The organism is Arthrobacter sp. MOO21 (genome assembly GCF_057369995.2).
This window is the reverse complement of sequence record NZ_CM170671.2, coordinates 114,123-169,380: the sequence shown is the minus strand read 5'-3', so window position 1 is coordinate 169,380 and position 55,258 is coordinate 114,123. Positions and strand designations below refer to the sequence as shown.

The 55,258-nt window shown below is 67.5% G+C and carries 53 protein-coding genes, 3 tRNA genes and 1 pseudogene (2 of these 57 only partly in view); 36 read left to right on the top strand and 21 right to left on the bottom strand.

The features are described 5' to 3' along the window. The 3 genes from metX to AC2JAJ_RS00820 all read left to right on the top strand — a co-directional run. Positions 1–112 carry the end of a homoserine O-acetyltransferase MetX gene (metX, locus tag AC2JAJ_RS00830; protein ID WP_486414622.1) on the top strand. Its footprint begins 1,004 nt before the window's first position, so 112 of the gene's 1,116 nt are visible here — the last part of the coding sequence; the start codon falls outside the window, past its left edge; the stop codon is at positions 110–112. 178 nt (positions 113–290) lie between these two features. Next, on the top strand, positions 291–1,673 hold the full coding sequence (locus AC2JAJ_RS00825; RefSeq protein ID WP_473693014.1) for an MFS transporter: 1,383 nt from the start codon (positions 291–293) through the stop codon (positions 1,671–1,673). Between the two features lie 11 nt (positions 1,674–1,684). Beyond that, positions 1,685–2,827 carry a zinc-binding dehydrogenase gene (locus AC2JAJ_RS00820; RefSeq protein WP_486414623.1) on the top strand — a complete coding sequence of 381 codons (1,143 nt, stop codon included), beginning with the start codon at positions 1,685–1,687 and terminating at the stop codon, positions 2,825–2,827. A gap of 3 nt (positions 2,828–2,830) precedes the next feature. On the opposite strand, the gene AC2JAJ_RS00815 is transcribed toward AC2JAJ_RS00820, so the two are convergent. Next, positions 2,831–3,739, bottom strand: a complete 909-nt coding sequence (locus AC2JAJ_RS00815; RefSeq protein WP_486414624.1) for a LysR family transcriptional regulator — start codon at positions 3,737–3,739, stop codon at positions 2,831–2,833. Between the two features lie 138 nt (positions 3,740–3,877). Between AC2JAJ_RS00815 and mmsB the strand changes: the two genes are divergently transcribed. Both mmsB and AC2JAJ_RS00805 read left to right on the top strand, forming a co-directional pair. Further along, the gene (gene mmsB / locus AC2JAJ_RS00810) at positions 3,878–4,798 is read left to right on the top strand and encodes a 3-hydroxyisobutyrate dehydrogenase (RefSeq protein ID WP_473693009.1); all 921 of its coding nucleotides are present in this window, start codon (positions 3,878–3,880) and stop codon (positions 4,796–4,798) included. 30 nt (positions 4,799–4,828) lie between these two features. Beyond that, positions 4,829–6,313, top strand: coding sequence for a CoA-acylating methylmalonate-semialdehyde dehydrogenase (locus AC2JAJ_RS00805; RefSeq protein WP_486414625.1), 1,485 nt, complete (start codon positions 4,829–4,831; stop codon positions 6,311–6,313). A gap of 97 nt (positions 6,314–6,410) precedes the next feature. On the opposite strand, the gene AC2JAJ_RS00800 is transcribed toward AC2JAJ_RS00805, so the two are convergent. Both AC2JAJ_RS00800 and AC2JAJ_RS00795 read right to left on the bottom strand, forming a co-directional pair. Beyond that, positions 6,411–6,971, bottom strand: coding sequence for a hypothetical protein (locus tag AC2JAJ_RS00800; RefSeq protein ID WP_486414626.1), 561 nt, complete (start codon positions 6,969–6,971; stop codon positions 6,411–6,413). Between the two features lie 49 nt (positions 6,972–7,020). Then, complete coding sequence (locus AC2JAJ_RS00795) at positions 7,021–7,818, bottom strand: SGNH/GDSL hydrolase family protein (protein WP_260323120.1); 798 nt, start codon at positions 7,816–7,818, stop codon at positions 7,021–7,023. 134 nt (positions 7,819–7,952) lie between these two features. Between AC2JAJ_RS00795 and AC2JAJ_RS00790 the strand changes: the two genes are divergently transcribed. After that, positions 7,953–8,603 (top strand): alpha/beta hydrolase, encoded by a 651-nt coding sequence (locus AC2JAJ_RS00790; RefSeq protein ID WP_473693003.1) that lies wholly within the window; start codon positions 7,953–7,955, stop codon positions 8,601–8,603. A gap of 37 nt (positions 8,604–8,640) precedes the next feature. Here AC2JAJ_RS00790 and AC2JAJ_RS00785 read toward each other — a convergent pair whose 3' ends face one another. After that, entirely contained in the window at positions 8,641–8,874 is a 234-nt protein-coding gene (locus AC2JAJ_RS00785; protein WP_221383867.1) for an RNA-binding S4 domain-containing protein, read from the bottom strand. Between the two features lie 32 nt (positions 8,875–8,906). Here AC2JAJ_RS00785 and AC2JAJ_RS00780 point away from each other — a divergent pair, with 32 nt between their 5' ends. The 3 genes from AC2JAJ_RS00780 (at position 8,907) to AC2JAJ_RS00770 (ending at position 12,464) form a co-directional block, all read left to right on the top strand. Next, positions 8,907–9,896: a DMT family transporter gene (locus tag AC2JAJ_RS00780; RefSeq protein WP_501053295.1), complete on the top strand. Its 990-nt coding sequence runs from the start codon at positions 8,907–8,909 to the stop codon at positions 9,894–9,896. Positions 9,897–10,026: 130 nt separating this feature from the next. Further along, entirely contained in the window at positions 10,027–11,412 is a 1,386-nt protein-coding gene (locus AC2JAJ_RS00775; RefSeq protein ID WP_221383865.1) for a glycine--tRNA ligase, read from the top strand. 2 nt (positions 11,413–11,414) lie between these two features. Then, positions 11,415–12,464, top strand: a complete 1,050-nt coding sequence (locus AC2JAJ_RS00770; protein WP_501053294.1) for a GNAT family N-acetyltransferase — start codon at positions 11,415–11,417, stop codon at positions 12,462–12,464. 31 nt (positions 12,465–12,495) lie between these two features. Here the strand turns inward: AC2JAJ_RS00770 and AC2JAJ_RS00765 are convergent, their stop codons facing one another. Continuing rightward, positions 12,496–13,341, bottom strand: a complete 846-nt coding sequence (locus AC2JAJ_RS00765) for a lysophospholipid acyltransferase family protein (protein ID WP_486414627.1) — start codon at positions 13,339–13,341, stop codon at positions 12,496–12,498. A 5-nt stretch (positions 13,342–13,346) separates the two neighbouring features. After that, the gene (locus tag AC2JAJ_RS00760; protein WP_486414628.1) at positions 13,347–14,129 is read right to left on the bottom strand and encodes an alpha/beta hydrolase; all 783 of its coding nucleotides are present in this window, start codon (positions 14,127–14,129) and stop codon (positions 13,347–13,349) included. A gap of 106 nt (positions 14,130–14,235) precedes the next feature. Between AC2JAJ_RS00760 and AC2JAJ_RS00755 the strand changes: the two genes are divergently transcribed. From AC2JAJ_RS00755 to AC2JAJ_RS00730, 6 genes are all read left to right on the top strand, one after another. Further along, the gene (locus AC2JAJ_RS00755; protein ID WP_486414629.1) at positions 14,236–15,765 is read left to right on the top strand and encodes a YibE/F family protein; all 1,530 of its coding nucleotides are present in this window, start codon (positions 14,236–14,238) and stop codon (positions 15,763–15,765) included. 112 nt (positions 15,766–15,877) lie between these two features. Further along, a complete protein-coding gene (gene dusB / locus AC2JAJ_RS00750; protein WP_473692993.1) occupies positions 15,878–17,056 on the top strand; it encodes a tRNA dihydrouridine synthase DusB in 1,179 nt (392 codons plus the stop codon). After that, complete coding sequence (locus AC2JAJ_RS00745; protein ID WP_221383860.1) at positions 17,049–18,338, top strand: deoxyguanosinetriphosphate triphosphohydrolase; 1,290 nt, start codon at positions 17,049–17,051, stop codon at positions 18,336–18,338. Before dusB ends, AC2JAJ_RS00745 begins: the two co-directional genes overlap by 8 nt. A 52-nt stretch (positions 18,339–18,390) precedes the next feature. Beyond that, entirely contained in the window at positions 18,391–20,370 is a 1,980-nt protein-coding gene (gene dnaG, locus AC2JAJ_RS00740) for a DNA primase (RefSeq protein WP_486414630.1), read from the top strand. 76 nt (positions 20,371–20,446) lie between these two features. Then, positions 20,447–20,519, top strand: a tRNA-Asn gene (locus tag AC2JAJ_RS00735). A gap of 145 nt (positions 20,520–20,664) precedes the next feature. Then, a tRNA-Asn gene (locus AC2JAJ_RS00730) sits at positions 20,665–20,737 on the top strand. Between the two features lie 54 nt (positions 20,738–20,791). Here the strand turns inward: AC2JAJ_RS00730 and AC2JAJ_RS00725 are convergent. From AC2JAJ_RS00725 to AC2JAJ_RS00715, 3 genes are all read right to left on the bottom strand, one after another. Then, a complete protein-coding gene (locus AC2JAJ_RS00725; protein ID WP_221383858.1) occupies positions 20,792–21,199 on the bottom strand; it encodes a hypothetical protein in 408 nt (135 codons plus the stop codon). A 64-nt stretch (positions 21,200–21,263) separates the two neighbouring features. Further along, positions 21,264–21,443, bottom strand: coding sequence for a hypothetical protein (locus AC2JAJ_RS00720; protein WP_501053293.1), 180 nt, complete (start codon positions 21,441–21,443; stop codon positions 21,264–21,266). 12 nt (positions 21,444–21,455) lie between these two features. Next, entirely contained in the window at positions 21,456–22,679 is a 1,224-nt protein-coding gene (locus tag AC2JAJ_RS00715; protein ID WP_486414631.1) for a multidrug effflux MFS transporter, read from the bottom strand. Between the two features lie 181 nt (positions 22,680–22,860). Between AC2JAJ_RS00715 and AC2JAJ_RS00710 the strand changes: the two genes are divergently transcribed. The 6 genes from AC2JAJ_RS00710 to AC2JAJ_RS00685 all read left to right on the top strand — a co-directional run bounded on the left by AC2JAJ_RS00710 (position 22,861) and on the right by AC2JAJ_RS00685 (position 28,194). Continuing rightward, positions 22,861–23,712 (top strand): phage holin family protein, encoded by an 852-nt coding sequence (locus tag AC2JAJ_RS00710; RefSeq protein ID WP_486414632.1) that lies wholly within the window; start codon positions 22,861–22,863, stop codon positions 23,710–23,712. Positions 23,713–23,842: 130 nt separating this feature from the next. Continuing rightward, complete coding sequence (locus AC2JAJ_RS00705) at positions 23,843–24,466, top strand: CDP-alcohol phosphatidyltransferase family protein (RefSeq protein ID WP_486414633.1); 624 nt, start codon at positions 23,843–23,845, stop codon at positions 24,464–24,466. After that, on the top strand, positions 24,466–25,374 hold the full coding sequence (locus AC2JAJ_RS00700) for a DMT family transporter (RefSeq protein ID WP_486414634.1): 909 nt from the start codon (positions 24,466–24,468) through the stop codon (positions 25,372–25,374). Before AC2JAJ_RS00705 ends, AC2JAJ_RS00700 begins: the two co-directional genes overlap by 1 nt. A 110-nt stretch (positions 25,375–25,484) precedes the next feature. Continuing rightward, positions 25,485–26,681, top strand: a complete 1,197-nt coding sequence (locus tag AC2JAJ_RS00695; RefSeq protein ID WP_221383852.1) for a glycosyltransferase — start codon at positions 25,485–25,487, stop codon at positions 26,679–26,681. A gap of 75 nt (positions 26,682–26,756) precedes the next feature. Further along, positions 26,757–26,830: transfer RNA gene (locus tag AC2JAJ_RS00690), tRNA-Ile, on the top strand. Between the two features lie 173 nt (positions 26,831–27,003). After that, complete coding sequence (locus AC2JAJ_RS00685) at positions 27,004–28,194, top strand: acyl-CoA dehydrogenase family protein (RefSeq protein WP_486414635.1); 1,191 nt, start codon at positions 27,004–27,006, stop codon at positions 28,192–28,194. Here AC2JAJ_RS00685 and AC2JAJ_RS00680 read toward each other — a convergent pair. Continuing rightward, positions 28,191–28,811: a peptidoglycan DD-metalloendopeptidase family protein gene (locus AC2JAJ_RS00680; RefSeq protein ID WP_486414636.1), complete on the bottom strand. Its 621-nt coding sequence runs from the start codon at positions 28,809–28,811 to the stop codon at positions 28,191–28,193. The two genes, AC2JAJ_RS00685 and AC2JAJ_RS00680, sit on opposite strands and share 4 nt — an antisense overlap. A 453-nt stretch (positions 28,812–29,264) precedes the next feature. Between AC2JAJ_RS00680 and rpsB the strand changes: the two genes are divergently transcribed. The 3 genes from rpsB to pyrH all read left to right on the top strand — a co-directional run bounded on the left by rpsB (position 29,265) and on the right by pyrH (position 31,930). Further along, positions 29,265–30,110: a 30S ribosomal protein S2 gene (rpsB, locus tag AC2JAJ_RS00675; protein ID WP_221383849.1), complete on the top strand. Its 846-nt coding sequence runs from the start codon at positions 29,265–29,267 to the stop codon at positions 30,108–30,110. Positions 30,111–30,237: 127 nt separating this feature from the next. Further along, the gene (gene tsf, locus AC2JAJ_RS00670) at positions 30,238–31,074 is read left to right on the top strand and encodes a translation elongation factor Ts (protein ID WP_221383848.1); all 837 of its coding nucleotides are present in this window, start codon (positions 30,238–30,240) and stop codon (positions 31,072–31,074) included. A gap of 118 nt (positions 31,075–31,192) precedes the next feature. Then, entirely contained in the window at positions 31,193–31,930 is a 738-nt protein-coding gene (pyrH, locus tag AC2JAJ_RS00665) for a UMP kinase (protein WP_221383847.1), read from the top strand. Positions 31,931–32,448: 518 nt separating this feature from the next. On the opposite strand, the gene AC2JAJ_RS00660 is transcribed toward pyrH, so the two are convergent. Next, positions 32,449–33,669 carry an IS110 family RNA-guided transposase gene (locus AC2JAJ_RS00660; protein ID WP_486414637.1) on the bottom strand — a complete coding sequence of 407 codons (1,221 nt, stop codon included), beginning with the start codon at positions 33,667–33,669 and terminating at the stop codon, positions 32,449–32,451. 253 nt (positions 33,670–33,922) lie between these two features. Between AC2JAJ_RS00660 and frr the strand changes: the two genes are divergently transcribed. From frr to AC2JAJ_RS00645, 3 genes are all read left to right on the top strand, one after another. After that, a complete protein-coding gene (gene frr / locus AC2JAJ_RS00655; RefSeq protein WP_221383846.1) occupies positions 33,923–34,480 on the top strand; it encodes a ribosome recycling factor in 558 nt (185 codons plus the stop codon). After that, on the top strand, positions 34,480–35,400 hold the full coding sequence (locus tag AC2JAJ_RS00650) for a phosphatidate cytidylyltransferase (RefSeq protein ID WP_486414638.1): 921 nt from the start codon (positions 34,480–34,482) through the stop codon (positions 35,398–35,400). The genes frr and AC2JAJ_RS00650 overlap by 1 nt, the downstream gene beginning before the upstream one ends. 140 nt (positions 35,401–35,540) lie before the next feature. Further along, complete coding sequence (locus tag AC2JAJ_RS00645) at positions 35,541–36,125, top strand: DivIVA domain-containing protein (RefSeq protein ID WP_221383844.1); 585 nt, start codon at positions 35,541–35,543, stop codon at positions 36,123–36,125. A gap of 22 nt (positions 36,126–36,147) precedes the next feature. On the opposite strand, the gene AC2JAJ_RS00640 is transcribed toward AC2JAJ_RS00645, so the two are convergent. The 5 genes from AC2JAJ_RS00640 to AC2JAJ_RS00620 are packed head-to-tail and all read right to left on the bottom strand — an operon-like array spanning position 36,148 to position 40,688. Continuing rightward, entirely contained in the window at positions 36,148–36,837 is a 690-nt protein-coding gene (locus AC2JAJ_RS00640; protein ID WP_486414639.1) for a hypothetical protein, read from the bottom strand. A 19-nt stretch (positions 36,838–36,856) separates the two neighbouring features. Further along, the gene (locus AC2JAJ_RS00635) at positions 36,857–38,323 is read right to left on the bottom strand and encodes a sodium/solute symporter (protein WP_486416761.1); all 1,467 of its coding nucleotides are present in this window, start codon (positions 38,321–38,323) and stop codon (positions 36,857–36,859) included. Positions 38,324–38,360: 37 nt separating this feature from the next. After that, positions 38,361–38,759 carry a DUF485 domain-containing protein gene (locus AC2JAJ_RS00630; RefSeq protein ID WP_221383842.1) on the bottom strand — a complete coding sequence of 133 codons (399 nt, stop codon included), beginning with the start codon at positions 38,757–38,759 and terminating at the stop codon, positions 38,361–38,363. Continuing rightward, the gene (locus AC2JAJ_RS00625; protein WP_221383841.1) at positions 38,756–39,472 is read right to left on the bottom strand and encodes a LytR/AlgR family response regulator transcription factor; all 717 of its coding nucleotides are present in this window, start codon (positions 39,470–39,472) and stop codon (positions 38,756–38,758) included. The genes AC2JAJ_RS00630 and AC2JAJ_RS00625 overlap by 4 nt, the downstream gene beginning before the upstream one ends. Positions 39,473–39,506: 34 nt before the next feature. Next, positions 39,507–40,688 (bottom strand): sensor histidine kinase, encoded by a 1,182-nt coding sequence (locus AC2JAJ_RS00620; protein ID WP_486414640.1) that lies wholly within the window; start codon positions 40,686–40,688, stop codon positions 39,507–39,509. A gap of 184 nt (positions 40,689–40,872) precedes the next feature. On the opposite strand from AC2JAJ_RS00620, the gene AC2JAJ_RS00615 reads away from it, so the two are divergent. Both AC2JAJ_RS00615 and AC2JAJ_RS00610 read left to right on the top strand, forming a co-directional pair. After that, positions 40,873–41,253: a DUF485 domain-containing protein gene (locus AC2JAJ_RS00615; protein ID WP_486414641.1), complete on the top strand. Its 381-nt coding sequence runs from the start codon at positions 40,873–40,875 to the stop codon at positions 41,251–41,253. After that, positions 41,250–42,866, top strand: a complete 1,617-nt coding sequence (locus AC2JAJ_RS00610; RefSeq protein ID WP_486414642.1) for a monocarboxylic acid transporter — start codon at positions 41,250–41,252, stop codon at positions 42,864–42,866. The genes AC2JAJ_RS00615 and AC2JAJ_RS00610 overlap by 4 nt, the downstream gene beginning before the upstream one ends. A 105-nt stretch (positions 42,867–42,971) precedes the next feature. Here AC2JAJ_RS00610 and AC2JAJ_RS00605 read toward each other — a convergent pair whose 3' ends face one another. The 4 genes from AC2JAJ_RS00605 to AC2JAJ_RS00590 all read right to left on the bottom strand — a co-directional run bounded on the left by AC2JAJ_RS00605 (position 42,972) and on the right by AC2JAJ_RS00590 (position 45,440). Next, positions 42,972–43,640: a hypothetical protein gene (locus AC2JAJ_RS00605; protein ID WP_501053292.1), complete on the bottom strand. Its 669-nt coding sequence runs from the start codon at positions 43,638–43,640 to the stop codon at positions 42,972–42,974. Position 43,641: 1 nt separating this feature from the next. Further along, on the bottom strand, positions 43,642–44,046 hold the full coding sequence (locus tag AC2JAJ_RS00600; protein ID WP_486414644.1) for a DUF4383 domain-containing protein: 405 nt from the start codon (positions 44,044–44,046) through the stop codon (positions 43,642–43,644). A gap of 136 nt (positions 44,047–44,182) precedes the next feature. Continuing rightward, on the bottom strand, positions 44,183–44,770 hold the full coding sequence (locus AC2JAJ_RS00595; protein ID WP_486414645.1) for a hypothetical protein: 588 nt from the start codon (positions 44,768–44,770) through the stop codon (positions 44,183–44,185). 196 nt (positions 44,771–44,966) lie between these two features. Next, a complete protein-coding gene (locus AC2JAJ_RS00590; protein WP_221383834.1) occupies positions 44,967–45,440 on the bottom strand; it encodes an Lrp/AsnC family transcriptional regulator in 474 nt (157 codons plus the stop codon). A 194-nt stretch (positions 45,441–45,634) separates the two neighbouring features. On the opposite strand from AC2JAJ_RS00590, the gene pdhA reads away from it, so the two are divergent. From pdhA to AC2JAJ_RS00575, 3 genes are read left to right on the top strand one after another with little or no spacing between them, the layout of a single operon-like run. Beyond that, positions 45,635–46,804: a pyruvate dehydrogenase (acetyl-transferring) E1 component subunit alpha gene (gene pdhA, locus AC2JAJ_RS00585; RefSeq protein WP_221383833.1), complete on the top strand. Its 1,170-nt coding sequence runs from the start codon at positions 45,635–45,637 to the stop codon at positions 46,802–46,804. Continuing rightward, on the top strand, positions 46,804–47,814 hold the full coding sequence (locus AC2JAJ_RS00580; RefSeq protein WP_221383832.1) for an alpha-ketoacid dehydrogenase subunit beta: 1,011 nt from the start codon (positions 46,804–46,806) through the stop codon (positions 47,812–47,814). The genes pdhA and AC2JAJ_RS00580 overlap by 1 nt, the downstream gene beginning before the upstream one ends. A gap of 8 nt (positions 47,815–47,822) precedes the next feature. After that, positions 47,823–49,166 carry a dihydrolipoamide acetyltransferase family protein gene (locus AC2JAJ_RS00575; RefSeq protein WP_486414646.1) on the top strand — a complete coding sequence of 448 codons (1,344 nt, stop codon included), beginning with the start codon at positions 47,823–47,825 and terminating at the stop codon, positions 49,164–49,166. Here AC2JAJ_RS00575 and AC2JAJ_RS00570 read toward each other — a convergent pair. Further along, positions 49,163–49,849, bottom strand: a complete 687-nt coding sequence (locus tag AC2JAJ_RS00570; RefSeq protein ID WP_473692959.1) for an SACE_7040 family transcriptional regulator — start codon at positions 49,847–49,849, stop codon at positions 49,163–49,165. The two genes, AC2JAJ_RS00575 and AC2JAJ_RS00570, sit on opposite strands and share 4 nt — an antisense overlap. A gap of 143 nt (positions 49,850–49,992) precedes the next feature. Here AC2JAJ_RS00570 and AC2JAJ_RS00565 point away from each other — a divergent pair, with 143 nt between their 5' ends. The 4 genes and pseudogenes from AC2JAJ_RS00565 to AC2JAJ_RS00550 form a co-directional block, all read left to right on the top strand. Next, positions 49,993–51,600, top strand: coding sequence for a carboxyl transferase domain-containing protein (locus AC2JAJ_RS00565; RefSeq protein ID WP_486414647.1), 1,608 nt, complete (start codon positions 49,993–49,995; stop codon positions 51,598–51,600). Positions 51,601–51,607: 7 nt separating this feature from the next. Beyond that, positions 51,608–53,801 (top strand): annotated as a pseudogene (locus tag AC2JAJ_RS00560) (acetyl/propionyl/methylcrotonyl-CoA carboxylase subunit alpha). Between the two features lie 2 nt (positions 53,802–53,803). After that, positions 53,804–54,967, top strand: coding sequence for an acyl-CoA dehydrogenase family protein (locus tag AC2JAJ_RS00555; protein ID WP_221383827.1), 1,164 nt, complete (start codon positions 53,804–53,806; stop codon positions 54,965–54,967). A gap of 45 nt (positions 54,968–55,012) precedes the next feature. Further along, a protein-coding gene (locus AC2JAJ_RS00550; RefSeq protein WP_501053291.1) for a 3-oxoacid CoA-transferase subunit A crosses the window boundary here: on the top strand, positions 55,013–55,258 show its start. Its footprint extends 519 nt past the window's final position; only the first 246 of its 765 coding nucleotides appear in the window; it begins with the start codon at positions 55,013–55,015; the stop codon falls past the right edge of the window.

Here is a 55,258-nt window from a genome sequence, read left to right as displayed (position 1 = left end):
ACTTCCGGGTGACGTTGACGTCCACGTCATCCAGGCCCCGATCGGGCACGACGGGTTCCTGACCGAAATCGGTCAGCTCGGACACCAGCTGCGGACCACTTTCCTCGTCTAGCGCAGCACCGGTTTCCGCTCCGCATGTGCAATTATGCAGATGCCTTCTGCACTAATCGGCGTTGAGGTTGCATCGCAGGCAGACCATACTCAAAAAATCCGGCATTCGTGGTGTGCATCACACCCGGCTGCCATCGACTGGTCCCAGTGGCGTCGACGACGACGCCGAAGGAGTTCGCATGAGTACGGAAAGCTCCGCCGCAAGGCGCACAGAGGAAACCGATGTCAAGGCCTCAGGCCTGAAGAAAGTGGTTACGGCGTCCATGGCCGGAACGGTCGTGGAATGGTACGAGTTCTTCCTCTACGCCTCGGCCGCCACGCTGGTCTTCGGGAAGGCCTTCTTCCCCAATGCCGGCACGGAACTGGACGGCATTATCGCCGCCTTCCTCACCTACGCCGTGGGCTTCGTGGCCCGCCCCATCGGCGGCATCGTCTTTGGCCATTTCGGCGACAAGTTCGGCCGGAAGCAGCTGCTGCAGCTGAGCATCATCCTGGTGGGCGTTTCCACGTTCCTGATGGGCTGCCTGCCCACGTTCCAGCAGATCGGCTACTGGGCGCCCGCGTTGCTGGTGATCCTCCGGTTCGCCCAGGGCTTCGCCGTTGGTGGTGAATGGGGCGGCGCCGTCCTCCTCGTCGCAGAGCACAGCCCCAGCAAGTCCCGCGGTTTCTGGGCCAGCTGGCCGCAGTCCGCCGTTCCGCTGGGCAACCTGCTCGCCACCGCCGTGCTGTTCATCCTGTCCTCCACCCTGACCCAGGACGCCTTCCTCGGGTGGGGCTGGCGCGTGGCGTTCTGGCTGTCGGCGGTTATCGTCCTGATCGGCTACTACATCCGCACCAAGGTCAACGACGCCCCCATCTTCCTGGAGGCCCGCAAGGAAGTCGACGCCGGCCACAAGGGCTACGGCGTGGCCGAAGTCTTCCGGCGCTACCCGAGGGGCGTCTTCACCGCCATGGGCCTGCGCTTCGCCGAGAACATCCTCTACTACCTTGTAGTGACGTTCTCCATCACGTACCTGAAGACGGTGGTCCAGGCCGACACCACGCGCATCCTCCTCCTGCTGCTCCTGGCGCACGCCCTGCATTTCGCCGTCGTGCCGGTAGTCGGAAGGCTCTCTGACCGCCTGGGCCGCAGGCCCGTCTACCTGGCCGGCGCCATCATGGCCGCCACCTGGGGCTTCTTCGCCTTCCCCATGATGGACACCAAGAACGACTTCGTCATCCTCGCCGCCATCATGATCGGGCTGGTGTTCCACGCCTTCATGTACGCAGGCCAGCCGGCCATCATGGCGGAAATGTTCCCCACCCGCATGCGCTACTCCGGGGTCTCCCTGGGCTACCAGGTGACCTCGATCGTGGCCGGTTCCCTGGCTCCGATCATCGCCGCCTCGCTCCTGGGCACCTACAAGTCCTCCCTGCCCGTGGCGATCTACCTGCTCCTCGCCTGTGCCGTCACCGCCGTCGCCGTCTTCTTCCTGAAGGAAACCCGCGGCATCTCGCTCCGCGACGTGGACGCGGCGGACGCCCAGGGCACCGCGGACCTGCTCGCCGCCAACAAGAAGTAGGCGGGACCCGCATGAAGGCCGCCGTCCTGTATTCCACCGTTCCTGCCCCCGCCCCGGGAGCAGGAACGGGGCAGCCCGGCTACGCGGCTGCCCGCCCGCTGGTGGTGGAGGAACTGGAGTCGCCCAAGCCCCGCGCCGGCGAGCTGGGCGTTGCCATCACCTACTCCAGCCTGTGCCATTCGGACCTGTCCGTGGTGGATGGTTCCCGGGTCCGCCCGCTTCCCATGGCCCTGGGCCACGAGGCGGTGGGACGCGTGGTGTCGGTAGGCGAGGGCGTGGTGGATGTGTCCGTGGGCGACCATGTGGTGCTGGTTTTCGTCCCCAGCTGCGGTGACTGCCGGGCATGCCGGTCCGGCAGGCCCGCGCTCTGCCACCGTGCGGCGGAGGTCAACGGTTCCGGTGACCTGCTGCACGGGAAAGCACTGTTGCGGACGCCTGCGGGGGAGCGCATCAACCACCACCTCGGCGTTTCGGCCTTCGCCGACTACGCGGTGGTGGCGCGGGAGTCGGTGGTGGTGATCGACGACGACGTCCCGGACACTGTCGCGGCGATGTTCGGATGCGCCGTGCTCACCGGGATGGGTGCCGTGCTGAACACCGCCGACGTCGGTCCCGGACACTCGGTGGCCGTCTTCGGCCTGGGCGCGGTGGGCCTTTCCGCCGTCATGGCGGCCCGTATTGCCGGCGCCGCCAGCGTGATCGCGGTCGATCCGAACCCCGGCAAGCACCAGCTGGCCCGCGACGCCGGTGCCACCGCAGTTGGAACACCGGAGGAGGCTGCCGGCCTCATCGCGGAGGCTTCCGGTGACGGGGTGGACGTTGCGGTCGAAGCGGTGGGTTCCGCCGGGGTGATCGCCTCCTGCCTGGAACAGGTGACCCGTGGCGGGGCGGTGGTCTCGGTGGGCCTGCCCCATCCGTCTGCCCAGCTGACGGTCCCGGCACTGCAGTTCGCCGGTGCCGGTAAGCGGCTCCTGGGCTCCTACATGGGCGACGCCGTGCCGGCGCGCGACATCCCGAAGTACCTTGGCTACTGGCGGGAGGGCCGGCTGCCGGTGGAGCTGCTGCACACCGATACCCGGCCGCTCGCCGAGATCAACGAGGGCCTGGACGCGCTGGCTTCCGGGCAGGTGGTCCGGCGGCTCTTCCAGGCCTGAGGCCTAACCCGCCAGCAGCGCGGCGCGGTCCTTCACTTCCTCTTTCAGGGCGGCGATCACTGCCTGCACCGCGGCCGAGCGCAACGATTCCGGACGCGCCACGGCCCAGATAGGCAGCTGCCGTTCAAAGTCGCCGGCCAGCACCGGAACGAAGTCCGACTGGCCGGCGACCATGAAGTTTGGCAACAGCCCGATGCCGGCGCCCTGCCGCACCGCCTCCACCTGCGCGAACACGCTTGTGGCCTGGAAGCTGGTCCGGGGCATGGGCAGCTGGGAGGACCAGCGGTGCCCCAGCTCCTCCACCTGGAGCGCGGACTCGACGTACGAGACAAAGCCGTGCTGCCCGACGTCGTCCAACGTTTCCGGCAGCCCGTGCCGCGCCGCATACCCGGCGCCGGCGTACAGGCGCAGGTAGTAGTTGCTGAGGAAGATGGTCTGCGCGGTAGCGACGTCGGCCCTGCCCACCACGATCTCCAGGTCAACGCCGGACCGGTTCTGGCTGACTTTGCGCGTGGCGCTAAGCATCTCGATGTTCAGCTGGGGGTTCTGCTGCTGCAGCCGCACCAGGGAAGGGGTGACGAACACCGCCCCAACGCCGTCCGTGGTGGCCACCCGGACCAGGCCGGCGAGAGCGCTCTGGTCCTGGCTGATCATGCCGGACAGCGAGCCCAGCGTGTTTTCGATCGCTTCCGCCGCCTCCACTGCTGCAGCGCCCAGCTGGGTCAGCTCCCAGCCATGCGGGCTCCGTTCCAGGGTCCGGCCGCCCAGCTGCCTGTCCAGTGCCAGGATCCGGCGCGAAATGGTGGTGTGCGTGGTACCGAGCGTTTCCGCCACGGCGTTGAACCGGCCCAGGCGGGCAACCGTGAGCAGGATCAGCAGGTCGTCGGGGCTTGGCAGCCGTCTCGTGTCCACGCGGGACCCTTCCCTCGATGTGCATTAGTGCACATGGCGTCTGTGATTTTTCCCCTTGATTGCACTCTAGCAGGGTGTGATCGTTGACACAGAACTGCCGGCAGCAAACGCCGGAATGGAAAGCAAAGGAGCTTACGCATGGCAGTCATCGGTTGGATTGGCCTGGGAAACATGGGCGGCCACATGTCCGTGAACCTGGCGAAGGCCGGGCACGACGTCCGGGGGTTCGACCTGAACCCGGCGGCACTGGCGGCCGCTGAGGCGGGCGGCGTCAAGCCGGCAGGCAGCATTGCCGAGGTTGTCCAGGGTGCGGACGCGGTATTCACCATGCTGCCAAAGGGCGAACATGCCAGGGCGGTCTACCTCGGCGGGGACGGCGTACTGGCCCACGCGGACACCCGCACGCTGTTGATCGACTCGTCCACCATCGATATTGCCTCGGCCCAGGCGCTGCACGACGCCGCTGCTGCCGCCGGCTTCCGCTTCGTGGACGCCCCGGTCTCGGGCGGCATGAGCGGGGCTGAGGCCGGGACGCTGACCTTCATGGTGGGCGGTGAAGAGGGGGCCGTCGCGGATGCCAGCGGCTACATCGGACCGATGGCCGGCAACATCATCCCCACCGGAGGCGCCACCACCGGGCAGGCGGCGAAGATCTGCAACAACCTGATGCTCTTCATCAACCTTGCCTCCACCGCCGAGGGTGCCGTGCTCGCCGACCGGCTGGGCCTCGATAAGCAGGTCTTCTGGGATATCGCCTCGGTCTCCTCGGGTGACTCCTGGGCGCTGCGGACCTGGTACCCGGTGCCCGGCGTGGTTCCCACGGCGGCCTCAAACAATGGTTTCACGCCCACCTTCACCACTGAGTTGGCCAACAAGGACATCGGTCTGGCCATCAGCGCCGCCGAGGACACCGGCACGCCCCTTGAGATCGGCAAGCACGTCCAGCAACTGTTCCAGCAACTCATCGACGCCGGTGAGGCCGGCAAGGACTGCTCGATGATCATCAAGCTCGTGGACGGCTCGCTCGAACCCGCGCGGCAGACCCCCGCCGCCAACTAGACCTCAAGCACCACAGGAAAAGAGACTCCCTTGGAAACCATTCCCCACTACATCAATGGCGCACGCGTCAGCGACGCCGAGCGCTTCGGTCCCGTCTACAACCCCGCCACGGGCGAACAGGAGAAGCAGGTGGCCCTCGCCTCCGCCGCCCGGACGGAGGAAGCCATCGCTGCCGCCCGTGCGGCGCTCCCTGCCTGGCGGGCCACCAGCCTGGCCAAGCGCACCAACATCTTCTTCCGCGTCCGCGAAATCCTGACCCAGCGCAAATCCGAACTCGCCGCCATCCTCACCAGCGAGCACGGCAAGGTCCTCTCCGACGCGGAAGGCGAAATCTCCCGCGGCCTGGAGAACATCGACTTCGCCACCGGCCTGTCCCACATGCTCAAGGGCGAGCGTTCCGAGCAGGTCTCCAGCGGCATCGACGTCCACTCCGTCCGCCAGCCGGTGGGCGTCGTGGCCTGCATCACCCCGTTCAACTTCCCGGCCATGGTGCCGCTGTGGATGATCGGCAGCGCGCTGGCCTGCGGCAACACCGTCCTGCTGAAGCCCAGCGAGAAGGACCCGTCAGCCGCCGTCTTCATCGCCGAGGCTTTCGCCGAAGCGGGACTGCCCGCCGGCGTGCTGAACGTGGTCCAGGGTGACAAGGAAGCCGTCGACGTGCTGCTGGAGCATCCCGATGTCAAGGCGGTGAGCTTCGTCGGCTCCACGCCCATCGCCCAGTCGATCTACCGGCGGGCAGCGGACCACGGCAAGCGCGTGCAGGCCCTCGGCGGCGCGAAGAACCACATGGTGGTGCTTCCCGACGCCGACCTGGACATGGCAGCCGACGCTGCGGTTTCCGCCGCCTACGGCTCGGCGGGCGAACGCTGCATGGCCGTCAGCGTCCTGGTGGCCGTAGGCAACATCGCGGACGACCTGGTGAGTGCGATCACCAGCCGCATGGCCGGACTTACGATCGGCCCGGGAACCGACCCCGCCTCCCAGATGGGCCCGCTGATCACCGCGGAGCACCGGGAACGCGTTGCCTCCTACATCGCGGGGGCGGAGGACGAAGGGGCCACCGTTGTCGTTGACGGGCGCTCGCAGCAGTTCGATTCGAACGGCTTCTTCATTGGCGTGAGCCTGGTGGACCACGTCAAGCCCGGCATGAAGGTGTACGACGACGAGATCTTCGGCCCGGTCCTGTCCGTGGTCCGCGTGGACACCTACAGCGACGCCGTCCGGCTGGTCAACGACAACGAATTCGGCAACGGCACGGCCATCTTCACCCGGGACGGCGGGGCGGCGCGGCAGTTCGAGTTCGACGTCGAAGCCGGCATGGTGGGCGTCAACGTCCCCATCCCCGTCCCGGTGGGCACCTTCTCGTTCGGAGGCTGGAAGAACTCGCTGTTCGGCGACACCCACATGTACGGCCCGGACAGCATCCGGTTCTACACCCGCGGCAAGGTGGTGACCACGCGCTGGCCCGACCCGTCCACGTCGGTGATCGACCTGGGCTTCCCGCAGGTGGACTAGCTTCGCCACCGGTTGATTGAAACCGGTTGATTGAACAGGTGGATTAAACAGCCAGGGGACCGGAAACCGGTCCCCTGGCCGTTTGTCCACGGCGTGGCTAGCCGTTCATGATGTCGCCGCGGCGCTTCATGTACTCCTCCATCGACAGCTCACCGTTGCTGTACTGCTGGTCAAGTTCCGCGAGCTTCCGGGCCCGGAAACCCTGCGGCGCGGCAGGCGGCGGGGGAGTGGCCGGTCCGGACGGCTGGCCCGGTGCCTGCTGCTGGAACGGCGGCTCCTGGGGAACGCCGTACTGCGGGTCCGGCATCGGCGGCTGCCCGTACTGGTACGGCGGCGGTTGCGGGGCATCGATCGGCCGGGACGGGCCGGGCTGGCGGAAGCCGCCGGAGAAGTAGTCCTGCTGGGTGTAGCCGTCGCGGGGCTGCTTGCTCTGCGGTCCCGCCGAACCCGGGAAGTGGCCATAGCCCGGATACTGCTCCGGCCCGGGGTACTGGTTCGAGCCCGGGAATTGGCCTGGCCCCTGGAATCCGCCCGGCCCGGGAAACTGGCCGGGGAAGCCCTGGTCCCGGTCCCGCCGGGCCATGGAGCGCCGGTACATGCGCATGGCCATGGGGACGACGAAGGACAGGATGATGATCCAGAAAAACAAGCTGCTCACGGTGCCGCGCCTCTCGTGTGTTGTCCCTCCAGCCTAACCCCGCAGGGCCCTACCGGCGGCTGGGCTCAGAGGTTCCCACGGGACCCTCACCCGAACCCAACGGAACACCCGGGCCGAAGACGGGACCCGGCGTCGGACGTTTTGCGGTGATGCCGTCACCGGAGGACTGGTGGCGCAGGCGGCGCAGCACCCACGGGACGAAGTATTCGCGCGCCCACACCAGGTCCCCGCTCCGTGCCTCGCGCCACGTGCGTGGCGGCAGGGGCTTGGGCTGGAGCGGCTCGAGGGAGTGGTCGATGTTCAGTGCATCCAGCACCATGGCAGCTATGGTGTGGTGGCCCAGCGGGGAGAAGTGCAGCCGGTCCTGGTCCCACATCTGCGGGTCGCCCAGTTGCCGGAGGGACCACATGTCGGCGATGACGGCGTCGTGCCGGGCGGCCACGGTCCGCAGGTTTTCGTTGTAGATGGCCACCTTGCTGCGGATCCTGCCGAGCACGGAGGAACCCGTGTCGGGGCCGTTGAAGAGGACCACGGTGGCGCCGCCCATGGAGAGGATCTGCACCACTGAGTCGAGTTTCTCGGCCAGGGCGTCGGGATCGCCGCCGGGCCGGATCAGGTCGTTGCCGCCGGCGGACAGCGTTACCAGGTCCGGTTTCAGTTCCAGGGCCGGGGCCAGCTGCTGGTCCACGATCTGCTGCAGCAGCCTGCCACGCACCGCAAGGTTCGCGTACGCGAAGTCCGGCTGGGTCCGGCCCAGCTCCTCCGCCACGCGGTCGGCCCAGCCGCGGAAGCCGCCGGGGCTTGAGGGCTCGGGGTCGCCGATGCCCTCGGTAAAGGAATCGCCCATTGCCACGTACCGGGTCCAGGGGTGGGAACCGGCGGGAGGGGTGCTTGCGTCAGTCACGGTCCTATCCTGCCTTCCGGTTCGCTGGCTACGCCAACGTAGGTTGCTACTTTCCGGTAACTGTAAGAATGGAAACCATGACTGAAGCCCAAGTATTTCCTGCCCCCGTTGTCCTGTGGTCCCACCCGGAAGACCAGCGTGACGGGAAGCCGCTGCTGGTGCTCCTGCACGGCTACGGCGCCAACGAACAGGACCTCCTGAGCCTGGCGGACCTGCTGCCGGGGGACTTCGCCGTTGCGTCCGTCCGCGCACCCATCGCCATGGGGCCGGGCTTCACCTGGTTCCCGCTCACGGCGTCCATCGACTACTCGCTGGAGCAGGTCAAGAAGGCATCCGCGTACGTCCTCGACTGGATTGACACCATCAGGGCCGGCCACCCGTCGGTCACCCTGCTCGGGTTCTCCATGGGCATGGCCATGGCAACCACGCTCCTGCGCCAGCGGCCCACGGACTTCGCTGCCGTCGTCGGGCTCTCAGGCTTTGTGGTGGACGCGGAGGGCGACCCCACATTCAGGGACGATGAACTGGACGGCACCGTCCCGATGTTCTGGGGCCGGGACCAGCAGGACCCCGTCATCACCCCGGACAAGATCGAATACACCATGGGCTGGGTCCGCAAGCACGTCAAGCTCACCAAGGTGCTCTACACCGGCATGTGGCACGGCATCAACCAGCAGGAGATCGGGCACGTGGGGGAGTTCCTCACCCACGAGGTGCTCAAGAAGTAGGAAGTACGACGGCGGGCGGCCGGCTTCCGGGGGAACGTCAGCCGGCCTCCGGCGCGACGACGCGGACGCTCTGGCCGTTCACGGTGACGGTGTCGCCGTTGTGCAGCTGGCGGCCGCGGCGGTCCTCGATCCCGCCATTGACCTTGACCAGCCCGTTCTTGATCAGCTCCGCCGCCTCCACGCCGTCCTCCACGAGGTTGGCCAGCTTCAGCAGCTGCCCCAGGCGGATCATGCTGTCGCGGATGGGGACGTCGTCAATGGGGTTGCTCATAGAGCAATAATGCCTGAACTACAGTGGATCCAATGACTTCCCCTTCCCGCCTGCCGGTCCTGGCAGGTCTTCCCCTGGCTGTGGGTTCCGGCCTTGCTATCCCCGTCCAGGGCCGCATTAACGGGGCCCTTGGTGCCCGGCTCGGTGACGGGATCGCCGCCGCTGCCGTGAGTTTCAGCACAGGACTGCTGGTCATGATCATCATTTCCCTGGTGCTGCCGCGCGGCCGGGCCGGCCTGGCCAGCATCCTCCCGGCCGTGCGCAGCCGCGCCTTTCCCCGCATCTACGTGGTGGCCGGTGCCATCGGAGCACTGTTCGTCTTTGCCCAGTCCTTCACCGTGGGCATCCTCGGCGTGGCCCTGTTCACCGTCGCCACGGTCACCGGTCAGACCGTGAGCGGCCTCCTGGTGGACCGGCTGGGGATCGGGCAGGCCGGGAAGAAGTCCGTGACGGGCATCCGCATCATCGGCTGCCTGTTGACCATTGCCGCCGTCGCCTGGGCGGTCTCGCCCCGGTTCAGCAGTGGAGGCCCGGGGGAAGGGGCCGCCGGGCTGCTGCTTCCCCTCCTGCTGCCGGTGGCGGCAGGCTTCCTCATGAGCTTCCAGCAGGCCATGAACGGCACAGCCACCGTGCACTACGGCACTCCGATCGCTGCCACGCTGGTCAACTTCGTGGCCGGCTGCATCGTGCTCTGGACAGCGCTCGCGGTGAAGACGGCGGTGGCCGGCCCCGGAAACCCGCTGCCTGCCGAGTGGTGGTACTACCTCGGCGGCCCCATGGGCTGCGTCTTCATCGGCCTGGGGGCGCTGCTGGTCCGCAGCCTCGGTGTTCTGGTCACGGGGCTGGGCATGATCGCCGGGCAGCTGCTGGGCTCGCTCGCCCTGGACCTGGCGCTGCCCGCGCCCGGCACCGTTGTGGCCCCCGCCACCGTGCTCGGCACGCTGCTGACGCTGGGCGCCATCGTCCTGGCCACCCTGCCCTGGCCCAGGGGAGCGCTGCGGAGGCGCCGGCCGGTAGGCTAGGACACGCAGCTTTTGACGCATCTTCCCCGATCCGCCCCGCCCGTTGCCCCTGTGCCACAGGCAGGCAGCAGCCGGGGCCTGACAACCGCGGACCGCACCCAGCGGCCCTGTAGAAATTGGAGTTACCCCCATGGCAGCAAAATCCGTCCTCGACCAGGTCATTTCCCTCTCCAAGCGGAGGGGCTTCGTGTTCCAGGCCGGTGAGATCTACGGCGGTTCGCGTTCTGCCTGGGACTACGGGCCCCTCGGTGCCGAGCTGAAGGAAAACATCAAGCGCCAGTGGTGGCAGTCCATGGTCCGCGGCCGCGAGGACGTGGTGGGCCTGGACTCCTCCGTGATCCTGCCGCGCCAGGTATGGGAAGCCTCCGGCCACGTCGAGGTCTTCTCCGACCCCCTGGTGGAGTGCCTCTCCTGCCACAAGCGCTACCGTGCGGACCACCTCGAGGAAGAGTACGAGGAAAAGAAGGGCCGCCCCGCGGAGAACGGCCTGAAGGACATTGCCTGCGCCAACTGCGGCACCCGTGGCCAGTGGACCGAGCCGCAGGAGTTCTCCGGCCTGCTCAAGACCTACCTGGGCCCGGTGGCCAGCGAGGAAGGCCTGCACTACCTGCGCCCCGAAACCGCCCAGGGCATTTTCGTGAACTTCAACAACGTGCTCACCACGTCCCGGAAGAAGCCTCCGTTCGGCATCGGCCAGATCGGCAAGTCCTTCCGCAACGAGATCACGCCCGGCAACTTCATCTTCCGCACCCGTGAGTTCGAGCAGATGGAGATGGAGTTCTTCGTCGAGCCCGGCACGGATGAAGAGTGGCACAAGTACTGGATGAACGAGCGCATGGCCTGGTACACCGGCCTGGGCATCCGCGAGGAGAACCTGCGCTTCTTTGAGCACCCCAAGGAAAAGCTCAGCCACTACTCCAAGGGCACCACGGACATTGAGTACCGGTTTGGATTCCAGGGCTCGGAGTGGGGCGAGCTGGAAGGCATCGCCAACCGCACCGACTTCGACCTCTCCACGCACGCCAAGGCCTCCGGCACGGACCTGAGCTACTTCAACCAGGCCACCAACGAGCGCTACATCCCGTACGTGATCGAGCCCGCGGCCGGCCTGACCCGCTCCTTCATGGCGTTCCTGGTTGACGCGTACACCGAGGACGAGGCCCCCAACGCCAAGGGCGGCGTGGACGTCCGCACCGTGCTGAAGCTGGACCCGCGCCTGGCCCCGGTCAAGGCCGCCGTGCTGCCGCTGAGCCGCAACGAGGACCTTTCCCCGAAGGCCAAGGACCTCGGCGCGCAGCTGCGGAAGAACTGGAACATCGACTTCGACGACGCCGGCGCCATCGGCCGCCGCTACCGCCGCCAGGACGAAATCGGCACGCCGTTCTGCATCACCGTGGACTTCGACACCCTCGAGGACCAGGCTGTGACCATCCGCGAGCGGGACACCATGAGCCAGGAACGCGTCTCCCTGGACAAGGTGGAAGGCTACCTGGCCGCGCGGCTGATCGGCGCCTGAGCATGGCTATCGACTACCGCGAATGGCGGGACGGCGACGACCTTGCGCTCCTGGAAATCTGGGGCGACCCGGACACCGCACAGGCCCGGCAGTTCCGCGGCGCCCTGGCGCCGTCCTCCAACGGGACGAACGGGACCCCGTGGCGCCGCTGCATCGTGGCCGAGGACGTCGTGGACGGCGTCGGCATTCCCGTCGCCGCCGGCGTCGTGTATGAAGCCTCCCTGCACCCGGAACGCCTGTGGGCCTACGTCGAAGTGGCGCGCGACCACCGCCGCACCGGCATCGGCGCCACGCTGCTGACCATGCTGCGCCGCGAAGCCGCCGACGCGCCGTCGGGCGTCAGCAGGCTGCGGGCCAAGGTGGAGCCTGGCACCGCCGGCGCCGCCTTCGCTGAAGCCTTTGGGCTCAAACCCATCCAGCGCTCCCGCCTGGTGGTCGTGGAACCCGGCGCCCTGAAGCTTCCCGTGTTCCCGGACAAGGACTACGGCGGCCGGCCCGTCGGCGGTGAAAACGCCGGGTCCGACGTCGTCATGGACCTCGCCACCGGCTCCGTCGAGCTGACCGACGTGGTGGGACGGTACTACACGTCAGTCCACGCCTGGGATTCGCCTGGGGTGCTGTCCGTGGGGCAGGTGCAGAAGCTGTTCCTCGATGAGCTCACGGGAGCCCACGGTGCCATCGTGCTGCGGGCCCAGCCGGAGTCGGCGTTCGGCGCGGGCGTTGCGCCGGGCAAGAAGGGGCGGATCCGCGCGTTCGCCGTCAGCTATGCGGCGCCCGCGGACCCGGACGCCGCGCCCCATATGGACAACCAGGGGACGGAGCCTTCGGGGCGGGAAGCTCCCACTGACGTCTTCGTGGGGCACGAGCCGTCGCTGCCGGCCGACGACGCAGCCGAGGCTGTCCGCGACATCCTGGCGCTCATCGCGTACCAGCACCCTGTGATGCTGGAACTCGACGACTCCATGGCGGCCCTGCGTGCAGCTGTCGAGCCGCTGCTGGAGAGCGGTAAAGCGCGCCTTGCTGCCGCGGAAACCCTGGTGGTCTCGGACTAGGCCCACCGCCTCAGCAGCCCCCGTCCCGGAGCTATGTGGCCTGGGGCGGGGGCTGCTTTTCGCGGGGATGGCGACGGCGGATGCGGGCTGCGTCCGCCGCGTCCAGGAGTTGCCGCTCGGCTTCCGTGGGTGCGCCCCCGCCGAGATGCGCCGGCATCCACCAGTCGCCCGGTTCAGGATGCAGCGGGAAGCCGGCGATGCAGCTGTTGATCCCTGCCTGGAGGCTCCTGCGCAGTGTGCCGGTGGCCGCCTCCACGTCGACGTCGGGCTGGAAGAGCGTGGGTGCGCCCACATGGACGCATATTGGCGCCCGCCAGCCGCGCCGGAGCGAAAATCCGTGGCCGCGCGTCAGCACCCGGTGCCCGCCCCAAATGGATACCGGGATGAGCGGGACGCCTGCTTCCGCCGCCATCCGGACTGCCCCGGTCCGGCATTCGCGGACCGTGAAGCTCCGGCTCACCCCGGCCTCGGGAAACACCGCCAGGTATTCCCCGGCCCGCAGCTTCGCCACCGCGGCATCATAGGCGCCGGAATGGTCCGTATAGCCCACCACGATGTGGCCGCTGGCGCTGATGGCCGGGCCCGCGAGCCAGTGGTCCGCCGCGCCCTGGTGGACCAGGAACCGCAGCTGCGCCCCGGAGTGCTTCCACAGGAGCAGCTCCGCCACGGCGAAGTCCACGTAGCCGAAATGCGTGATGGCAAAGACGGCACCCGAGCCGGGGATCGGCACGCGGGAGGCGCCCTGCCGGGCTCCGGGCGGGGGAAGGTGTTCGGTGCCCCAGCTGTGCACCCGCACCCGGAAAGCCCAGCCCAGGAACTCCGCAGCCCGGACCATTGACCGGTAGAACCGGTCGTTCGACGGGGGACGCCAGGCCATAGGGGTTACAGGGTGACGTGGACCGACGATTCCGGCAGCAGCTGCGGGAAGGCCCGGGGCGGCCGGACACCCGCCCCGGTACTCTCGGCGAAGGACTTGATGACAAACCCGGTGGTGAGCGTCTCCCACACCCGGATCCTGCGGAGCATGAAATGACCGACGCCCTTGAGCGCCACGTACTGCATGCTTGCCGCGTCCGCTGAGGCGCGCCGCGCGAAGGCGAGGGACTGTGCCGGGCTGGTCATATGGTCAGTGGTGCCGTGGACCACCAGGACCTTCTTGCCTGCCACGCGGGCGGCCGGGGTCTCGGGGCCCAGCCACGGAGCCAGGGCCACCACGGCGTCTACCTGGGGATGGTCGGCGGCGCAGACGGCGGTCAGGCCGCCCATGGAGTGGCCCACCAGGAACACCGGCACGCCCGGGTGCTGCTCCTCGATCTGCCGCAGCGCCCAGCGCGCATCCTGCAGGGCGGACATGTCCGGCCCATTCCAGCCACGCACGCTGTTGCGGAGCGACCAGACCGCCAGGCCGTGCTTCCGGCCGGCCCGGTGAATCCGCCTGGCAAAAGGAACCATCCTGGCCGGGCTCAGGTGGCGGGCTTCCACCGGCTCGCGGCTGTGTGCCTTGCCGCCGTGCAGCACCAGCACAACCCCGCGGGTGGGCCCCGATGCCTGGAGCACGCTGAGCACCGGCCGGTGGGCGGGAACTGCCGCTGCCTGCCGGGCGGCAACTCCGCTGCTGTCCTGTGTTCCGCCGCGCTGTGTTCCGCTGCCTTGTGTGCCACGCATGCCTGTTCCATGGTTGCCCATGCCTGGCACCTCCCCGTCCCGATGGTCCATTTATCAAACCCTATGGCGCCCCACGTAGAGTTCAATACATGAGGTTCAACTGCTGATGGGCGCCGGTCACTCCCACGCCTCCATGGAACATTCGGAGCCGAGCCCCCAAGCGATGGCCGCCCGCAGGAAAGCGAACCGCATCCTGGCGGCCGTCCTCATACCGCTGGCGCTGCTCACCCTCGCGGGGATGGCCGCGCTGTGGCCGTCCGGCAGCAAGGAAGGGATTTCCCTCGCGAACCCCTACTCCGCGGCCGCGGGGGTGACGTTCGACACGGGAACCATCCAGAACGTAGTGACCGAAAGCTGCATGCAGGGCAGCCAGCAGGGTTCCAGCCAACAAAGTTCCGGCCAGCAGGGTTCAGGTCAACAGGGCTCAGGCCAGCAGCAGCCGCACCAGCAGGGCTCGGAATGCACCTTTGCCTTTACCGAGCCGGACAAAGGCGGGAGCCCGGTCAAGGTGGTCATCAACCCGGACGTTGCCTCCTCCCACGGCGTCAGGCCCGGGGACCAGATCCGCTACCTGAACCTCTCGAACGCCCAGGGCGCATCCGGTTCACAGGGCTCGCCCGCCTATATCTTCGTGGACTTCGTCCGTACCCTGCCGATCGTCCTGCTCGCCGTGCTCTACGCCGTGGTGGTCATCGCCGTCGCCCGGTGGCGGGGCCTGCGTGCCCTGGTCGGCCTGGTGGGCGCCTACTTCGTGCTGGCCAGCTTCATGCTTCCCGGACTCGTCGAGGGGAAGCCGCCCCTGCTGCTGGCCCTGGTGGGCTCCATCGTGATCATGATCGGCGTGCTGTATTTCGCCCACGGTTTCTCCGCCCGTACCTCCACCGCGCTGCTGGGCACCATCTTTGGCCTGGGCATCACGGCGCTGCTCGCCGCGTGGGCCACCGACGCCGCCAACCTCGCCGGGGTGGGCAGCCACGACGCCGCCACGCTGGTCAACACCTCGGCCAACATCTCCATATCGGGGGTGATCCTGTGCGGGCTGATCATCTCCGGGCTGGGCGTACTGAACGACGTCACCATCACGCAGGCCTCAGCCGTGTGGGAGCTCTACGAACTGGCACCCGGCAGCAGCGCCCGGAAGCTGTTCACGTCCGCCATGCGGATCGGCCGGGACCACATCGCCTCCACCGTCTACACCATCGCCTTCGCCTACGCCGGGGCCGCGCTTCCCATCCTGATCATCGTCATGCTGTACGACCGGCCGCTGATGGACACCCTCACCAGCGCCGAACTCTCCGAAGAGGTCATCCGGACACTCGTGGGGTCCATCGGGCTGGTGCTCGCCATCCCCGTCACCACGCTGATCGCCGTGCTGGTGGTCAAAGCCACGAGGATCGAGGCCACGGGGGCAGCGCCAGCGGGGAGCGCGGCAACCGGGAGCGCCGCACCGGCGAGCACCGCATCGGCGAGCGTGGCAACCGGCTCGGGGCACGACGACGGGCACGTCCATTCCGACGACATCGCGGACACCGGGGCGCTCGCCGCAGCCGCGCTTGAGGAACGCAGCCGGCGCGCCGCCGTCGAGCCTCCTGCTGACCCGGTTACCCGGCGGGGCCGGCGGGCTGACCGCGGCTGACGCGGCCGGGGGATCGGTTCCCGCGCCACGCCGGCGCCGGGCGCAAACCTGCACCGGGTCTTTGGCCTCCGACGGAAATTACCGATTTGCCCGGCTTTGCAACAATGGACAGGTGACTGTTGCAGCAACTCCTCCCGCCCCCAAGCTGGAACTCCCGCCCCTGAAGCTGGGTCCCATCACTGTGGACACGCCGGTGATCCTGGCGCCCATGGCCGGCATCACCAATTCCGCCTTCCGCAGGCTCTGCCGTGAATACGGCGGCGGCATGTACGTGGCGGAGATGGTCACCTCGCGCGCGCTGGTGGAACGGACCCCCGAGTCCCTGCGGATCATTTCCCACGACGACGACGAAAAGGTCCGGTCCGTGCAGCTGTACGGTGTGGACCCCGGTACCGTGGGCGCCGCCGTGCGGATGCTGGTGGAGGAGGACCGGGCCGACCACATCGACCTCAATTTCGGCTGCCCCGTGCCCAAGGTCACCCGACGCGGGGGCGGGTCCGCGCTGCCGTGGAAGATCGACCTCTTCACCGCCATCGTGCAGACCGCCGTTAAGGAAGCCTCCAAGGGCAACGTCCCCCTGACCATCAAGATGCGCAAGGGGATCGACGACGACCACCTGACCTACCTCGACGCCGGCCGCATCGCCCGCGATTCCGGCGTCGCCGCCGTCGCCCTCCACGGCCGCACCGCCGCCCAGTTCTACTCCGGCCAGGCCGACTGGTCCGCGATCGCACGCCTCCGCGAGGCGCTGCCGGACATCCCGGTGCTGGGCAACGGCGACATCTGGTCTGCCGAGGACGCCGTCCGGATGGTCCGGGAGACCGGCGTCGACGGCGTGGTGGTGGGCCGCGGCTGCCAGGGCCGGCCCTGGCTGTTCGGCGACCTGCAGGCTGCGTTCGAGGGCAGTGACGTCCGGCACCGGCCCAACCTGCGCCAGGTGGCCGAGGGCGTGTACCGCCACGCCGAACTGATGGTGGAGACCTTCGGCGACGAGGGCAAGGCGCTGCGGGAAATCCGCAAGCACATTGCCTGGTACTTCAAGGGCTACGTGGTGGGAGGGGAGCTGCGCACCCGGCTGGCGCTGGTCACCAGCCTCGAGGTGCTGCGCGATACCCTCGCGGAACTGGACCTGGACTCGCCCTACCCGGGAGTGGACGCCGAAGGCCCCCGGGGCCGTGCGGGTTCGCCCAAGAGGCCCGCGCTGCCCAAGGACTGGCTGGACTCCCGGGCCCTGAACGACGAACAGTCCCGTGACATCGCCGCTGCCGAACTGGACGTCTCCGGTGGCTGAGGCCCGTACGGCGGCGGCCGTGCTCCCGGGGTACGACGCCCACGACTCCGCCCGCTGGGTGGAGGAGCCGCCCAAGAGCGTCTACCGCTCCGACTTCGAGCGCGACCGCGCCCGCGTGCTCCACTCGTCCGCACTGCGCAGGCTCGGCGCCAAGACCCAAGTGGTGGCACCGGACACGGACGACTTCGTCCGGACCCGGCTCACCCACAGCCTGGAGGTGGCCCAGGTGGGCCGTGAACTGGGCCGCGCCCTGGGCTGCGATCCGGATGTGGTGGATACGGCATGCCTGAGCCACGACCTGGGGCATCCGCCCTTCGGGCACAACGGCGAATCGGCCTTGAACGAGGTGGCGCACGCCATCGGCGGTTTCGAAGGCAACGCCCAGACCCTGCGCCTGCTCACGCGGCTCGAACCCAAGGTGCTCACGGCCGGCGGCCAGCCCGCCGGGCTGAACCTCACCCGCGCAAGCCTTGACGCGGCGTCGAAATATCCCTGGTCCGCCCTGGAAGCGCCGGTGATCCACGGCCAGCGGACCAGCAAGTTCGGTGCCTACGAGGACGATCTGCCGATCTTCAACTGGATCCGCGAAGGGGCCCCGGAACGCCGGTCCTGCCTGGAAGCCCAGGTGATGGACCTGGCGGATGACATCTCCTACTCGGTGCACGACGTGGAGGACGCGATCGTGGCCGGCCATTTCCAGCTGCGTTGGATGGACAACCCGGACCACCGCGCCCGCGTGGTGGGCTACGCCAAGCAGTGGTACCTGCCGCACAATGACCCCGCCGCGATCGATGCCGCCCTCGCCCGGCTCGAGGCCACCGACGTCTGGGTCCGTGAAGCGGACGGCAGCCGCAAGTCCATGGCCGCCCTGAAGAACATGACCAGCCAGTTGATCGGCCGGTTCTGCCAGAGCGCCCTCGAAACCACCCGGGCCGTCTACGGTCCGGAGAACCTGACCCGGTATAACGCCCAGCTGATGGTGCCGGACGAGACGGTCATGGAGATCGCCGTGATGAAGGGCCTGGCCACCACCTTCGTGATGACCACCGAGCACCGGCAGCCCATCTACGAGCGCCAGCGCGAGGTGCTGCACGCCCTGGTCACCGCCCTGAGCGCCACGGGCGACCGGCACCTGGAACCGATGTTCGCGGCGGACTGGCGTTCCGCCGACGACGATGCCGCCCGCCTGCGCGTGGTCATCGACCAGGTGGCGTCATTGACCGACGGGTCCGCCCTGGCCATGTACGAGCGGCTGGTGGGGAGCCTGCCGTCGCTGTGGTGAGGAACGCCATAGGGTGCCTGTCGCTGCTATGCCGCGGGACTAGGATTGCTCTGTGGCTGGGCTGATCAAACGTGAAGATATCGACGAAGTACGCCAGCGCACGGACATCAAGGAAGTGGTTGACGGGTACGTCACGCTCAAGGGTGCCGGGCTGGGAACCTTCAAGGGCCTGTGCCCCTTCCACGACGAGCGCTCGCCGTCCTTCACCGTCCGCCCGCAGGTGGGCAGGTACCACTGCTTCGGCTGCGGCGAGGACGGAGACGTCATTGCCTTCGTCCAGAAGCAGGACCACAGCTCCTTCCAGGAAGCAGTGGAAAAGCTCGCTGCCCGCATCGGCTACGAGCTCCGCTATGAAGACGGGGGGACCGGCCCCAACCGCGAGGAAGTGGGCCGCCGCCAGCGGCTGCTGGACGCCCACAAGATCGCCGACGAATTCTTCCGCGCGCAGCTGCTCACGCCCGGTGCCGCCGAAGCCCGGAACTTCCTGTTCGGCCGCGGCTTCGACAGGGCAGCTGCCGAGCACTTCGGCTGCGGCTACGCTCCCCAGGGATGGGACGCCCTGCTGAAGCACCTCCGGGGCCGCGGCTTCACCGACGCCGAGCTCAAGCTCACGGGAATGTTCAGCGAGGGCAACCGGGGCATCTACGACCGCTTCCGCGGGCGCCTCATCTGGCCCATCAAGGACATCGCCGGCGACACCATCGGCTTCGGCGCGCGCAAGCTCTATGAAGACGACCAGGGCCCGAAATACCTCAACACCCCGGAAACCACCCTCTACAAGAAGTCGCAGGTCCTCTACGGCATCGACCTGGCCAAGAAGAGCATCGCCAAGGACCGCCAGCTGGTGGTGGTGGAAGGGTACACGGACGTCATGGCCTGCCACCTCGCAGGAATCACGACGGCGGTGGCCACCTGCGGCACGGCGTTCGGCACCGAGCACATCAAGATCGCCCGGCGGCTGTTGTCCGATGACGGCACCGGGGGAGAGGTGGTGTTCACCTTCGACGGCGACGCAGCCGGGCAGAAGGCCGCCCTGCGTGCCTTCGAAGAGGACCAGCGCTTCACCGCGCAGACCTATGTGGCGGTGGAACCCACCGGGGCCGATCCCTGCGACCTCCGGCTCAGCAGGGGCGACGAGGCCGTGTATGCCCTGATCCAGTCCCGCCGGCCGCTGTTCGAATTCGCGATCCGCACCACCCTGAAGCAGTTCAACCTGGACACCGTCGAAGGCCGCGTACAGGGCCTGAAGGCGTCCGTGCCGGTGGTTGCGGCCATCCGTGATGCCTCGACCCGGACGGGCTACTGCCAGGCGCTGACGGGTTGGCTGGGCATGCCGGACCCCAACGAGGTACTCCGCCTTGTCACCGCCGAGGTGAAGAACGCAGCGAAGCGCGGAGACACGGGCCGTACCGCCGGGCCGGGCACGCCCAACCACGGCCAGCAGCAACGGAGCCCCGGATTCGAGGGCAGGGGGCACCAAGGCAACGACGGGCGGGCACCCGGGGGCGGTCCCGGCGTAGCTGAAGGGCCGCCGTCGGGTGCTGTGCCGTCCTTCCACCGCCCGGACCCGCGGGACCCGGTAGCGTCCATGGAACGGCAGTCGCTGGAAGTGGCGCTGCAGCAGCCCTCGCTGCTGGCCGGCGCGGTCTGGGACCGCTTCGCTGCCGCCCGCTTCGCCACCCCCGCCTTCCAGGCCGTGCACGACGCCATGCGGGCCACCGGCGCCGGGCTGGCTGTCGACCCCGTCCGCTGGGTGGAACACGTGATGCACGAGGTCTCCGAGCCCCTGCGGCCCCTGGTGTCCGAGCTTGCCGTGGTGCCGCTGCCGGCCCACACCGAGGAAGCGGTGCAGAAGTACTGCCGCGACATCCTGTCCCGCCTGTTTGAACTCCAGATCACCCGGGTCAAGGCGGATAAGATGGGCCAGCTGCAGCGCCTGGACGCGGCGGCCGACCCGGACACCTACCAGCGGCTCAACCGTGAACTGATGATGCTGGAAATGGAACGCCGGGCGCTGCGGGCAGACGCCTAGGCAGGCGGGAGGAGTGCGGGGCTGGCCCCGATTTCGTTTCCGCCCCAGGTGTTTGCTAGGCTAATACCCGCTTCATTCCTCCTTAGCTCAATTGGCAGAGCATTCGACTGTTAATCGAAGGGTTGCTGGTTCAAGTCCAGCAGGAGGAGCTTCCAATCCCCGTTCCGGCCTCCGGAACGGGGATTTTTTCTTGCCTCCGCAGCGCGTTTCGCGGGCCGGCGGTCCCCGCTCCGCCCCGGAAATCCGCCGATTTCCCTTGGCCTGAATCGTTTGCTAATGTCATACCTGCTTCATTCCTCCTTAGCTCAATTGGCAGAGCATTCGACTGTTAATCGAAGGGTTGCTGGTTCAAGTCCAGCAGGAGGAGCGCAACGAAAAAACCCCGTTCCTCCAGTCTGGAGGAACGGGGTTTTTCTGGCTTCTAGACGAAATCCATCTCCACCTGCAGGAACCGTTCGGCCTCGGCCACTGCCGCCAGGAAGGCCTCCTGCTCGGTGGGGGACTTGCGCGGCTCGCGCGGGTTCCACTCATGCGCCGCCGAATGGATCCGGACGAAGCCGGATCCAGGCGGTGCGTAGAAAATGCCGAAGCGCTGCACCGGCCATTCCGGCGAGGTCTCCGGGGCCACCAGCAGGGCGGCGTCGTAGGCGGGATTGAACCATTGGGCGATGGGCCGGCGGCGGTCCTCCGTGAACAGCCCTGCCGCGTACAGCGCGGCGGACTGCTGCCCTGCCTGCGCGCACAGCCGGTCCCACCACAGTGGCAGGATCCGGGCGTCGCACCGTTGCCATGTGGCCGGAAGTGGCGGTCTATCCTGCCAGTTGGGCACGGACATATTTTATCGCGCGATGAAGCCGGACGGCAGGTAAAAGGGCCCCGGCGGGGCCAAACAATCAGCGCCTTTTCCACGGCCCCGGATTGGCCCGGTACAGCAGCGCCGCACCTGCCAGCAGGCCCAGCACCAAGCCGATGGCCGGGTTGCCGAGGGCACGGCCGGCAAAATAGCCGACGACGGCGCCGAGCACGGCCCCGAGGAACAGTCCCCGTCCATTGCGGTGCGGTTTGCGGTTCATGGCAGGCACTGGCTAGTGGATGGAAGGGACGGTGCGGGGACGGACCACCAACCACAGTGCGGCGATCGCGAGCAGGATGCAGGCAGCCTGCACCGCTCCCATCGGCAGGGCGCTGGTGATCCCAAGCCAGCCCACCACGGGGGAGATCAGGCCCGCCATCAGGAAAGTTGCGGCGCCCAGCAGGGACGCAGCCGTTCCCGCCTGCGACGCATGGCTTGCCAGGGCCAGCACCTGGACGCAGGGGAACATGAAGCCGGTGCCCATGATGTAGAACCACAGGGGCACCATCACGCCCCAGAGCCCCAGGCCCAGGCGGTCGAACACCACGATCAGCACGGCCATCAGGAACAGCCAGGCCGTGGCGAACGCAAGGATCCATTGCGGCGGGACAATCCTGATCAGGCGGGAACTGGTCTGCACGCCTGCCACGATGCCCAGGGAATTGATCCCGAACAGCAGCCCGTACTGCTGGGCGGAAAACCCGAAGACGTCCTGGAACAGGAACGGGGAGGCCGAGAGGTAGGTGAAGAGGCCGCCGAAGTTGAACCCGGCAACCATCAGCAGCCCCACGAAGATCCGGTCACTGAAGAGGACCTTGTAGCGCTGCCCCGCCGTCATGCCGTTGTGCCCCCGTTTTTCCGGCGGAAGCGTTTCACGCACCAGCAGCAGGGCCGCCACGATCACCAGGCTGCCGTAGGTGGCCAGGAACACGAAGATCCCGGGCCACGGCATCACCAGGAGCAGCTGCGATCCGATCACCGGCGCCAGGATGGGCGCCAGGCCGTTTACCAGGGACATCCGCGAGAACATCCGCACCATCGCATATCCGGAGAACAGGTCGCGCACCATGGCCATGGCCACCACGCCGCCGCCTGCAGCGCCGACGCCCATGAGCACCCGGAAGACCCCCAGCGTGGTGATGTCCGTGGAGAGCGCCGCACCCAGGGAGGCCGCGATATGCAGCGCCGTGGCGAGGATCAGTGGCGTCCTGCGGCCGAACTTGTCGCTGAACGGGCCCACCACCAGCTGGCCGAAGGCAAACCCCACGGTGGTGCCGGCCAGGGTGAGCTGGACCTGCGCCTCAGTCACCCCCAGGCTCGCCTCCAAGGCGGGGAAAGCCGGCAGGTAAAGGTCGATGGTGAAGGGGCCAAGGGCGGTCAGGGCGCCGAGGAGGAGGATGTACAGAAGCTTCCGGCGGCGGCTGAGGAGGTCGCCCGGATTGGCGGGAGTGGTCACGGACAACAATCCTAGGCCCGGGCCGGGCTGTTTTTTCATCGTTGTAGGCCGCGCCGTCCGGCAAGCCCGGAAGTCCGCCCTGAACCTGAATGGTAGTTTGGGTGGCGTGGACTGTGCGGCTGCACATTTCCGCGGCACAACGGAAGCAATATCGACCCATCAGACCAGTAAGGCGGCACCGATGAGCGGACGTCACAGCGGGCGTACCAGCCCGGGATTGCGCTTCACCGCGCTGCCCGGGACGCTAAAACTCCTTTTCCGGTTGGCGCCCCGCCAGCTCAATGACGAGATCGCCTTCGCCAAGTTCGAACTGAAGCGCAAAGGTGTCCAGGTCGGAGTTGCCGCCGCCTTCCTCGCTGTCGCCCTCGTCTTCCTCCTCTTCCTGGTAGTGGGGCTGATCGTTGCCGCCATCATGGGCCTGGCCACCATCATGCCCGCCTGGCTGGCAGCCCTCCTGGTCTCCGCGGCCTTCCTGCTGATCGCGCTCATCGGCGCCCTGGTGGGCGTCGGCAGGTTCAAGAAAGCCATGCCGCTGCTGCCGGAGGAAACCATCCGGGGGATCAAGTACGACATCGGCGTTGCCAAGGAGGGATCCGCGTTCAACCCTGCCGTGCTGGATCCGGAAAGCCCCGAAGGCAAGGCCGCGAAGGCCGCCAAGGCCGAAGCCGCTGCCAAAGCCAAGGCCGAGAAGGAAGCCAAGGCCGCCCAGCACGACCAGGAGTACCCGCACGCTTCCGAGCCCGAGCTGGCACGCCGCCTGAACCAGCGCCGGCACCACCTGACCGAAGTCCGGGATGAACTCGGTACGGAACTCGACCTGAAGACCCAGGGCCAGTACCTGCTGGCCGCCGCGCAGCAAAAGGCGCGCGAAGGCCAGGTGTTCGCCGCCCGCACCAAGGACGCCGCCGCCCAGAAGCTGGCAGGCCTGTCCGGTTCCGCCAGCCTCCGGGAGCGCTGGAAGCCGCTGGCAGCCCTCGCCGCTGCCGGGACCGTCCTGGTGGTCCTGCTCCGGCGGCTCCTGCGCACCTACTAGCCCCGGCCACCATCAGCGCCAGGGTACGCAGTACGCCACTACGCAGCACGCCACCACGCAGCGCGCACCATCAGACGAGGCGCACCATCACAGGGCGCGACCGGAAGCGGCAGGAAGGAAAGGGGGACGGGTGAAGTTCATCGGTGCAGGCGCGCGGCCTGGCCGTCCCCAGGTGGACCACGACGCCGTGTTCACCATTCCCAACCTGCTCACCGTCGTGCGGTTCATGGGCGTGCCGCTCTTCATCTGGCTTGTCCTTGCGCAACGGGAATACGGAGCGGGGGTCGTCGTCCTGGCAGTCATGGCCGGAACCGACTGGATTGACGGCTACGTTGCCCGCCGCTTCGACCAGGCTTCCAGGCTGGGCCGGGTACTGGATCCCATCGCCGACCGCCTGGCCATGATAGCCGTCGCCGTCACCCTGGTGATCGCCGGCGTCGTGCATTGGCTGTACCTGGCCGCACTGGTGGTCCCGGACACCGTGCTGCTTGCCCTGACGCTCTTCTTCTTCCGCGGCCACCCCGACCTCCCGGTGAGCGTAGTGGGCAAGGTCAGGACCGGCCTGCTGCTGCTGGGGACACCGCTGCTTGTCCTTTCCCGGCTGGACACCGGGGCCTCTGCCCAACTCTTTGCCGCCGCCTGGGTGGTGCTTGGCCTGGGCCTTGTGGGCCACTGGATCGCCGCCTACAACTACTTCTGGGCCATCCTGCGCAAGGGCAGGGAACAGAAACGGCACGACGGCGGGACCGCCTGATGGTTTGGGTGGCCGTCGGCCTGGCGGTCCTGGGCGCGTTCTGCCTCGCCCTTGGCGCGCAGCGCCAGGGCAGTGCGGTTAAAGCGGACACAGGCGGCCTGGCGTTGAGCTCCAACGGTTTCCTCCGCCTTCTGCGCAACCCCCGCTGGATGTTCGGCCTCCTACTGCTGTGCACCGGCATGGCCATGAATGCCGTGGCGCTGGTGTCAGCCCCGCTCACGGTGGTGCAGCCCATCGGCGCCATAGCCCTCGTCATCACCACCATCATTAACGCGCGGGACCAGGACCTCACCATCAACCGGGCCACCGCCGTTTCGATCGCCGCCTGCGTGACGGGATCCGCGCTCTTCGTGCTGCTCGCCGTCAACGTCACCCAGGAAAGCCACCATGTCAGCCTGGAGGACGAACTGACCATCGTGCTCCTGCTGGCCCTTGCGGTGGGACTGTTCGGGACCCTGGCGGTGATGTTCAGGCACCGTATGAACTCTTTCGTCTACATCCTCGGCGCCGGCGTCCTCTTCGGCTTCGTGGCGGTGCTGACCCGGATCATCGGCAAGCACCTCCTTGACCCCAACGGCCTCTTCCTGCTGAACGTGCAGTGGTACTCGGTGCTGGCCATCATCGCCGCCGGTGGCCTGGGATCATGGTTTGTCCAGAGTGCGTACTCCACCGGCCCGCCGGACCTGGTGATCGCCGGACTGACCGTGATCGACCCCATGGTGGGTATCGCCATCGGCATCATCATCCTCGGCGAACTGCGCCCCGATGTGCACGCGGTCATGGCGATTGCAATGGGAACGGCGGCCTGCCTTGCTATCGTTGGGGTTATCGCCCTTTCCCGGCACCACCCGGAGGTCACCAAGCGCAAGAAGGACGCGCGGAAGGCCGCCGGCAGGCCGTCCCACTAGCCCGAACCCGCTTAACACCCAGCAATCCCACGAGGCCGCATGCCAATGCAACGCAGCCAACCGTGCTGCCAGTTCCATGCTGTCCGCACCGTGACCATCAGGAGTACTCCATGACCACGCCAGCCGACCAGCGCCCCCTCACCATCCTGATCGCCGCTGACACCTACCCACCCCACGTCAATGGGGCTGCCCAGTTCGGGTACCGCCTGGCCAAGGGCATGACTGCGCGGGGGCACAACGTCCACGTCCTCGCCTGCCGCGACGGCAAGGGAAAGAGCTTCACCGAATTCCGCGACGAGGCAACTGTCCACCGCCTCCGCTCCCACAGCGTCCCCACCCACGACACCTTCCGCATCTGCTTCCCCTGGGAAATCAAGAAGGAAATCAGCCTTCTGTTCGACCGAGTGAAGCCGGACGTCGTGCACATCCAAAGCCACTACATGATTGGCGAGCACGTGCTCTACGAGGCCGTGAAGCGCGGCGTGCGGGTCGTTGCCACCAACCACTTCATGCCGGAAAACCTCAACCCGTTCCTGCCATTCCCCCAGTGGTTCAAGGACATCATTGGACGGATTTCCTGGAAGGACATGGGCAAGGTGATGGGGCAGGCGGACGTGATTACCACGCCCACCCCGCTGGCGGCCAAGGCCATGCATGAGCATGCCTTCCTGCGCAAGGTCCTGCCCCTGTCCAACGGCATCGACTCCACCGCCTACGAGCTCCTGCCCGGCGAGCACATCGAGCCGCACCCGCACCCCACCGTGCTGTTCGCCGGCCGGCTGGCGGAGGAAAAGCACGTGGACGTCCTGATCAGGGCCATCAGCAAGACTCCCCGGGAGCTGAACGTGCACCTGGAAATCGTCGGCGGCGGCGAAGTGCGTGAGTCCCTGGAGGATCTGGTACAGCGGCTCGGCCTGGGGGACAGGGTCAAATTCCTGGGCCTCGCCAGCGATGCCGACCTGCGCCGTGCCTATATCCGGGCCGACCTGTTCTGCATGCCGGGAACGGCGGAGCTGCAGTCCCTGGTCACCCTGGAAGCCATGTCCGCCTCGACCCCGGTGGTGCTTGCGGACGCCATGGCACTGCCGCACCTGGTGCGCGACGGCCGGAACGGCTACCTCTTTACGCCGAACGACAGCGACGACCTGGCGAAGAAGATCACCCAGGTCCTGGAGCTTCCCAAGGACGAACAGCTCGCCATGGGCCGGGCCAGCCGCGAGATGGTGGAGCCGCACAGCATCCAGGGCACCCTCCAGACCTTCGAGGACCTGTACCGCGGCGCGTCCTTCGAGGACAAAGTGGTCTAAACCCTTTCCCGGGTTTGCTAGAGTGTTTTTGCCCTGCCGGACCGCAGCGTTTCCACGCCGGCCGTCCCGGGCATTGGGGCTATAGCTCAGCTGGTTAGAGCGCGGGACTCATAATCCTAAGGTCCTCGGTTCAAGTCCGAGTAGCCCTACGTGCACGCAATGAGTCGCAAAACCGCGGCCGACGTCTTACGTCGGCCGCGGTTTCCGCTTTAACGCTGTGAATTATTGGCGCCAGGCACATCCTGCGGTATGTTACTGGTCAGTAACATACCGTGTGTCGCTCCTGATGCATGGTGAGCGCTGATCATCAAAGAAGGTACCCATGGCCACCTCTGCTGCCGACTTCCAAGAGCTTCCATACGCCGACGGGGACTTCTACGCCTTCGAGCAGCTCCTTTCCGGCAAGGAGCGGGACCGGCTCGCCGAAGTCCGGGACTTCCTGGCACGCGAAGTCCGCCCCATTGCGGTGGATTGCTGGAACCGTGCGGAATTCCCGATGGACCTGGTGCCGAAGCTTGCCGGCGTGGACCTGGTAAGCCCGGTCCGGCGCCAGGGCTACTCGAACCTCTTCGCCGGCATGCTGCACGCGGAAGTCACGCGGGCGGACGCCTCCATCGCCACCTTCCTGGGCGTGCATGACGGGCTGTTCACCGGCTCCATCGAGGCGCTGGCTTCCCAAGAGCAGAAGGACGAGTGGCTGCCGGAGATCTATTCCCTGAAGAAGATCGGTGCCTTCGGGCTGACGGAGCCGCTGGGCGGCAGCGACGTCGCCGGGGGAACCCGGACAACAGCCCGGAAGGACGGTGGCAACTGGGTCCTCAACGGAGCCAAGAGGTGGATTGGCAACGCCACCTTCTCTGACTGGGTGGTGGTCTATGCCCGCGACGTGGCGGACAACCAGGTCAAGGGGTTCCTCGTGGACACTTCCCTGGCGGGCATCCGCACGGAAAAAATCGAAAACAAGATCTCGCTCCGTACGGTCCAGAATGCCGACATCCTCCTGGAAGACGTGGTGGTCCCGGACTTCTTCAAGCTGGCGAACGCCAACAGCTTCCGCGACGTCAACAAGGTCCTGAAGGTGACGCGCCTGGCTGTTGCCTGGCAGGCAGTCGGCCTGCAGCTGGCGGCGTTCGACGTTGCCCGGCGCTACGCGGTGGAACGCCACCAGTTCGGCCGTCCCCTGGCTTCGTTCCAACTCATCCAGGACCAGCTGGTCCGGATCCTGGGCAACGCCGTCAGCTCCATGGGCATGATGGTGCGGCTCTCCCAGCTGGAGGACGAGGGGACGGCCAAGGATGAGCAATCCGCGCTGGGCAAGGCCTTCGCCACCGCCCGCATGCGGGAGAGCGTGGCCCTCGGCCGCAGCATCCTGGGCGGCAACGGCATTGTGACCGACTTCGAAATGGCCAAGATCTTCGCCGACGCGGAGGCTATCTACTCGTACGAAGGCACGGCCGAAATCAACACCCTGGTCACCGGACGGGCCATCACGGGCATCTCTGCCATCGTCTAGCCGGGATGCGCCCGCCCGGGTGCACCTGACAGGGGCAGCAAAACCGACGGGCGAAGGTCCACGACGAACTGCAGCGGATTGACGTACTCCGCACCGTCGCGGACACCCCAGTGGACGCAGCTGGCGGCCGGGCAATGCCCGGGCAGGGCGGTGCCGATCACCTGGCCCGCGGCCACCGCGCTGCCCACCGCCAACGCGCTGTCCACCGGCTCGAAGCTGCTCCGCAGGCCGCCGCCATGGTCGATGGTAATGACGGGCCGGTCCACCACCACGCCCACGAAACCCACCGTGCCGGCGGCGGGGGACGTCACCTGCGCTCCGGCGCCCGCGGCGCCCAGGTCCACGCCCCGGTGCCCGCTGAGCCAGGGTTTGGGCGGGGGATCGAAGCCGCGGAGCACGGGCGGCCGCGGAGCCAGCGGCCAGCGCCAGGAGGGCGCCGCAACCATCCCGCCGGCCGCCGTCGTTATGTCCGGACGCACGGACAGTGTCCGCACGTAAGCTGCACTGCCAGCCAGGCTGGCAGGTGCACTGACGGGAAAACCTGCGGACGGGTGGCCTGCGGAGGCCACGGACGCGGGCAGCAACAGGAGGGCGGCCAGGAGGATGGGGGGTTTCATTCCGCCAGCATGCCTCCCGAATGGGGACCACGGCAGGCCTTTTTCCTGCTATGTGGACAACGGTTGCGGGCCGTCCCGCCGGTCCGCCGGACGCGGGTGCCTGTAGTACACTTGATGGAGCAGTTTGCTGCGCCCTCTACGCTTCCCGAACCAGTGGTCAACGCCAATGGCGTTTACCCCTGTCCGGATCGCGTCGGCACATCTCATTCAGGAGTGTGGGGGAGCAGCGGCTGACTACGCGCATCCAGCCCTCCGGCGGCCAACGCACCAGCGTTTGTCCAACGGAGGATCGCGCTTCCTGCGGTCCGTGCCACGCGGCGCGGATGGGAAGGGCGATGGATGCCAGGAGCACGGCCCGAACCCGGGCCACGCTAATCAACCGTCAACTATTTGGCAGGGTAAGAAGCCTCCGGGCTCTCTCATGAATGACCTGCCGGGAAAAGGAGCGTCGGCATGCCCGTCGTAACCATGCGCCAGCTGCTTGACAGCGGCGTCCACTTTGGACACCAGACCCGCCGTTGGAACCCGAAGATGAAGCGCTTCATCTTCACCGAGCGCAACGGCATCTACATCATCGACCTTCAGCAGTCGCTGTCCTACATCGACCGCGCCTACGAGTTCGTCAAGGCCACTGTTGCCCACGGCGGCACCGTGCTGTTCGTCGGCACCAAGAAGCAGGCCCAGGAAGCGATTGCCGAGCAGGCAACCCGCGTCGGCCAGCCCTACGTCAACCAGCGTTGGCTCGGCGGTATGCTGACCAACTTCCAGACGGTTGCCAAGCGTATCCAGCGCATGAAGGAACTCGAAGAGATCGACTTCGACGACGTCGCCGGTTCCGCTTACACCAAGAAGGAACTGCTGCTGCTCAAGCGCGAGCTCACCAAGCTGGAGTCCAACCTCGGCGGTATCCGCAACCTGACCAAGGCTCCCTCCCTGCTCTGGGTCGTGGACACCAAGAAGGAACACCTCGCCGTTGACGAGGCCAAGAAGCTGAACATCCCCGTGGTTGCCATCCTGGACACCAACTGCGACCCCGACGAAGTCGACTTCCCGATCCCGGGCAACGACGACGCCATCCGCTCCGTGAACCTCCTGACCCGCGTTGTTGCCGACGCCGTTGCCGAGGGCCTCATTGCCCGCAACAGCCGTGGCACGGGTGCAGCCGAAGCTCCGGAAGAGCCCCTGGCCGAATGGGAGCGCGAACTCCTCGAAGGCAGCAAGGCAGAAGCTGCAGCCGCTCCGGCAGCAGAGGCTGAAGCCCCGGCGGCTGCCGAGGCTCCCGCCGAAGACGCCAAGTAAGACAAGTAAATCCGGATTCTCCGCGCTGTCCGCAGCCGGAGCTGCTGACAGGATGGCAGCCCACCGTCGTGGGCTGCTGTCCTGTCGGTCCGTACACCACCACACATTTCTAGACAGAGGGGTTCACATGGCGAACTACACTGCCGCGGACATCAAGGCCCTGCGCGAGCGCACCGGCGCCGGCATGATGGACGTCAAGAAGGCTCTTGACGAAGCTAACGGTGACGCCGAGAAGGCCATCGAAATCATCCGCATCAAGGGCCTCAAGGGCGCTACCAAGCGTGAAGGCCGCTCCACCGCTGAAGGCCTCGTGGCCGCCAAGGTCAGCAACGGCGTCGGCGTCATGATCGAGGTCAACTGCGAGACCGACTTCGTCGCCAAGGCTGACAAGTTCATCCAGCTTGCGGACAAGGTCCTGGCCATCGCCGTCGAGTCCGGCGCTGCCGACCTTGAGACCCTGCTCGCCACCGACGTTGACGGCAAGCCGCTGTCCGAGGTTGTCGTCGAAGAGGGCGCGATCCTGGGCGAGAAGGTTGTTGTCCGCCGCATCTCCCGCATCGAGGGTGCAACGGTCGACGCTTACCTGCACAAGACCTCCAAGGACCTCCCGGCCCAGGTCGGCGTGCTGTTCGCTGTTGACGGTGAAGGCGAAGCCGCTGCCACCGCCGCCCACGACGTCGCTGTGCACATCGCCGCGATGGCTCCGAACTACCTCACCCGCGAGGACGTTCCGGCCGAGCTCGTCGAGTCCGAGCGCCGCATCGCCGAAGAGACCGCCAAGGCCGAGGGCAAGCCCGAAGCCGCCCTCACCAAGATTGTCGAAGGCCGCGTGACGGGCTTCTACAAGGGCGAGGTCCTGGTTGACCAGGCATTCGCGAAGGACGCCAAGAAGTCCGTGGCACAGGTCCTCGAAGAGGCCGGTGTCAAGGGAACGGCGTTCACGCGTTTCCGCGTCGGCTCCTAGTCGAAACTGCGAGGGGGTGGCCACTTCGGTGGCCGCCCCTTTTGCATGCAACGGGGACGGTGCCACCACCGGCCCCGGCAGGATACCCTTTTTTCAGACTCATCAACGGGAAGGCATCATGGAAGCCGTCAACACTGTCATCCATTCAGACAAAAGCAGGCGCCGGGTCCTCCTGAAGCTCTCCGGCGAGGTCTTCGGCGGCGGGAAACTGGGTGTCGACCCCGAAACCGTCCGCGACGTCGCCAAGCAGATCGCTGCAGCCGTCCCCGAAGTTGAAGTGGCCATCGTGGTGGGCGGCGGGAACTTCTTCCGCGGCGCCGAGCTGTCCCAGAGCGGCATGGACCGCTCCCGCGCGGACTACATGGGCATGCTGGGCACCGTCATGAACTGCCTGGCGCTGCAGGACTTCCTGGAGCAGGCGGGCGTGGAAACCCGCGTCCAGAGCGCCATCACCATGGGCCAGGTTGCCGAGGCCTACATTCCGCGCCGGGCCATCCGGCACATGGAAAAAGGCCGCGTGGTGATTTTCGGCGCCGGCGCCGGCCTCCCGTACTTCTCCACGGACACCGTGGCCGCCCAGCGCGCCCTTGAGGTCCACGCTGACGTGGTCCTCATGGCCAAGAGCGGCGTGGACGCCGTGTACACCGCCGACCCCAAGAAGGACCCCACCGCCGAGCGGCTCGAAACCCTCAGCTATGACGACGCCCTGCGCCGCGACATCCGGGTGATGGACCAGACCGCCATGACCATGTGCAAGGACAACAACCTGTCCATGGTGGTCTTTGGCATGGAGGGTGAGGGGAACGTCACCCGCGCCATCCTCGGCGAGAAGCTGGGCACACTGGTCACCGCCTAGCTGGCTATAGGTCGTGTCAAGGCCGCGTCCGGACACAGCGGTGCCGGCGCCTGGGGGCGGGGCGGCGGCGCTCGGAGGGGTTTGGCGGCTGGCGGTTTTTTGGCTGGACCGGCGTGGTTCCGGGTCCGCGCCCACGCTGACTTATCCGACCTCGGGGCCAATTCTCCGGGTCATCTGGCGTCGTTCGGGCTGCGGCCGGGAGGCGAAGGGCCGGGCGCCAAGCTAGGCGCGGCGTAACGCGTGAGCGTCCGCCATAGCTGCGGCGGCGTCTGGTCCGGCCCTTCGTCGGTTCCAGCGTCTCACCGCCGGCCGGGGTTGTGAAGTGGTTTTAGGTTGGTGTACCTCCTTGAATCCCGGAACTGGCGGGGGCTTTCCGGCTGGCCGAATGGTGTGCCGCCGGCTTGTCGCTGTCACCGTCGTTCGTCCTCGCTGCGCTGCGGGCGCTCCATGTTGACCGCTCCCTTGCGCCGACGGCGGCATCGGCAGCTATCCGGCAAAGCCACTCCGGGCCCGGATGCTCACTCCCAGCGGGCGGGGTCGTAGACGGCCTCGTCCCGGACCATGGCATACGCGATCCTGGTGGCGCGGTGCGCCATCGCGCAGGCGATGACGCCGCCTTTCTTGCCCCGCGCCTTGAGCCCGGCGGCGTAGGCCCGGCTGGGCGGGTCAGTCAACCACAGACCCATGCCGAGATCGATCAGGGCCCGTCGCAGCGCCACGCTGCCTTCCCTGCTGATGGATCCGTCACGTCGCTTGCCAGCGGACTCGTACTGGGTGGGTGAGAGCCCTGAGGCCCGGTAGATCTGCGAGGGCCCGGGCCAGCGCTGCGGGTCACCCAGCACCCCGGCATAGGTGCCGGCCCTGACCACACCCCACCCCGGGGTCGTGGTGAGCGTCGCGAACGGGCTCAGCGGTAGCAGCCGGGCGAGTTCGGCCTCTGCAGCGTCGATCTGCGCCGTGAGCTCCGTGACTAACGCCAGATCCGCGGCCAGCACTTTCCGCGCCACCGCCGCGTCGACTGTGGTCAGCGCGTTGCGGGCGGCCTGAATTAGCCGTTCGGCCAGCGGCTGGCGGACCTGAAGGCCGCGGCCCGCCGCGAACCGGACGAAGCGGCCCGCCCCAAGCGCGGCGAGCCGCTTCGGGTCGGCGAATTCAGCGGCCACGAGCCTGCCGACCCTGGTGCCGAGGACATCCGGCAGAGCCAGCGTCAGTCCGGGGAAGGCCCGGTCCAACTGGCCCAGCAGTTGGTTCTTCGTCGCGGTCCGCGACTGGACCCGGCGGGTCCGGTGCGCGGCCCACGCGCCCAGCTCACCGATCACGGCCTCACGGTCAGCAACCCCGATGCCGCGGCCGGCCAGCACCAGTTCCGTGATCGCCTCCAGATCCAAGGCATCGGTCTTGACCCGCCGGCGTCCCTGGACCCTGCGCTGTTCAGCGACATGCGCCGGATTCAGCTCCAGCACCTGCCAGCCCGCAGGCCACACGGACGGTCCCAGCAACGGCCGGTGATAATGCCCGGCAGCCTCGATCCCGACCTTCACCGGACCATCCGCACCCGCAAGTCTGTTTCTGATCAGCGCGAGGACACTCTCCAGACCCCGGCCGGTCATCTCAAAATTCACCGGACCCAACAAGCGGTGCCGGCCCGCATCGGTGACCGACAACGCAACCACCGTCTTGCCCACATCCACAGCGACAACCAGAGGGAAATCAGTGGCCGCAGAGGCCTGAACAGACATAACAAACACCTCCGAAGGTATCGGGAGGGCCCGCGGATCATTCCGCCCGGGCCCCCAAGGGAATCTGATACATCCCGTCCTGACATCTCCGGAGGTGTTTGGGAAGGACTAACTCAACTCATATCAGCTGCGGCTAGGATGATTCCAGGACAGTTCCGTCCCCGCCGGCCGGCGGGGACGGAACCAGCAACAGAGAACCGCGTGTGTGCATGGACCGGTGCCCGGGACCGCACCAGAACCGTCAGGAGAAACCGTGATCGAAGAAACCTTGCTCGAGGCCGAAGAAAAGATGGACAAGGCGGTTGAGGTAGCCAAGGAAGACTTCGCTTCCATCCGCACCGGCCGCGCCAACCCCGGCCTGTACAACAAGGTCCTGGTGGACTACTACGGCTCGCCCACCCCGCTGCAGCAGCTGGCCTCGTTCGCCATCCCCGACGCCCGCACCATCCTCATCACCCCGTTCGACAAAACCGCCATGCGGGACATCGAACGTGCCCTGAGCGACTCCGAGGTCGGCGCCAACCCCTCCAACGACGGCAACGTCATCAGGATCACCATTCCTGAACTGACCAAGGAACGCCGCAAGGAGTACGTCAAGATCGTCAAGACCAAGGGTGAGGAGGCCAAGATCTCCATCCGCAACATCCGCCGGAAGGCCAAGGAGACCCTGGACCGCCTGGTCAAGGACGGCGAAGCCGGGGAAGACGAGGGCAGCCGGGCCGAAAAGGAACTGGACAGCCTGACGAAGGCCCACGTGGACGGCATCGACGAGCTGCTCAAGCGCAAGGAAGCAGAGCTGCTCGAAGTCTGATGGGCCAGGCAGAACAGGCCCCGGCAGCACGGGCGCGCACACAGGGGAAGCAGCCCAGGAGCAATCCGACGCCGAAGGCCGGGCGGAACCTGCCCGCCGCGGTTGTGGTGGGCGTGGCCATGCTGCTCGCGGTGCTGGGGGGACTGCTGTTCCTGCCGCTCGGCTTTGTTGCGGTCACCACCGCGTTTGCCGTCTTTGGCGTGTGGGAGGTCTACCGGGCCCTGGAAGCCAACGGCACCAGGATGCCCATCATCCCGGTGATGACCGGCACGGTGGCCATGCCTTTCGCCGCGTACTTCGGCGGCATCGAAAGCCAGCTGTTCGCCATGCTGCTCAGCGCCGTGGCCGTGCTTCTGTGGCGTTCCATCGAAAGTGCGGCAGGGTCGGCCAACAGCATCTTCGCCGGGGTCTTCACCCTGGGGTGGGTACCCTTCTTCATCAGCTTTGCCGCGCTGCCGCTGCACGCAGGGGGCACCACCCCGCTGGGACTGTGGCCCGGTGGGACCGTGCCCGAGGGCGCCTGGCAGATCGCCGTGATGCTCCTGCTGGTGGTTTCGAACGACACCTTCGGCTACCTGGTGGGCGCATCCTTGGGGAAGCACCCGATGGCGCCGAAAATCAGCCCGAAGAAATCCTGGGAGGGCTTTGCCGGATCGGTGGCCGGTGCCACGGTGGTCGGGGTCCTGGCAGCGGTCTTTGTGCTGGACAAGCCGTGGTGGGTCGGTGTCGTGCTGGCGGTTGGCACTGTGGCCGCCTCCACCGCCGGTGACCTCGCGGAGTCGATGGTCAAGCGGGAACTCGGCGTGAAGGACATGAGCAGCATCCTGCCCGGGCACGGGGGAGTGATGGACCGGCTGGACTCGATAGTGTTCAGCTCGCCGGTGGCCTTCGTCCTCTACGGGCTGGTCGCCGGCGCGTAATCCAGCCGGACGTCCTGCAGGCCCCCTTGGCGGTGCCGGCGGAGGCCCGGGACACAAACAGGGACGGACGGCCGGCGCCGGCCCCGTCACCCTAAACTGGTGCGGAAGCACTACGGCTGAAGAGCATTGAAGGAATCGAAGTGGCATTGGACATTCATCGGCAGATCCCTGCGTCCTTTGAGCGCGTACACCGCGGCGAGTACGGCTACAACGCCAAGCAGGTGGATGAGTTCCTGCGGCGGGCCCGCATCTCACTCGAGACTCCCGAGGCAGCCACCGAACCGGTGGACAGCTCCGACGTCAGGGCCGTCTCTTTCGATCCCGTCAAGGGCGGCTATTCGGCGGCCGTGGTCGACGCCGCGCTGGACCGGCTGGAGGACGCCTTTGCCCGCCGGGAACGGGATGAGCTGATTGCGGCCCGCGGCGAGGACGCCTGGCTGCGGGAGATTGGAAACCTCTCAGGCATCCTGCGGGGCCGGCTGCACCGCCCGGACGGCGAACGCTTCCGCAGGCCGGCCAGGAAGAAGGCCCGCAGTTACAACACCGACGACGTGGACCGGCTGTGCCGGGAACTCGTGGCCTACCTCGAACAGGACAAGCCGCTGAGCGTGGACAGCGTGCGCCGTGCGGTGTTCCGCCCGGCCGTGGGCCGCGACGGCTACGAGGAGTCGCAGGTTGACGCGTTCCTGGACCGCGTTGTGGAGCTGATGGCGGCCATCGACTGACCGGCCACCAGCCGGACATTTGTCACTCCGCGCCCGGCGGGGTGGGGGAGAGCGGCGTAAAGCGCCGCCAGACGTCCCGGTAGCCCCGGTAGCCGCGTATGGCGGACGCGGCCAGGAATGCAGCCCCGCACACGGCGCCCGCGACAGTTGACACCGCCGTTCCACTGCCCGCCAGGGACAGCAACAGCCCTGCAAGGACGGCAATCAGGGCAGCATTCGCCGTCGTTATGAAGATCATGCTGCTACCCGCCACGTGGCTGAAAGTGCCCCGGTTGCCGAAGAAATAGTAGGTTTGCTTCGAGCCGGCCTCGTCGTCATGGTGGGCTGCCATCAGGTAGGGGGCAACGCCCGGGTCCAGCTCCACGTAGGCGGCCCGCAGCCTGTTCATCGCCGTCACGTACATCAGGTCCTCGTGCGCCACGTTTTCCACCCGCAGCTGGGTCAGGAGCCCCACCGCGGCATCAACGAACAGGACAGCCACAGCCAGCAGGACAAAATCATCCGAAAACCCGGTGGCCTGGCCCACCAGGGCAACACTGACCACGCTTGCCGAGGTGAAGGTCAGGAACATGCTGATCCGGGTCAGCACCTCGCCCTGCGCCGTGCTCCGCGACGCCAGCAGGCCCCAGTGCTCCGTGGCCAGCAGCTGCGCGCGGACGGATGCAGGGATTTCGCCCTGCCGGCGGGACGTTCCGCCGTCGTCGATGGACATGGCGTCATTGTCCTCCCGGTCACCGTTCCGTTGCCAGGGGCCGTTCCGGAGTATGCAGCCGGGTCATGATCCGCGGCATCGAAGCGGGTACGCGGTGGGCGGTGGCCCGGGAAACGACGACCATGACGGCGAAGGCCGCGGGCACGGTCCAGGCCGCGGGCTGCGCCAGCCACGGAGGTGTCTGGCCGGTGCCGGCGACGGCGCCAACGACCATGGCCCCGCCGCACAGCACTCCGCCGGTCAGCATGCCGGCGATGGCACCGGCATCCGTCAGGCCCCGCCACCAGATGCCCAGGAGGAGCACCGGGCAGACAGTGGAAGCGGTGAAGGCAAACACCAGACCGACGCTTCCGGCCAGGGCCAGGGAGTCGGTCATGAAGGCAAAGCCCAGCGGAACGACGACGGCCATGACGGCGGCGAGCCGGAACCCCCGGACACTGCCGCCCAGCACGTCCTGGCTGATGACACCCGCCAGGGACACCACCAGTCCCGACGTGGTGGACAGGAACGCGGCGAAGGCCCCGGCCACGACGAGGGCGGAGAGCAGATCGCCGGCCACCCCGCCCAACAGTTGTCCCGGCAGGAGCAGCACCATGGCGTCGGGCTGTCCGGCGCGGGCCAGGCCGGGCGCGAACACGCGGGCCACCAGCCCGTAGGCGGTGGGAAACAGGTAGAAGACGGACAGCAGTCCCAGCACGATCAGGGTGGTACGGCGCGCTGAATGCCCATCCGGATTGGTATAGAAACGGACCAGCACGTGCGGCAGGCCGAGAGTGCCGAAGAGCAGGGCCACCAGCAGGGACACGTTCTGGTACAGCCCGGCGGGCGGGGCACCGGTGGGGTTGGCAGCGGGCGCGGCCAGCGGCTCCGTCCCGTTCCCGGCGAGCACGAAGATGATGAACAGGATGGGCACGGCCAGGGCCGTCAGCTTGAGCCAGTACTGGAACGCCTGGACGAAGGTGATGGACCGCATCCCGCCGGCCACCACCGTCAGGCAGACCACCACCACGACAGCCACCGAGCCGACCCATGAGGGCAGGCCGGTGGCGATGCGGACGGTGAGCGCCGCGCCGTGCAGCTGGGGAACGATGTACAGCCACCCCACAGTCACCACGGCCAGGCTGGTGACTCTTCGGACTGCGGGCGATGCCAGCCGGGCCTCGGTGAAGTCCGGGATGGTGTAGGCCCCGGAACGGCGCAGCGGAGCGGCGACGAAGAGCAGCAGCATCAGGTAGCCGGCGGTGTATCCCACAGGAAACCAGAGGGCGTCGGTACCCGAGAGCAGGATGAGTCCTGCCACGCCCAGGAAACTGGCGGCGGAGAGGTATTCACCTCCGATTGCGGAGGCGTTCCACCAGGGACGGACCGTCCGTGAGGCAACGTAGAAGTCGCTGGTAGTCCGCGAGATGCGCAGCCCGTAGAAGCCGATGACGGCGGTAGCTACGGTCACCACGGCAATGGCGGCGAGTGCGACGCCGGCGCTCACCCGGTCCCCGCCGCACGCCGGTGGATTGTTCCCCGAGTCATTGTTCGCCAGCCAGGTCGCGGTAGCGCGCCTCATTGCGCGCCGCCGTCCGGACGTACAGCCATGCACTAAGCCCGATCACGGGGTAGGTCCCGACGCCCAGCAGCAGCCACCCGAAGGGAATGCCGGCAATTCCCGACTCGGCAAGGCCCGGGACCAGGACCAGCACCAGCGGGAACGCGGCGAGGATCAGCAAGAAGCCGCCGGCCACCACCAGGGCCAGCCGCAGCTGGGACCTGATCAGGGACCGGACGAAAACCTGGCCCACCTCCGAGTCCTGCGCGGCTTCCCGGGATTCCAGCGGCCCTGCCGTGCGCTGGTTCGGGATGCGCTGGCCCGGTGTCCGCGCCGGAATACCCTGTGCCGTGTGCGGGGCGGTCACCCGGACCCGGGTCATGAGTGCGGCCTGATCCTGGTGGCTTCCAGCCTCTCCCGCACCGTGGGCAGGTGGCGACGGCTGATCGGCAGGCCCGCGCCGGCCACGGTCACGCGGGGCCCGTCGGCGGCCAGCTTCATCGAAGACACATGCTTGAGGGCCACCAGGTAGGAACGGTGGGTACGGATGAAGCCCGCGTCGGCCCATTGCTGCTCCAGGTCTGCCAGCGGCACGCGGATAAGGTAGCTGGCGTCGGCGGTGTGGAGCCGCGCATAGTCCCCCTGCGCCTGGACGTACGTGACGTCGTCACGCCGGATCATCCTGGTGGTCCCGCCCTGGTCCACGGTGATCATCTCCGGCGCGGCCCCTCCGTCGCGCAGTTCACAGATCCGGGCCACAGAACGGGCCAGGCGTTCGGCCCGGACCGGCTTGAGCAGGTAATCCACGGCAGCCAGCTCAAACGCCGCCAAGGCATGCTCCTCGTCCGCGGTAACGAAAACCACCACCGGCGGATTGCTGCTCCTGGCGATGGCTGCCGCTATGTCCAGCCCGGACACAGCCGGCATATGGATGTCCAGGAAGACGGCGTCGATGCCGCCGGCGGACAGCGCAAGGAGGGCCTCGCTGCCGGAGGTTGCCCGCTGGATCCTGCCGACGCGCTCATCCCTGCCCAGCAGGAATGCCAGTTCCTCCACGGCAGGCAGCTCATCGTCAACGACGAGGACGTTAATCATGCTCCTAGGGTACGTCCAGGGGCGGGCACTGCCTTTACGCGTCGTGCCCGGGCTGGGATTTCGGCACCCGCATGGTGATCAGCGTGCCTTCGCCGGGGGCGGTTTCAATCACCAGTCCGTGGTCATTGCCGTACACCTGGCGGAGCCGAGCATCCACGTTCCGCAGCCCCACGTGGTCCCCGTCGGTGTGGCCCGCCAGCATGGACCGCAGGTGCCCGGGGTCCATGCCCACGCCGTCGTCCTCGATGGTCACCTCGGCGAAGGCTCCGGCGTCCTCGGCCGTGATGCTGATGTGCCCCGGCCCCTCCTTGGCCTCGAGCCCGTGCCGGACGGCGTTCTCCACCAGCGGCTGGAGGCTGAGGAAGGGAATGACCGTGCCCAGCACTTCCGGGGCCACCCGAAGGCTGACCTGGACGCGCTCGCCGAACCTGGCGCGTTCGAGCAGCAGGTAGCGGTCGATGCAGCGGAGCTCCTCGGCAAGGGTGGTGAAGTCGCCGTGCCGGCGGAAGGAGTACCGGGTGAAATCCGCGAACTCCACCACCAGCTCCCGAGCCCGCGCCGGGTCGGTATTAATGAAGGATGCGATGGCGTTGAGTGAGTTGTAGATGAAGTGGGGGCTGATCTGGGCCCGAAGCGCGCGCACCTCGGCTTCCATCAGCAGGGTGCGGGACGCGTCCAGTTCCGCCAGTTCGACCTGGGCGGCTACCCAGTCGGCCACCTCTCCCGTGGCCCGGACCAGGCCCGCGCCGGCCGAGGGTGCGAACGCCGCGACGACGCCGGCCACGCGCCTGCCGGCCCGCACCGGGGAGATCACCGCGGCCAGCGCACCGCCCGTTCCTTCCGGGCCGGCGGGGAGAACGGCCGCCCTGCCCGAGGCCAGCACACTCGAGGCCAGCTCCATCAGGTCCGTCCCGGCGTCGTCCTGGGCCCCGTCCCACGCCAGGACTCCGTTGGTGTCCGTGATGGCCAGGGCCTCGCAGCCCAGCAGGGCCCGCAGCTGCCGGCTGGCCTTCGCGGCACCTGCGGGGTTGAGGCCGCGCCGCAGGTGCTGCCCCGCCTGCGACGCGGCGTGGAGGGTGTGGTAGGTGGCGCGTTCTGCGTCGGTGCCCAGCTCCCGGAAGGAGCGCAGCACCTTCAGGCCCACGGCGACGACGACGGCAATCGACATCGCGATCACCGCCACGGCCGCGGCGGTCAGGAGGGGGGAGTCCGGCATGGTGCCCAGCGTAGCCGCGGGAACCGTTTGCCGCAGCATCGCGACCGTTGAGCGACGGCGGCGGTGATGTGCTGGAACAGGATGGCAACCGGACGGCAAAGTGATTGGTGTCACATCTGCGGTGCCCCTGTGCGAATCAGGGCCTGCCGCCCGGTGTGTTCCGGCAACTCAATGAGGAGGAACGATGGGTCACGATGCCCATACTCCGGACGCGGCGGCGTCCGTGGACTTTGAACAAGTCCAGTCGACCGGGCAGTTCCAGGAATTGCGCAAGCGTCACCGCAGCTTTGTCTTCCCCATGGCAGTGGTCTTCCTGCTGTGGTACTTCGCGTACGTCCTGCTCGCCGACTACGCGGTGGGATTCATGTCCACCAAGGTCTGGGGCAACATCAACATCGGCCTGATCCTGGGCCTGCTCCAGTTCGTCTCGACGTTCGCCATTACCGGCTGGTACGTGCACTACTCCAATAAGAAGCTGGATCCCATCGCCTCGGAGATCCGGCATGAGATCGAGGGGCACGAATTCGATAGGAACGGAAACCGAGTGGGCGGAGCCAACAAATGATCGCAATTCCCGCAGCGGTGGACGTCGCCGCGCTCAAGGACACCACCCTGCTGAACATGGGCATCTTCGGCCTGTTCGTGGCCGTGACCATGGTGATTGTGTTCCGCGCGAGCCGCAACAATAAGACCGCCGCCGACTACTACGCCGCCGGCCGGTCGTTCACCGGCTCGCAGAACGGCACGGCAATTGCGGGGGACTACCTGTCAGCCGCATCCTTCCTGGGCATCACGGGCGCCATCGCCATCAACGGCTACGACGGGTTCATGTACTCCATCGGCTTCCTGGTGGCCTGGCTGGTGGCACTGCTGCTTGTTGCCGAACTTCTGCGCAACACGGGCAAGTTCACCATGGCGGACGTGCTGTCCTTCCGGCTGAAGCAGCGCCCCGTCCGGATCGCGGCGGCCATTTCCACCCTCGCGGTCTGCTTCTTCTACCTCCTGGCGCAGATGGCCGGCGCAGGCAGCCTGATCTCCCTGCTGCTGGGCATCAGCGACTGGGGCGGACAGGCGCTGGTGATCATCGTCGTCGGCGCCCTCATGATCATGTACGTCCTGATCGGCGGCATGAAGGGCACCACCTGGGTCCAGATCATCAAGGCCATGCTCCTGATCGCCGGCGCAGCCGTCATGACCCTGTGGGTCCTGGCCATCTATGGCTTCAACCTCTCCAGCCTGCTGGGCGGCGCCGCAGAGACGGCCAACAACCCGGCTGTGCTCAACCCGGGCCTGCAGTACGGCAAGTCCGATACCTCCAAGCTCGACTTCATGTCCCTGGGCCTGGCGCTGGTGCTTGGCACCGCAGCACTGCCGCACGTCCTGATGCGCTTCTACACCGTCCCCACGGCCAAGGAAGCGCGCAAGTCCGTGGTCTGGTCCATCTGGCTCATCGGGCTCTTCTACCTCTTCACCCTGGTGCTGGGGTACGGCGCCGCGGCCCTGGTGGGGGCGGACACCATCAAGTCCGCACCCGGCGGCGTCAACGCAGCCGCCCCGCTGCTGGCGTTCCACCTGGGTGGGCCGCTACTGCTCGGCTTCATCTCCGCGGTCGCCTTCGCCACCATCCTGGCGGTGGTTGCCGGCCTGACCATCACGGCGGCGGCATCCTTCGCCCACGACATCTACGCCAACGTCATCGCCAAGGGCAAGGCCGACGCCGCCACCGAGGTCCGCGTGGCGCGGCGCACCGTCGTGGTCATCGGCGTGCTGGCCATCCTGGGTGGCATCTTCGCCAACGGGCAGAACGTCGCCTTCCTGGTGGCACTGGCCTTCGCCGTTGCCGCTTCGGCCAACCTGCCCACCATCATCTACTCGCTGTTCTGGCGGAAATTCACCACCCAGGGCGCCGTGTGGAGCATGTACGGCGGGCTGGCGGCCGCGATCCTGCTGATCGTCTTCTCGCCGGTGGTGTCCGGTGCGAAGACCTCGATGATCCCCGGCGCCAACTTTGCGCTCTTCCCGCTCAGCAACCCCGGCATCGTGTCCATTCCGCTGGCCTTCTTCCTGGGCTGGCTGGGCACCACCCTGGACAAGAGGAGCGAGGACCCGGCAAAGCAGGCCGAGATGGAAGTCCGGTCCCTGACGGGAATCGGCGCCGAGAAGGCAGTGGACCACTAGGGACGCTGTCCTGCAGGGGCACCGCCCGGCAGGATAGACAGGAAGAGCCTCCGTGCCGCGGGAAGCGCTACGGAGGCTCTTTCGCTGCGCCGCCCGGAGCCTTATCTAGCGCTGGTGGTGCCCATTGCCTGGCAAGGTGGTCCCGTGGCTGCCGTGCGGCACGGCATGCTGGCCGGCCGCCGATGCCGCGAGTCCCGGCGTCGTAATTCCCGCCACCAGGACTGCCCCGGCGAAGGCGCCAAGGAGCAGGCGGCCCGGCCCTCGTGTGGCTGGTGGTACCGCGGTCCGCGCTGTTCCCCGCCTTGCAGTGTCACGGCCCAGCCACGCCAGCGACGCTATCACCATGAGCGTCAGCAGCAGTGCCGAAAGCTGGGTCAGGACAAGCCCCGGAGCGCCGGGCGTTCCGAAGACGACGGCGGCAACGTGCAGGCCCGCTGCCGCACCGAGCGGAGGCCGGGCCCACCGGTTCCCCGCCAGGCTGCCCCTGGCGAGGAACGCGACGGTTGCTGCCAGCAGCACGGCACCCCAGATCCCGGCGAGGCCACCGGCCAGGAACGGCAGTGGTTCCCCGAATCCGGCGCCGCCGGCCAGGATGCTGGACGAAATGGCCAGGTTCACCGACCCGGCGCCGAAGCCCGCGAACCCGGCGATCAGGCGGACGCCGGCATCTGCCGGAAACACTGCCGGGGCCGGGGCTTCCGCCTGGGCTGGAGGTGCCGCCTTGGCTGTCGGAGATGCCGGGGCTGAAGGACGTGCCGGCCGGAGCATGGCCATGCTAGGCGCGTGCAGCGGCCGGAGCCTTGTCCAGGGACAGGCCCACGCCCAGCAGGAGTACGGCGCTGGCGAGGTGGAGCACGTTGTCGGCACCGTTCAACGCGATGATGTTCAGCGGCGAGTTCAGCAGGAACAGCCCCAGGATGCCGACCAGCAGGTAGACGGCGCCGACGGAGGCATTCACGGTGCGTGCCGTGTCCGTCCCGCGGAGGCCCGCGAAGAGCAGTGCGGCGCCGATGGCAAGGTGGATGACGTTATGCAGCGGGTTGACTTCGAAGATGATGAGGTTCGCGCCCTCCGTGGCCACGAATCCGACGCCGGACGTGACGGCGAAACCCAGGAGGCCCACCAGCAGGTAGACGGCTCCGAAGATGGTGGCGACAAGGCGGTTGGGTGAAGTGCGCATGGCCCGAATCCTTCCGGTTGGGCGGGTGTTTCCCGCCGGATTGCGGATCCCCGGTGGGACCCTCGGAAGCGATTCGGACCCAAGGCAAGGGGCGGATGGGTGAAAAATCAGCACCCTTGGTAATTGCGCCGGGCGGTCAGTACGCTGGCCGCAGCTTGATGCTGGTCATCAGGAGCTGGTCCTTGCCCTCAAACCGGTACGCGAGGTCCACCTTCTTCCCGGTGCAGGCTATCTGGCCGGCCACTTCCGCCGATTTCACGCCGTTGTTCGTGGCCACCTTGACGTCGTTGTAGGCGGGGCGGCAGGAACCATCCATCCCCAGGCTTCGGACCCCGGACATGAAGGCCTCCTTGGAGAGCTGCTCCTGCAGCGCGGGGTCCAGGTAGTCGTCGTAGGCGGCGGAGGTGTCACCGGCGATCACCTTCTTGGTGAAGTCGTCGGCGAGTCCCTTGGCCTGGCTGGCGGCGCCGCCCACCACGTTGACCAGGATGACGACGCCGAGGACCACCAGCAGCAGCACCGCGCCGATGCTGCCCAGGATGACCCACAGCTTCCGCCGGCTTCGTGCGCGCGTGCGTTCCCCGGGCAGCTGCCCGGGGCCCGGCCATCCCCCTCCAGCGCCGACGGCTGGACCAAACGGTGCCGGCTGCTCCGGCACTGGGGGCAGCTGCCGTGGCAGGGAGCCCGCCGGGCCAGGCTGGTACGAATCCTGGGAACTGCTCAAGGGAAACCTTTCGGAAGGTGCGCGGCACCGGGGACGGCCATGGGCTCTGCCGGCGCCGCACTTAACTGCACCAAGCCTATAACCCGGCCCGCCGACGTCGTACTTCTGCATGCTCCCGGCCGCGTGCTGGACGGTGCGCGTGGTGGACGGTGTGCATGATGGACTGTGCGCATGCCGGACCGGGAGGGTGCAGTTGTCAGTTGCCCCCGGACCCGCGCTCCAGCAGGGGTTGCACCCGGAAGGGAATGAGCTCACCCATGGCCAGCGCCGTGTCGGCCCGTTCCACTCCGTCGCAGGCGAGGATCTTTCCGTTGATGCGGAACAGGTCCTCCGCGTCCCGGGCCACCACGCGCAGCAGCAGGTCGGCGGACCCGGTCAGGCCAAAGCCCTCGAGGATCTCTGGAATGGCGGCAAGTTCCCCGGCCAGCCGGGCAAGTTTCTGCTGCTGGACATGCACGGAGATGAACGCCATCAGCGGGTAGCCCAGGGCCGCCGGGTTGATGCGGCGCTCAAAAGACAGGAAGACGTGCTTTTTCTCGAGTTGGGCCATGCGCGCCTGCACCGTGTTCCGGGACAACCCGAGCTTCTGCGCCAGCGCCACCACTGTCCGGCGCGGGTCCTCAGCCAGGGCCGAAAGCAGGCGGGTGTCAGTGCCATCCAAAGCTTGCATAATGCGCAACGCTAGCACGGTCCGCGAGCCGCCCGTAGGGCATTTTGCTCAGTAAGGGCGGCGGTGGTTGTACCCCCTGGACATTGTGAGTAGGGTCACAATTATCCGGGGCAATGGCGCCCGGAAGGCCTGCGGAAGCACGGACCAAAAGTCCTGAAACCGCTGGTCAACGACGTCAGAAGGTTGCGGCTATCGTGTCTACAGACCAAACAGGCCAGGGCGGCGCACAAGCCCCGGGCAGCTCCGGAAAATCCGCCGGACCGGACCATGAACTTCTTCAGCTGATCACTCCCGCCGGCGAACGGATCAGCCACCCCGAATTCGATGTCTGGGTCAAGGACATCACGGACGAACAGCTGTGTTCCCTGTTCGAGGACATGACCGTCATCCGCCGCATCGATGTCGAGGCCACGGCGCTGCAGCGCCAGGGCGAGCTGGGCCTGTGGCCCCCTCTGCTGGGGCAGGAGGCAGCCCAGATCGGCTCCGGCAGGGCGCTGCGCGCGGACGACTTTGTCTTCTCCAGCTACCGTGAGAACGGTGTGGCCTATTGCCGCGGCGTGGACCTGACGGACCTCCTGCGGGTATGGCGCGGCAACGCCTCCGGCGGCTGGGATCCGTACAGCGTCAACATGGCAACGCCGCAGATCATCATCGGCGCGCAGACCCTGCACGCCACGGGGTACGCCATGGGAATCCAGAACGACGGCGCCGACTCCGTGGCTGTCACCTACTTCGGCGACGGTGCCACCAGTGAAGGCGACGTTAACGAGGCCATGGTGTTCGCCGCGAGTTTCCAGGTCCCGGTGGTGTTCTTCTGCACGAACAACCATTGGGCCATCTCCGAACCCGTGCGGCTTCAGTCGCACATCCACCTCGCGGACCGGGCCGCCGGGTTTGGCATCCCCAGCCTGCGCGTGGACGGCAACGACGTCCTTGCCGTCATGGCGGCTACGCGGGTGGCGCTGGACAGGGCACGCCGCGGCGGCGGGCCCACCTTCATCGAGGCGGTCAGTTACCGGATGGGCCCCCACACCACCGCCGATGACCCCACCCGCTACCGTGACGCCAACGAGCTGGAGGACTGGGCCGCGAAGGACCCCATCACCCGTGTGGAGGCACTGCTGGACCGGAAGGGCCTCCTGACCGAAGCACTGCAGCAGCAGGTCGCGGACAAGGCCGATGCCGTGGCATCGGAACTGCGCCGCGGCTGCACCACCATGCCGGACCCGCAGCCGCTTGACATCTTCAAGCACGTCTACAGCACCCCGAATTCCTGGCTGGAACGCCAGCAGGACCACTACGCCCGTTACCTGGCCTCCTTCGGCGACCCCGCAGGAGCCGTTTCAGAAGAAGGTGCACGCTGATGACCCAGATGACCTTTGCCCGAGCCATCAATGCCGGGCTGCGGAAGTCCCTGGAAAATGACTCCAAGGTGGTCCTCCTGGGCGAGGATATCGGCACCCTCGGCGGCGTATTCCGGGTGACGGACGGGCTGCAGAAGGACTTCGGCAAACACCGGGTGGTGGATACCCCGCTGGCGGAGTCCGCCATCGTGGGCACCGCCGTCGGCCTGGCCTACCGGGGCTACCGCCCGGTGGTGGAAATCCAGTTCGACGGGTTCATCTACCCGGCGTTCGACCAGATTGTCAGCCAGGTGGCCAAGCTGCACTACCGCACCCGCGGGACAGTGAAGATGCCCATCACCATCCGGGTACCGTTTGGCGGCGGCATCGGCTCGCCCGAGCATCATTCCGAATCCCCGGAAGCGTACTTCACCCACACCTCCGGCCTGCGGGTGGTGACGGTGGCCAATCCGCAGGACGCCTATACGGTCATCCAGCAAGCCATCGCGTGCGACGACCCGGTCCTGTACTTCGAGCCGAAGCGCCGGTACCACGACAAGGGCGAGGTGGACGAGGCCGCAGACCCCGGGTCCGCCCTGCCCATGGACAAGGCCCGGGTGCTGGCGAGTGGCAGCGACGTCACCCTGGTGGCCTACGGACCCCTGGTCAGGACCGCCCTCGACGCCGCCACGGCCGCCGCTGATGAGGGCATCTCCATCGAGGTCATCGACCTGCGCTCGCTGGCCCCGGTGGACTACGAACCGGTTGTGGCTTCGGTCCGGAAGACCGGGCGCCTGGTAGTCACGCACGAGGCCGGGCAGTCCGGCGGGCTTGGCGCGGAGGTGGCGGCGAGCATCACCGAGAGGTGCTTCTACCACCTCGAGGCAGCGCCGGTCCGGGTCACGGGATTCGACATCCCGTACCCGTACTCCAAGCTGGAAATGCACCACCTTCCGGGTCTTGACCGGATCCTGGACGGCGTGGACCGGGCCCTGGGCCGCCCCAACTCCCTGAGCGGCCTGGAAGGATGAGCGGCACCATGATCAAGGAATTCCGGCTCCCGGACCTGGGTGAGGGCCTCACCGAATCCGAAATCCTCAGCTGGAAGGTAGGCGTGGGCGACACCGTCAGCCTGAACCAGGTGATCGCCGAAGTTGAAACCGCCAAGGCAGTGGTGGAGCTTCCGTCGCCGTTCGCCGGGGTCGTCAAGGAACTCCACGAACAGCCAGGTTCCGTCGTGGAGGTCGGCAAGCCGATCGTCTCGTTTGAAATACCCGACGACGGCGGCGCTGCACCTTCGGAGTCCGCCGGCCTTTCATCCGGCGCGGGGGAGCAGGCCGTGGAAACACCGAAGCGGGAGCCGAACCTGGTAGGTTACGGCGCCGTCGTCGAAAGTTCCGGACGGCCCACGCGCCGCCCGCGGACCTTTGCTGCGGCGGACTCTCTGGAAACCGTGACGGCCCCGGCGGCTGAGCCGAAACCTCTCGAGACCAGGCCCGCCGAACGGCCCCGGTCCACGCCGCCGGTCCGGAAGCTGGCCAAGGACCTCGGGCTGGACCTGGCACAGGTGACCGGCACGGGTCCCGGCGGACTGATCACGCGGGACGACGTTCATGAATTTGCCGGGCACGCGGGGGAAGCTGCCGCGCCAACGTCAGCACCCGGGGGAACCCGGACGGGGGAGCGGGAAACCAGGACTCCCATCAAGGGCGTCCGGAAGCACACTGCGGCCGCCATGGTGCGCAGTGCCTTCACCGCACCCCACGCCACCGAATTCCTCACCATTGACGTCACGCCCGGCATCGAACTGTTGGACAAGCTACGCAGCAGCAGGGAATTCTCCGGCATCAAGCTGACGCCGCTCACGCTGGCGGCAAAAGCGGTACTCATCGCCCTGCGCCGCAATCCAGCCCTGAATTCGCGGTGGGACGAGGAAAACCAGGAGATCGTCACGTACAACTACGTGAACCTGGGCATCGCCGCGGCTACACCCCGGGGGCTCACCGTCCCCAATATCAAGGACGCCGACGCCCTGTCCTTGCCGCGGCTCGCCCAGGCCCTGACGGCACTCGCCGAAACGGCGCGGGCCGGCAAGACCACCCCCGAGGACCTGTCTGGCGGCACCATTTCCATCACCAACATCGGCGTCTTTGGGATCGACGCCGGCACCCCGATCCTCAATCCGGGAGAGGCTGCCATCCTTGGACTGGGAGCTGTCCGGACCATGCCGTGGGAATACCGCGGTGAGGTGGCGCTCCGCCAGGTCCTCACGCTGAGCCTGTCCTTCGACCACCGGTTGGTGGACGGCGAGCAGGGCTCGCGGTTCCTGGCGGACGTCGGCGCGGTCATGGCCGAGCCGGGGATGGTCCTGGCCATGGTCTAGCGGCCGCCACCCTCCCCAAGCCGGGTGTACCCGGCCAGGGGGGTGGGCGCGCTGTCCACCATCAGGGCGGCCAGTGCCATGCGCTCGAGCAGGGGGCGGGCAGCCCCTGCGGCGATCCGCCGGCCATGGCTGCGGACCGAATGCGGGGTGGAATTGATCAGGCCGAAGGTGGCGTGGGCCCGCATGCGGAGTTCCGCGGCGTCGATGCCGGGATGGACCTTGGCCAGGACGTCCACCCACACCTCCACGTAGCTGCGCTGCAGGGTGCGCACTGCGGACTGGTCCTGTTCGGAGAGGTTGCTGAAGTCCCGGTCCTGCACCCGGATAACGTCCGGCTTGCCGAGGGCGAAGTCCACCTGGAACTCCACCAGGCGACGCAGCGCGGCAAGGGGATCGGCATTGCCTGCCACCACCTGGCGTCCGCCGTCCAGCAGTTCCTGGCTCACGGTCACCAGCAGGTCGGCCAGGACTGCCTGCTTGCCGGAAAAGTGGCGGTAGACGGCGGGCCCACTCACGCCGGCTGCCGCGCCCAGGTCCTCGAGGGACACGCGGTTGAAGCCATTGAGCGCGAACAGGGAAGCCGCCGCAGACAGCAAAGCCTGCCGCCGGCTCTCCTTGGCCTTGCCGCGCTGCGTTGTGGGGGCCTGCGTGGCAGGGGCCGGCTCCACTGTATTGCTGGACACTTCTCCTCCTCGGACCCGCAGATTCTAGCAAGGCCGCCAGGTGTTGGACATCACAGTTAATCGAGACTAACCTGAATTTCAGTTATGAGTGACTAACCGAGTTGGTTTCAAGCCAGCCCGGTCCGGACAGGAACGGATCGTCAATGGAGACCCTGGTCAGCCGGCTCGACCCGGCAAGCGAGTCCTTCCGCGCCAACCGGGAGGCACAGCTGTCCCTGGCCGAAGACCTGCGGAAGAAACTGGCGGACGCCGCCCTGGGCGGGCCGCAAAAATCGCGGGACCGCCACGTCGCCCGCGGCAAGCTGCTCCCGCGGGAACGGATCGACCAGCTGCTGGATGACGGCAGTCCGTTCCTGGAAGTCGCACCCCTGGCCGCCAACGGTATGTACAACGATGACGCCCCGGGCGCGGGCGTCATCGCGGTGATCGGCCTGGTGCACGGCCGGCAGGTCCTGGTCATCTCCAACGACGCCACCGTCAAGGGCGGCACCTACTACCCGATGACCGTCAAGAAGCACCTCCGCGCCCAGGAGATCGCGCTGGAGAACCGGCTGCCCTGCATCTACCTGGTGGACTCGGGCGGTGCCTTCCTGCCCAAGCAGGATGAGGTGTTTCCGGACAAGGAGCACTTCGGCCGGATCTTCTACAACCAGGCGCGGCTGTCCGCAGCCAAGGTTCCGCAGGTCGCCGCCGTCATGGGCTCCTGCACCGCCGGCGGCGCCTACGTGCCCGCCATGAGCGACGAAACCGTGATCGTCCGCAACCAGGGCACCATTTTCCTGGGCGGCCCGCCCCTGGTGAAAGCAGCGATCGGGGAGATCGTCACGGCCGAGGAACTGGGCGGCGGCGAGGTCCACTCCAGGGTTTCAGGGGTAACGGACCACCTGGCCGAAAACGACGAACACGCCCTGCAGATCATCCGCGACATTGTCGCCACCCTGCCGCCCCCGGCGCCGCCCGCCTGGCAGGTGGAACCCGCCGTCGAGCCCGCCGCAGACCCGGAAGGGCTGTATGGCGCCGTGCCCACGGACGTCAACGCCCCCTACGACGTGCACGAGGTCATCGCCCGGCTCGTGGACGGCAGCAGGTTCCACGAGTTCAAGAAGGACTACGGCAGCACCCTCGTCACCGGGTTCGCCCGCATCCACGGCCACCCTGTGGGGATCGTGGCCAACAACGGCGTGCTCTTCAGCGAGTCCTCGCTCAAGGGCGCCCACTTCATCGAATTGTGCGACCAGCGCGGCATCCCGCTGCTGTTCCTGCAGAACATCTCCGGATTCATGGTGGGCAGGGACGCCGAACAGGGCGGCATCGCCAAGAACGGGGCGAAGATGGTGACGGCCGTTGCCACCGCCCGCGTCCCCAAGCTGACGGTGGTGATCGGGGGTTCCTTCGGCGCCGGCAACTACTCCATGTGCGGGCGGGCCTACTCGCCACGGTTCCTGTGGATGTGGCCGGCGGCCCGGATCTCGGTGATGGGCGGGAACCAGGCGGCCAGCGTGCTGGCCACGGTGAAGCGGGACCAGTACGAAGCCGCGGGGGAGGAATGGGCGGCCGAAGATGAGGAAGCGTTCAAGGCCCCCATCCGGCAGCAGTACGAGGACCAGGGCAGCCCCTACTATTCCACTGCCCGGCTCTGGGACGACGCCGTGATCGACCCCGTGGACACCCGTACCGTCCTGGGCCTTGCCCTCGACGTTGTGTCCCGCACGCCCCTGCCCGAAACCTCTTTCGGCCTCTTCCGGATGTGAGCACGCCATGACCACGCAGACCCAAACGGACCCGTCCGCCAGCCAGGCCGGCGCCTCAGGCCAGCCGTTGTTCAGCACCGTCCTGGTGGCAAACCGCGGCGAAATTGCCTGCCGCGTCATCCGGACCCTGCGCCATCTGGGAATACGTTCGGTGGCCGTCTACAGCGATGCCGACGCCGGCGCGCGCCACGTGCGTGAAGCCGACACTGCCGTCCGGATCGGCCCCGCCGCCGCCGCCGACAGCTACCTCAGCATCGACGCGATCCTCGAGGCATGCCCGGCGCACCGGGGCCGAAGCGGTGCACCCCGGGTACGGTTTCCTGAGCGAGAACGCCGACTTCGCCCGCGCCCTGGAAAAAGCCGGCATCACCTTCATAGGCCCGGGCGTGGAGGCCCTGAACGTCATGGGCGACAAGATCCGCGCCAAAAACCACGTAGCCGGCTACGGCGTCCCGGTGGTCCCGGGCATCGCCAGGCCCGGCATGACGGACAGCGAACTGGTTGAGGCGGGTGCCGCCGTCGGCTTTCCGCTCCTGATCAAGCCGTCCGCGGGCGGTGGCGGAAAGGGCATGCACGTGGTGGAAGGGCCGGGCGACCTGCCGGCGGCGCTGGTGACGGCCCGCAGGGTGGCGGCCGCCGCTTTCGGGGACGACACCCTCTTCCTGGAACGCCTGGTCACCACCCCGCGGCACATCGAAGTCCAGGTGCTTGCGGACGGCCACGGCAACGTCATCCACCTCGGCGAGCGCGAATGCTCCCTCCAGCGCCGGCACCAGAAGGTCATCGAGGAAGCCCCCTCGCCCCTGCTGGAAAGCCTGCCGAACGGCGCCGAGGTCCGTGCGCGGATCGGTGAGGCGGCCTGCAATGCCGCCCGCAGCGTGAACTACACGGGGGCGGGAACCGTGGAGTTCCTGGTTTCCGATGACGCGCCGGACGAGTTCTTCTTCATGGAGATGAACACCCGGCTGCAGGTGGAACACCCGGTCACCGAGATGGTCGCAGGGCTGGACCTCGTGGAATGGCAGGTCCGGGTCGCCGCCGGTGCCGAGCTGTCGCTGCGGCAGGCCGACGTCGGACTTTCCGGCCACGCTGTGGAGGCACGGGTCTATGCCGAGGTCCCGGAGAAGAACTTCCTTCCGTCCACCGGAACGGTGCTCGTGCTGGACGAGCTGCCGCAGGGTACCGAGGGCCGCATCCGGGTGGACTCTTCCCTGGTGGAAGGCCTGGAACTTTCGGCGAACTATGACCCCATGATTTCCAAGGTGATCGCCTGGGGTGAAGACCGCCCGGCTGCACTCGCCGCCCTGGACAACGCCCTGGCCAGCTATACGGCACTCGGCATCGACACCAACGTCGAGTACCTGCGGCTGCTGCTCAACGACCCCGACGTCCGGGCCGGGCACCTCGACACAGGCCTGATCGAGCGGAAGCTGCCGGCACTGGAGTTCCGGCGCGCGGGCGAAGCGGAGCTGGTGGCCGCCGCCCTGTACGCCCTCAGCATGGAGGCGCAGAACAATCCGGCACCCGAAAGCGGACCCTGGCAGGGCAGGAACGGCTGGCGGCTCGGAGTCCCGGCGCCGCGCCGCATCAGCCTGGGAACGCCCGACGGCGGCGTGTCCACGGTGCAGGTCAGCGGCAGCTTCAACGGGGGAGGCGAGGCCGCGGTCGCCGTCGACGGCGGTGCCCAACGGAGTGCGTCGCTGCACTGGTCCAGCCGGCAAAGCTTCGAACTGGACCTCGACGGCCGGCGGCGGACCTACCGGCTGGCGCCGGTCCTCCCGGGAGCGGCCACGCCGCCGTGGGACAACGCCCTGCCCGGCATGCCCGCACAATTGTTCCTCGGCGGTGACGGCTGGTCCTGCCGGCTGGACATCCTCACCCGCGAGGCCAGGCTGGCACGCGTGCTCGCCGCCGTCCAGCGGGAAGAAGGCTCCGCCGACCCGGAGGTGCGCTCGCCGATGCCGGGAACAGTCGTGGCTGTCCCGGTCAGCGACGGGGACACAGTCGAAGCCGGGGAGGTGCTGGTATCCGTGGAAGCCATGAAGATGGAGCACCACCTGGTGGCACCCCTGGCCGGGACGGTGCACCTCAATGCACGTACCGGGGACCTGGTGAAGGCCGACCAGGTGCTGGCCACCATCCATCCCACCCGCGCGGAAGCGCAACCAGACATACAGGAAGACGACGGCGAAGGAGCCTGACGATGACCGGATCCGAACTCAGCGGGGAATACCAGGACCTCAGCGACACCGTCCGCGACTTCGCGGACAACGTGGTGGCGCCGGTGTCCGCGAAGCACGACGAAGAGCACAGCTTCCCGTACGACGTCGTCAAGCAGATGGCGGAGATGGGCCTGTTTGGCCTGCCGTTCCCGGAGGAATACGGCGGCATGGGAGGGGATTACTTCGCCCTGGCGCTGGCGCTGGAGCAGCTTGGCCGCGTGGACCAGTCCGTGGCCATCACGCTGGAAGCCGGGGTTTCGCTGGGCGCCATGCCGGTGTACCGCTTCGGCACCGACGCCCAGAAACAGGAGTGGCTGCCCATGCTCGCGTCCGGCCAGGCGCTCGCCGGCTTCGGCCTCACCGAACCGGAGGCAGGCTCTGACGCCGGCGGCACCAAGACCCATGCGCGCCTCGAAGGCGGCCAGTGGGTGATCAATGGCAACAAGGAGTTCATCACCAACTCGGGCACGGACATCACGCGGCTGGTCACCGTCACTGCCGTCACCGGGCAGAAGGACCGCGGGGACGGAACTGTCCAAAAGGAAATTTCCACCATCCTCGTGCCCACCGATACGCCCGGTTTCAAGGCGGAGAAGCCTTACAACAAGGTGGGCTGGAACGCCTCCGACACCCACCCGCTGACGCTGAAGGATGTCCGCGTTCCCGAGGCGAACCTGCTGGGCGGGCGGGGCAGGGGCTATGCCAACTTCCTGTCCATCCTGGACGAGGGCCGGATCGCCATTGCCGCCCTGGCCACCGGTGCTGCACAGGGCTGCGTGGACCTGTCCGTCAAATACGCCAGGGAGCGCCGGGCTTTCGGGCAGGAAATCGGCAAGTACCAGGCCGTGTCCTTCAAGATCGCGCGCATGGAAGCGAGGGCCCACACGGCCCGGCTGGCTTACTACGACGCGGCGGCGCGCATGCTCGCCGGGAAGCCGTTCAAGACGCAGGCGGCCATCGCTAAGATGGTCGCAGGCGAGGCGGCCATGGACAACGCGCGGGATGCCACCCAGGTATTCGGCGGCTATGGCTTCATCAACGAGTTCACCGTGGCACGCCACTACCGCGACTCCAAGATCCTTGAAGTGGGGGAGGGCACCACGGAGGTCCAGCTGATGCTGATCGCCCGCGAACTGGGCTTGTAGCGGTTCGCAGCACGCAGGACTGTAGCCGGCCTGAAAGGATCAAGGATGATTGACAAGGTTGTTGCCAGCGCCGACGAGGCAGTCGCGGACATCCCGGACGGCGCCTCCCTGGCGGTGGGCGGATTTGGCCTCTGCGGAATCCCGGTGGCCCTCATCGACGCCCTGCACCGGGCCGGCACCTCCGGGCTGGAAACCGTCAGCAACAACTGCGGCGTTGATGACTGGGGCCTCGGCATCCTGCTCCGCGACGGGCGCATCCGCCGCACCATCAGCTCCTACGTGGGCGAAAAC

What these genes read in the sequence shown, in the direction of transcription:
- AC2JAJ_RS00825 (WP_473693014.1), top strand. Translation starts at nt 291, where the DNA reads ATGAGTACGGAAAGCTCCGCCGCAAGGCGCACAGAGGAAACCGATGTC.
- AC2JAJ_RS00790 (WP_473693003.1), top strand. Translation starts at nt 7,953, where the DNA reads ATGACTGAAGCCCAAGTATTTCCTGCCCCCGTTGTCCTGTGGTCCCAC.
- AC2JAJ_RS00765 (WP_486414627.1), bottom strand. Translation starts at nt 13,341, where the DNA reads ATGGCCTGGCGTCCCCCGTCGAACGACCGGTTCTACCGGTCAATGGTC.
- AC2JAJ_RS00775 (WP_221383865.1), top strand. Translation starts at nt 10,027, where the DNA reads ATGGCAGCAAAATCCGTCCTCGACCAGGTCATTTCCCTCTCCAAGCGG.
- AC2JAJ_RS00695 (WP_221383852.1), top strand. Translation starts at nt 25,485, where the DNA reads ATGACCACGCCAGCCGACCAGCGCCCCCTCACCATCCTGATCGCCGCT.
- AC2JAJ_RS00565 (WP_486414647.1), top strand. Translation starts at nt 49,993, where the DNA reads ATGGAGACCCTGGTCAGCCGGCTCGACCCGGCAAGCGAGTCCTTCCGC.
- tsf (WP_221383848.1), top strand. Translation starts at nt 30,238, where the DNA reads ATGGCGAACTACACTGCCGCGGACATCAAGGCCCTGCGCGAGCGCACC.
- AC2JAJ_RS00640 (WP_486414639.1), bottom strand. Translation starts at nt 36,837, where the DNA reads ATGTCCATCGACGACGGCGGAACGTCCCGCCGGCAGGGCGAAATCCCT.
- AC2JAJ_RS00600 (WP_486414644.1), bottom strand. Translation starts at nt 44,046, where the DNA reads ATGCGCACTTCACCCAACCGCCTTGTCGCCACCATCTTCGGAGCCGTC.
- AC2JAJ_RS00575 (WP_486414646.1), top strand. Translation starts at nt 47,823, where the DNA reads ATGATCAAGGAATTCCGGCTCCCGGACCTGGGTGAGGGCCTCACCGAA.
- AC2JAJ_RS00650 (WP_486414638.1), top strand. Translation starts at nt 34,480, where the DNA reads ATGGGCCAGGCAGAACAGGCCCCGGCAGCACGGGCGCGCACACAGGGG.
- AC2JAJ_RS00720 (WP_501053293.1), bottom strand. Translation starts at nt 21,443, where the DNA reads ATGAACCGCAAACCGCACCGCAATGGACGGGGACTGTTCCTCGGGGCC.
- AC2JAJ_RS00625 (WP_221383841.1), bottom strand. Translation starts at nt 39,472, where the DNA reads ATGATTAACGTCCTCGTCGTTGACGATGAGCTGCCTGCCGTGGAGGAA.
- AC2JAJ_RS00785 (WP_221383867.1), bottom strand. Translation starts at nt 8,874, where the DNA reads ATGAGCAACCCCATTGACGACGTCCCCATCCGCGACAGCATGATCCGC.
- AC2JAJ_RS00780 (WP_501053295.1), top strand. Translation starts at nt 8,907, where the DNA reads ATGACTTCCCCTTCCCGCCTGCCGGTCCTGGCAGGTCTTCCCCTGGCT.
- AC2JAJ_RS00685 (WP_486414635.1), top strand. Translation starts at nt 27,004, where the DNA reads ATGGCCACCTCTGCTGCCGACTTCCAAGAGCTTCCATACGCCGACGGG.
- AC2JAJ_RS00555 (WP_221383827.1), top strand. Translation starts at nt 53,804, where the DNA reads ATGACCGGATCCGAACTCAGCGGGGAATACCAGGACCTCAGCGACACC.
- AC2JAJ_RS00770 (WP_501053294.1), top strand. Translation starts at nt 11,415, where the DNA reads ATGGCTATCGACTACCGCGAATGGCGGGACGGCGACGACCTTGCGCTC.
- AC2JAJ_RS00620 (WP_486414640.1), bottom strand. Translation starts at nt 40,688, where the DNA reads ATGCCGGACTCCCCCCTCCTGACCGCCGCGGCCGTGGCGGTGATCGCG.
- AC2JAJ_RS00680 (WP_486414636.1), bottom strand. Translation starts at nt 28,811, where the DNA reads ATGAAACCCCCCATCCTCCTGGCCGCCCTCCTGTTGCTGCCCGCGTCC.
- AC2JAJ_RS00660 (WP_486414637.1), bottom strand. Translation starts at nt 33,669, where the DNA reads ATGTCTGTTCAGGCCTCTGCGGCCACTGATTTCCCTCTGGTTGTCGCT.
- AC2JAJ_RS00610 (WP_486414642.1), top strand. Translation starts at nt 41,250, where the DNA reads ATGATCGCAATTCCCGCAGCGGTGGACGTCGCCGCGCTCAAGGACACC.
- AC2JAJ_RS00755 (WP_486414629.1), top strand. Translation starts at nt 14,236, where the DNA reads ATGGGCGCCGGTCACTCCCACGCCTCCATGGAACATTCGGAGCCGAGC.
- AC2JAJ_RS00580 (WP_221383832.1), top strand. Translation starts at nt 46,804, where the DNA reads ATGACCCAGATGACCTTTGCCCGAGCCATCAATGCCGGGCTGCGGAAG.
- rpsB (WP_221383849.1), top strand. Translation starts at nt 29,265, where the DNA reads ATGCCCGTCGTAACCATGCGCCAGCTGCTTGACAGCGGCGTCCACTTT.
- AC2JAJ_RS00590 (WP_221383834.1), bottom strand. Translation starts at nt 45,440, where the DNA reads ATGCAAGCTTTGGATGGCACTGACACCCGCCTGCTTTCGGCCCTGGCT.
- AC2JAJ_RS00700 (WP_486414634.1), top strand. Translation starts at nt 24,466, where the DNA reads ATGGTTTGGGTGGCCGTCGGCCTGGCGGTCCTGGGCGCGTTCTGCCTC.
- AC2JAJ_RS00760 (WP_486414628.1), bottom strand. Translation starts at nt 14,129, where the DNA reads ATGCGTGGCACACAAGGCAGCGGAACACAGCGCGGCGGAACACAGGAC.
- AC2JAJ_RS00710 (WP_486414632.1), top strand. Translation starts at nt 22,861, where the DNA reads ATGAGCGGACGTCACAGCGGGCGTACCAGCCCGGGATTGCGCTTCACC.
- AC2JAJ_RS00615 (WP_486414641.1), top strand. Translation starts at nt 40,873, where the DNA reads ATGGGTCACGATGCCCATACTCCGGACGCGGCGGCGTCCGTGGACTTT.
- AC2JAJ_RS00630 (WP_221383842.1), bottom strand. Translation starts at nt 38,759, where the DNA reads ATGACCCGGGTCCGGGTGACCGCCCCGCACACGGCACAGGGTATTCCG.
- AC2JAJ_RS00820 (WP_486414623.1), top strand. Translation starts at nt 1,685, where the DNA reads ATGAAGGCCGCCGTCCTGTATTCCACCGTTCCTGCCCCCGCCCCGGGA.
- AC2JAJ_RS00605 (WP_501053292.1), bottom strand. Translation starts at nt 43,640, where the DNA reads ATGGCCATGCTCCGGCCGGCACGTCCTTCAGCCCCGGCATCTCCGACA.
- AC2JAJ_RS00795 (WP_260323120.1), bottom strand. Translation starts at nt 7,818, where the DNA reads ATGGGCGATTCCTTTACCGAGGGCATCGGCGACCCCGAGCCCTCAAGC.
- pyrH (WP_221383847.1), top strand. Translation starts at nt 31,193, where the DNA reads ATGGAAGCCGTCAACACTGTCATCCATTCAGACAAAAGCAGGCGCCGG.
- mmsB (WP_473693009.1), top strand. Translation starts at nt 3,878, where the DNA reads ATGGCAGTCATCGGTTGGATTGGCCTGGGAAACATGGGCGGCCACATG.